Here is a 42,988-nt window from a genome sequence, read left to right on the forward strand (position 1 = left end):
GACTTTTGCAAGAAGTCTATTAAATTAGCGAAAATAATTAAAATATTAATACCAAGTAGCTGAGTGATCGATTATGTCTGTAGAGATCAATCAATCGATGCGTTGGACAACGGCGGATCTTGAATTATTACCCGATGATGGCTCTCGTTATGAAATCATCAATGGAGAACTTTTGTGACTCGATCGCCCCATGTCCTACATCAAACAACTTGCGTCAAAATGGCGACTCAGTTAGAAAATTGGTCAGATCAAACAGGTAATGGTGTTGTAATTTTTGCTCCTAGTATCATTTTTACAGATGCAGATAATGTAATACCTGATTTAATTTGGGTAAGTTCAGAACGTTTAGAGCAAGTTATTGATGATGCAGGACATTTAACGGGTGCACCAGAATTAGTAGTAGAAGTATTATCACCAGATAAAGATCAAGAAAGACGAGATAAACAGCTAAAGCTTAAGTTATATTCTGCCAAAGGGGTTCATGAATATTGGATTGTTGATCGACAAAAACAACAAATAGAAGTTTATCGTCGAGATAATGCAGCGTTAACATTAGTTATGACTTTATATCCGAGTGATACACTAACCAGTCCTCTTTTACCTGGGTCTAGCTGTTTAATAAGTTGTATCTTCATCTAGACATCTTTCATCGATAAGCTAATTCTTTTTAGTTTTTCATTAACTTCAATTACTTTTACTTTAACGACTTGACCAACTTTAACGATTTGTTTGGGATCTGATACAAATTGATTAGCAAGTTGGGAAATATGTACTAAACCATCTTGATGTACACCAACATCCACAAATGCACCGAAATTGACTACATTGGTTACGACACCTTCTAAAATTAATCCTTCCTTAAGATCGGAAATTTCCTTGATTTCTGCTTCAAAAGTTGCATACCTAAATTCTTCTCTTGGATCGCGTCCTGGTTTTTCTAATTCTTGAATGACATCTTTTAAGGTGGGTAAACCTATCGTATCCGTAACAAATTTTTTTAAATCTAATGATTTAAGTTGTTGATGTTGTTGACTAATTTTAGAAATAGGTATTTTTAAAAAAGATGCGATCGCTTCTACCGTTTTATAACTTTCGGGATGTACTGCGGTATTATCTAATGGATTTTCACCCTCTCGTATTCTTAAAAAACCTGCTGCTTGTTCAAATGCTTTGGCACCAAGTTTAGGGACTTTTAATAATTCTTTTCGATTCTTAAATTTTCCGATTTGATTCCGATAAATCACAATATTATTTGCTACAGTTGCATTAATTCCAGATACAAATGTTAATAATTCTTTTGATGCTGTATTCAAATCTACACCAACATAATTAACACAACTTTCGACGGTTTCATCTAATTTTTTCTTAAGTAATTTTTGGTCAACATCATGCTGATATTGTCCGACACCGATTGATTTTGGCTCAATCTTAACTAATTCGGCTAATGGATCTTGTAAACGTCTACCGATACTAATTGCACCTCTAATTGTGACATCAAGTTCAGGAAATTCTTCTCTAGCAACATCAGAAGCAGAATAGATAGATGCCCCTGATTCATTGACTATTACTTTTATCGGTTTTTGCTCTAAATTTTTAATGATTTCTGAGATAAATTGATCGGTTTCACGAGATGCAGTACCGTTGCCAATAGCGATTAATTTGATTTGATGTTTTTGAATTAATTTTTTAATGACTTCTTTGGCTTCTTGTAGTTGTTTTTCACTGCCAAAAGGATAAATCGTTTGATATTCTAAAAATTGTCCTGTTTCCGATAAAATAGCGACTTTACAACCTGTTCTAAACCCTGGATCTACCGCTAATGTCGGTTTCATGCCAGCAGGTGAAGCTAATAATAGATTTCTTAAATTTTCTTCAAACGTTGTAATTGATTCTAGATCCGCCCATTGTTTTTTTAGGAGACGAATTTCACGAATTAGCGACGGCTTCATCAAACGATTAAAAGAATCTTTGAGTAGTTGTAGATAAAATTCTTTAATTTGTGGCGTTCTGGTTTTAATTTCTTGGGAGGTTAAATAAGTCATAACCCTTGACTCATCAAAATCAATATCTACAGATAAAATATTTTCTGTTTCCCCACGAAAAAGAGCTAAAATATGATGCGGTGCTGCTTTTTTGAGTGAAATCTGAAAGTTCCGATACATTTCATATTTAGTAGTTCCTTCGAGATGTTCAGCTTTAATTCGAGCCGTAAAAACACCATCTGTCATCAGATAGTCTCGTAAATAGGCTCTTAAATTAGCTTTATCAGCAATTTCTTCAGCTAAGATATCAGATGCTCCTTCTAAGGCTTCTGTGGTTGTTTTAATTCCGTTTTTTTCAGAAATATATTGTTTAGCTTCTTGTTCTAGATCTAAATGTTTAGCTTGAGGAGTATTGAGTGATTTAATTAAATTGGCTAAAGATTCTAAACCTTTTTCTCTCGCAATTGTCGCCTTTGTGCGTCGTTTAGGTTTGTAGGGTAAATATAAATCCTCTAATTCGGTTTTAAGTAAGCAAGATTCAATTTGGGTTTTAAGTTCCCTACTCAGTTTATTTTGAGTGGCAATCGATTCTAAAATAGTCTCTTTACGTTGTTCTAATTCTGTTAAATAAGTAGCTCGTTCGACAATTAATCTCAATTGAACTTCATCTAATGAGCCAGTTTTTTCTTTACGGTATCGAGCAATAAAAGGAATCGTTGCACCTTCTGTTAATAAATCTAAAACATTTTGGACTCTTGGGGTTGAAATGGATAATTCAGAGGCGATGAGTTGAGGAATATCCAGTTTTGACATGAGCTACTTTACAAGTCTATTTAATGAAACCACTCTAACATAAGCTATAATGAAGCGTTGCTGCTTTCATTATGAGACTCTAAACGAGGAGACGATAAGCCATGCCCCAAGCAGTCGGTGTCATTCAAACGCTAGGCTTTCCCCCTGTTTTAGCGGCGGCTGATGCAATGGTAAAGGGTGGACGAGTTACTTTAGTATACTTTGATCTGGCTGAACGATCGGAGTTTGTCGTAGCAATTCGCGGGCCAGTTTCTGAAGTTACACTCGCAGTAGCAGTAGGAATTAAAGCAGCCGAAAGTTGTTACGGAGGAAATGTTGTGAGTCATTATATTGTACCCAACCCACCCGAAAATGTTTTAGCAGTTTTACCGATCGCATACAACGCTAAGGTAGAACGTTTTCGCACTTAGTCTATAGCGATTTGGTTCAATTTGAACTATAGTTAATGACTGGGAAGATTCTATGAACGCAAATTTTATTGTTTATCCCTAAAGAAAAGAAACTAGGAGTTTGAGATATGCCAGCACAAGCCGTCGGTTCCATTGAGACAAAAGGGTTTCCAGGGATTTTAGCAGCAGCAGACGCAATGGTAAAAGCAGGACGGATTACTATTGTAGGTTATCTTAGAGCAGGTAGCGCACGTTTTACGCTTAATATTCGTGGCGATGTTCAAGAAGTCAAAACAGCTATGGCGGCAGGGATTGAAGCAGTTAATAAAACCGAAGGCGCAACCGTTGAAACTTGGGTGATTATTCCTCGTCCTCATGAAAATGTGATCGCGGTTTTACCGATTGACTTTAGTGATGATGTTGAACCCTTTAGACTTGCGGCTGAAGGTCAAGCTTTACCGCCCAATGGTGGTAGACGCTAAGGACAGTAGTCAGTAAACAGTAATTAGTAAACAGTAAAATAGTCAAATCAACTTTCATACTGATTACTGCTAACTGATGACTGATGACTGCAAAGGGTGATAAGTGATAAGGCTTAAAACGTTATATTTGTCAAATATTAGACTTAAAAATTAACTAAATTTAAACAATTATTATTTTAAAATATGCAGTGATGTATACTGCATAACAAGTTTATTGAAAATGTTTTTAATTGTTAAGCTCTTGATCTGACTTGAGATGTATTTTATTGATCTATCAAAAGATTTTTAAACCCTAAATAGTAGTAGCTCATCTTTATTATTATTTTGCTAAAACTTTGACTAGATAAGCTTTATAATCCTTGTATAACTTAAGATACTTATGATTTGGCTCATCTTTTAAGCTCTTTTAATCTATCTAATGGTATTAGAAATTTAAAAAATCTGTGTGTTACGATGCAATTGTTCATTAAAGGTTTTCGATCGTGCAAATTGTACGAAATGATGGACAACTGGCAACCGTAACCCAACGCATTTCCCGCACGGGTTATCCCGATCAACTGGTTTTATCCTTTGATGACGGAACTGGAATAACTATAGCTGAGGATGCACTCATTAAACAAAGTGATGGCACCTATTTAATTCCTCTTGATCAAACGATGCTAACCAATAGTGAGTTAGCTTCTCTCGACAATCATCAGCAGATTATTGTCCCTGTGATCAAAGAAGAGTTACAGGTTAGTAAACAGGAAGTTACCAAAGGGGTGGTTCGCGTCACCACACGAGTTAATTCTCATGAGGAACTTGTCGATGAGCCTTTATTACACGAATGGGTATCCGTTGATCGCATTCCGGTGAATCAGTTGATTGATGGAGATTTACCACAAGTCCGTGAAGAAAACGGCGTAATGGTAATTCCAATTATCGAAGAAGTCCTAGTGATTGAAAAAAAAGTTTTGCTCAGGGAAGAAGTTCATCTGACGAAGCGTAAGGCAATGGTGAGAAAACCACAACAGATTGTTTTGCGATCGCAGTCAGTCGAAGTCGAAAGATTTCAGTCTGAAGCAACTGATCAACCGAGCAGTTAAACTAGCGACTTTTTCAAAACTTTAAACAGTTTTATTCCCTAAATGTACTACCTGCGAATCACGTGGGAAGTGTTGTCTTGAAAAAATTATCTGATTTAAAAAGGAGCAAAACTCTATGCAAACGATTTTTGGTTTATTTGATAACCACGAAGCAGTCAAAGCGGTTTATGAAGATCTGCTACAAGAGGGGATCAACCCAAGAGATATCGAAGTTCTCCGCCGTACTAATACAAGTGAACTAAATCAACTCAAAAGCAGTGTCGATGACCCTGATATAGACTTTTATCTCGAAAGTGTTGACAAAGGTGGCACATTAGTCACAGTTGATACATCTGAAAACAAAGCGCAACGGGTTGCTGAAATCTTAATTAGTCATGGCATGATTGATGTAGATACACACGCTGAAACCCTCAGAGCGCAAGGTAGTAATGTTCAATTACGCAACTACAACGAGCAAGATCAAGTAATAACAGGAGTTAACGAAACTTCAAGAGTTGCACCAGGTAACAATGATCAAGTCCTACAAGTGGTTGAAGAATCTTTAGCGGTTGGTAAGCGCGAGGTTGAAAGAGGTCGTGTACGAATCTACAATCGGATTACAGAACGTGCTGTAGAAGAAAATATTGGATTACGCGATGAGACAATTAATGTTGAAAGACGGCCTGTTAACCGTGAGTTAAGAGGTGATGAACTCAATACAGCATTCCAAGAACGTTCTTTTGAAATGACTGAAGTTGATGAAGAAGCGATTGTAGCTAAAACAGTACGTGTTGTTGAAGAAGTTGTAATTAGTAAAGATGTTGCAGATCGAGTAGAAACAATTAGAGATACAGTGCGCCGCAGCGATGTCCAAGTTGAGGAAATCTCTTCTCAAAATCCTTCTACTAATCGTCAATATACTGACTATGATACTGACTTCCGTAGCTACTATGATCGTGAACTGAGTGGTGGTGGAATGTCATATGATCAATACAATCCTGCTTTCCGCTATGGTTATCAACTAGCTGAACACTACCCTGGACGAAATTGGAGTGATGTAGAAGCAGAAGCACATCGGATGTGGGAAGAAAGAAACCCTGGCACTTGGGAGCGTTTTCACTCAATTATTCGTCATTCTTACGAGAGAGTAAACGCTAAGTAAACTCTTATCGTTTACTATTAATAGTTGTAATACTTGTTTGAATAAAGAGGCACAATGATTAAGATTGTGGCTCTTATTTCTTGTCTAAAAATTAGTGAATAATAGATACGATTTGTTCTCGATTATAATAAATATTCCTAATGCGAGCAATACCCAAGGAGTAATTTTTTCACCATAATGAGTGAGAAATCGAGCAAGTACGGGGTGTCTAGTTAGCAAAAAAGCAGTATAACACCAAATTCCCAACATTACATAAAAAATTCCGACTAACACCCAAAACTGAACTAAAGTACCACTGGCAAACAAAGGGACATAAATTCCAATATTGTCACCGCCATTAGCTACGGTTACGGCTGCAACACTATACGTTTCTTTACTTAAAATTCTGGATAATAGTTTGGGTGATGAAGCGGTTTCTGACGATATCAATTGTATTTCGTCATTTTCGTCTTCTTTTTTGAATAAAGATTTTATTCCAATATAAATAGGGACTAAACCGAGTAAACCAATCCAAGCTTCAGGAACTAATAAACCGCCAAATAATCCTGGTAAACTGAAAAGAATTAATATCGTAAATCCCAAATACTGTCCGATTACTATTTGTCGCGTTCCGAATTTAGCCTGATTTTTGGAAAAAAACAGCATTAATAACAAAATATCATCAATATTAGTGGCGATAAAACTGGTTATCCCTGCGATTAATGTTGTTAGAAACCAATTCATATAGGCTATTTGTTACATTTCTTTAGATTATATGATCGCAAAGTCTATTCATGACGAAACATTTCGGATGATTCATAACTCAAAGGTTCAACATGAATCACAACTCGTACGGGACTATATTTCTCTTCTAGTCGCTTTTCGATTTCTTCAGTAATTTGATGTGCAGTCATCACGTCATCTGCATTGACAATTAAGTGCATCTCGATAAACACCTGTCGTCCGACAATTCCCCGTGAAGCAATATCATGACAGTTAACCACACGTGGAACTGACATCACAATTTGATGTATTTCTTCGGGTGGGATGGCAATTTCATCGACTAACCAAGGGATATTTTCTTTGAGAACTGTCCAACCACTAGAAAATACCATTAAAGCGACGGGAAAAGCGAATAAGACATCTAATGATTGTAATTGGGGAAAATTCCAAGTTTGTCCAATCCAAATACCGATTAATCCTGCTAAAACGGCGATCGTTACCCAAATATCACTCATGGTATGGTAAGCATCAGCGATTAAAATGGGGCTACCGATTCGTTTTCCCACTCGTCTTTCATAAAACGCCACAAAAATATTAACGCCCAATACCAGCAAGAGTATCCATAACTCAGTTTTACCGACTCTAACCGTTTCTCCACTGTGAATAAGGCGATCAACCGCGCTACTAACGATTTCAAAACAAGCGATTCCTAAAAAAGCAGCAATCCCCAACGCCCCCAAACCTTCATATTTTTGATGTCCGTAGGGATGTTCTCGATCAGGATGAGGTGAGGAAAAACGGTTTGCGACTAGCCCTAAGACGTTATTCGCACTATCTGTAACGCTATGAAGGGCATCTGCTTGTAAACTCAAAGAACCAATTTTTAAGCCAACCCATCCTTTTAAAGCCATCACGAAAAGGTTTAAAAAAAGAGTTAATAGCAAGACTTTTTGAACTTCAGAACGATTGTCGCGTATCACAATGCTTACCACAAAAATTTGCTTATCTTTATTCTATTAATTTTGTAAAGAAAAACATTCTAATCCTTATCAGCTATTGACTTTAGCTATCTTTTGTGTAAAGAAATGGTGTGGTTTATTGAGATATTTTGTAACAAAGAATTACTAGAGGTATAATTGTTTGGTAGATTCATCAGTTGTAGAAAAAAAAAGATTTTCATTAACTGACTGATTAGCTATGGCGCAACTAACCCTCAATCTTGTTCAAGGTTCTGTTTCTTTCAGTTTTTCATCAGAAGCAGCACAAGATCTTAAGCAACACATCAATCAACTGATGCAGAGTTTAAAAGCGATCGCATCTAACACATCGAGTGGAGGTAAACCCAAACCTCAAAAACCGATGGAATATCGCTACACAGGTGATATTTTTCTCGAAGTCTTCTGTAACCCCAATATCTACCCCAGTCCCTTTGCTGCTAAAGTGTTGTTAACGGTAAGAGACGATCGTCTTCGTTTGACCACAGAAGCCGAATTAATGCGTCTTATTGAAGATCTAGATCAGTTTCTCAGTCAGGTTGCTTAATTTCCTAATTTTGTTGTTTTCCTGGGGGAATAAAACGAATTTCGATTCGTCTTCTATCTTCGTTATTTTTGCGATCTAATGAAGCAAGTTCCCCTGAAGGTAAATAGAGTTGAGCCGCAGAATATGCCCTAAAGTCTAGATTATTGAATTGATTGGTGTTTTTAATTTCTTGAATAACGGCTAAGGCTCGCATTAATCCTAAATCAGCATTAGAACCCGCTTTTAGGCTTGTTACAGATGCTTCACGATTAGCCACTTTTTCGAGCATTTTATCTAAGTTTCCTACACTCCCGATCTCTTGACCATCCGTATGACCAATCACCTGTATAAAATCAACATCATGGGTTTTAGCAATCTGTTTTATACTCGGAATAATCTCTTTAGCTATATATTTTTTTAAATCAGTATTTAATTCTGCGCTCCCTGATTTAAACTTAAAATTTCCTGATTGTTCATCAATAATAATGGGTGCTGCTGCTTGTAACTTTTGATTTAAGAATTGCGCTTGTAACAGAGCCATCAGTAAAAATAAGCTCAAAATCATAAACGCATTCGTCATTAAATCTGTAAATGCAGGAAAGACATTCAATTCCTCAGCATCAGTTCTAGAATAAGTTCGCCTTTTCATTATTTAATAATTTTTATTATTTTTTGTTAATCCATCAAAATTAGTGGGTTGAGTTAGCTGTTTTTCTATACTCTGTAAGTTTTTAGATAGATTAATTTCTAAATGTCCGATTGATTCAAGTAATTTTTTTAATAGTTTTATTAACTGCTCTTGTCCTGTTGCTTCATACTTTAACCGATTATCAGTAATAGTAACCAAATTAGATATTTGATTTGTTAACTGTTTAAAATCAGTTTCTGTTGTGTTGATCTGTTGAATAGTTTTTTGTAATAAATTAGTGGTGTTTTCTAAGGGTTTAGTACCTTGATTTAACTGCAATACAGCAAGCTCAAATAAACTTTCTATGCCTTCTAGTTTTTTAGTTGCTTTAGTTAATTGTTCTGCAAACTCATTTTCTTTAAATGTTTGCGAGGCTTTTAAGAATTCAGTAGAACCTTCTTTTAACTGACTTGAATAAATATCTAATTTTGTATAAACTTTCGTTGCCAATTGACTAGATTCTAAATTTCCATCTACTAATCGATCAACATCATTTTTAAACTGTAATGTTAATTGTGTCAGATTTTGATGAGTATTCGCTAATTCTATTACTGTTTTTTCTAAATTTTCGGAAAACTTGCTATTTTCTATTTTTTGTGACGCACCTTGAAAAACGACGGCACTTTGTCCAATGACATTAGCATAATCTCTCACTTTCGGTAATACTTCACTTAACGCAATTACTTCTTGATTAACTGAACCGATAGAACTTTTAAAAGTATTTGCACCTTGTGATAAAGTTCCAGAAACTTCCATCAATCTATTACAAATCGTCATTACTAACTGTTGTGCTTGTGCGTTTGCATCAGTCATTTTTCTAGTTTCTTTTCCGATTGTTGTTTCTAAAACATTCCCTACTCTCTCATGAAAACGTGTTAAAAACTCATTTTGTTGATCAACCATACGATTTACTGCTTTGTCTAGACGGGTACTTCCTTCTAAAGTTGGTTGTAAAACATTATCTAAATAATCAGCAAGTGAACTCATTAATAAGTTTTTTGATAAATTTGTATTCCAACGAATATTAACTAAAGTCAAAATTGAACTACAAAGAATGCCAATTAAACTGGTAAAAAAAGCAATCCCCATCCCTTGTAAGGGTTGTTGAATTTGAGAAATTAGTTGATTGACATCACTAAATTGTGCTTGATTGATAGTTTGGCTCAGATTTTGTAAATTAATTGTAATACCAATAAAAGTACCTAATAATCCAAAAGCTAATAGTAAATTAGGTAGAACTCTACAAAAATAATCCCACTTTTCACAATTTAAGGAAAAGCCAAAACAATCAAACTTTTCTTGAATATAGGTTCCATCAATTAAAGCATCTGTGTTAACCTGTTCTATATTAAAACTTGCTATTCTAAATCTTTCCTCTAAAGTAGTAACAATTTTTGGTTTAATTCCAGACGATTCTCCTCGTAATAATCTTCTAAGTTTATTGATAATGTCTCTTTGATGAGCATAAAGTTTAGAACGCATTGTAATAGATATTAGTGTCGGAAATATGACAAGAAACGCCGTCATTAATAATAAATATGGCGGAATAATCTTCAACCAATCAGACATAAATAAAACCTCTAAGTAATTTTGAATTAAATTCCTAAAATACGTTTTTTAGCAGCTTTAAATTCTTCATCAGTTAAATAGCCTTTCTCTTTCATATCAATCAATTTTTCAAGTTCTGACATTGAATTTTGTTGAGGTAAAACTTTCTGCTGACTATTTTCTTCTAGTTCAGATTCTACAACTTCCCCCGTTAAAATAGGTTGACTATTGGTATTGTTAATAGATGCGGTCACTTGTGGAGCAAAAGCTGGTAGTAAATTTCGGATTTCAAAACAGAAATGCTGAATAATTCCTTCTTTAGCTAATTCTTTATCAGTTGCTTTTGCACCGATGACTTTACTTTGATCAAGATAGTTAATATCTTCTTTTGATAGTCCATCAACTCGATCAATAAATTTAAGAATTTTTTCAGGAAAATAATGAGTATGCCATTGATTGGGTTGTGCTTTTATTTCTGCCTTAAATTGCTCAAGTTGATCGCTCAAAGCTTTGGCAATATCTTGACGTTTAGCCAGTTGTTCGACAGCTTCACGCCATACAGAACTTAGTAAAATAGCTTCTTCTGTACGACGAAATTGATCGTAATAATACAATTCAAATTTATCAATTTGTGGATTATATTTTAATATATCAAGAGCAATGCTAGGAAAAAAGGTATGTTCAATTTGTTCAATTTGATTAGCATCTGGGGGAAGGATGTCAAAAAACTCAGCAGAGTAATCATTATGTACAAAAGATTGTGCTAGTCTGATTTGTCTTTCATATAGCTGTCGCATTTGTTCCAAACCGCTAACGATTCTTAATGGAAAAGCACCATATTCATGAACAATAATAATTTCATCTTCTGCTTGCATTGGTTTTAAAACACTATTGGCAATTCCTATATCTTTTTGTAAGATTTCTTTGAATTGTCTGATTTCAGGTTCATCTTTGTCTTTAAAACCAATAATTTTAATGGTTTTCCCTGGATCATCAAAATAGCGAGTAGCACTAATATTAATGGGTAAAAGTGGTTCTGATTCTTGTAAAATCTGCTCTAGACGTTTAGAACGTTCTGATATTGGATAATGTTCTAGAAAACGCTTGATTACTGATTGAACTTGCTCACCACGAGAAATAAACTGACGTTCAACAGTATTGTTAATAACTTGTTTTAACTGTGGTTCTTCTATTGTAGAAGGTTTAATTAAATGACTAAGTGTTTGATTTTTTCCAAAACGTTCGATAATCTTTAAACTAACTGAAACCAGTTGAGCATAAGGATCATTAACAGCCACAAAATCGCTGTAACAACTATCGATATCTTCTTCTGCCAGAATAGCCTCTCCACTCATTTCATCAAAGTTAACTTGTTTAAGATCAGATTCATTTTTTTCGTAGAAAAGGTTAAGATTTTGGAAGAGGATATTTAGATTATTCGTCTGATTACTCAAATTTTGTATATGTTGTTGCAGATTGCTACAGATTTTCATGGCTTCTTCAACTAATGCAACATCAAAATTATGTTTAATCAGTTGATGGATTTGCTGTACTCCATTTCTCGCTTCGGCTTGCATCTGTCCAATTTTATTTCTACCAAAGAAAGGTAAACTTTTTTGTTGTTGAAGATCATCAAGTATCTGCTTAGTATCCTGCCATTTTTTTTCTAGATCTTCTACACGATACATTTCTCTTAAATCCTGTTTTTGCTCCTCCAAACGTCTTTGAGCATCATTTAACTCCGTAAAAAATGCTTCTAACCAAGCTCTTGTATTATTAACTCCAAAATCTGCACTACCAGGATTTAGTAAACTTTCCCAATATTGTTCAATATCTCCTTTCAATTTCTCAGTTAAATTTATTCTAGATTTTTGAAGAAATGTTAACCAAATTCCTCGACTACTTTCGGTTTCTCCTGGTTGAACGGTGCGAAATTGTTCCCTTAATTTTCCTAGTAATTGTTGTATTACTCCTTCGATTTCATCTTGCGTTTTACACTCTTCTATGCTTCTATCTAAATTAGCTTTTCCAGTTTTTATCGTTTGACTAAAATTTTTATTAGTATCTTGAGTTAATTCATCGAGTTTTAAAATAAAATAATCTTTACTGGATTGCTCAGTAGTCCAATTAATTAGAAAGCGTTTAAGTAAAGTTTGTGCTTCAGGATTTTGACCTTTACCATTTAACCAAAATTTAGTCAAATTATATTCTAAACGATTAAATGCAACTTGAACGATAATATCACGAGTAAAATAAATAGAAGCTAGACCAAAAGTTAAAAAGCGTTGTGTCATCTTAAAGGGATGTTCATCAGTATGAATCATCTTTTCTCTTAGATTATCTCTCTGCTCTTTTAATGCTCCTGCAAGTTCTCCACAAAAATCTAGCGTTATTTTGTGAGCAATTACATTAGTTAATTTATTTTTATCAATAATTTTATAATCTTTTGCTGTTTGATTAGAAACAAGATAAGTATAATCAAAAGGGGGTCTACTTTCTTGAATTTCAATTAAATTCTGAGGATCGAAACAAGTATCATAAGTCGTTCGAGGAGTCGAATAATAATTTAATTCTTTTAAGGCTGCATAGACATTCGCACTCATATTCGGTGTATTACCGTATAGTTGCGGACAAACTACAAAATAACCAAAAAACTGTGTTTCTTTTTCGCTATAGATTCTTCTAACGGTATATGCAACATCTAAAAACATCCCGCTACCTGTGCCACCACACAGAGAACCAATCACAAAAATATTTAAACCAGGTTCAACACTAAAACCTTTTTTTAATAATACTGATTCATGTCCTCTTGTCCGATTTTCCGCACTTTCGATAGCTTTTTGAATTTTCCGAAAGTTGTGAAAAAATGTTAAGCGTCCTACTGGTCTAATTCCTTGCGCTCCTTGATCAATTGCTTTAACATCTTTAACTAATTGTGGTGGAAACCAACGCGCAATATGATGACATGGGCCAGGACGATTATACTTATATTGATCTTCTAATTCTCGACGAAATGTATTAACATCAACAGAGGACATTGTTGCAGCCACTCTTTCAGCATCAGTAAAGACAATTTCCTCACCTTGATATGTATTTCCTGTTCTTAAACCTGTAGATTGCAGGGACTCTTTATCTGTATCAATCGCTAAAAAACCAATGACAGGTAATTCATCTAAGCTACCGTATTTATCAATAATGAGCCGTCTGATTCTCATCAATACATCACGTCCCGTTCCTCCTAAACCAATACAAATAGTTCTTTTAATGACACGTGATTGACGTTCTTTAGGTTTACCTTGAAATTCTGTAACCATAGTTAGTTTAACCTATATTTATTTAATAATATTAATTTCTGTTTCAAAATCTCTACCCTTATTATCGGGGCAATTTAAGCGAATACGATTAGTTGTAATTTTTTCTTTGTTTTTGAGTTCTCTACCTTTATAAAATATCGGTTCTGCCTTCTTAGCAGGCTCTAAATATAAGTGATTTCCCTGACGTTTTAAATATCCTCTAATTTCATTACTAGGACTATAAATAGTATTGATTCCTTCGATTTCACCAATCGTAATTTTTTGATTATTTTTCAAATACAGTGTTTTAATTTCGTCATCTTTAGGTGAACTAACTTTTATTGTCCATCTTTTTTGTAATAAACGTAAATAATTTAAACCAAATAAACTAAGACCACTAACCACCAATAATAGAGAAATAGGAAGCCAAAGCTGATTAAATAAATATGAAGGCACTAAACAAGTTTGTTTTCCCCCTGGTGTTGGGGTACAAAATTCTTGAACACTAGGCGGAAGATCGACTACTGTTAGATTATAGGTCTGATTATTTTGAGTTGGAATAGATTGCGATCGCTCTTGACTTGGTAATCCTTTTACCCAATCAATCCAGCATTGTCTTTCTTGACTTTCTGTAGAATTCGCATTTCTAAAAGGACTATTTGCAGGTGTTTCGATCCAAACATCGGATGATATTCCTTCTTTTGTAAATAATGGTGCATCCGTTAACCAAATTACTGATTGCTCTTGAATTTGCTGATTATTTTTTAAACGAGTTTGATTGAGTTTAGCTAATTCTCGATAAATAAATAATTCGGCTTGCTGAATATCTGTATTTTGTAATTTTTTATCTGATTGAAAAGGAATAATTTGTAAAATTCGTTCCGTATCTTCTTTCTTATTTCTATAAAGAATCGATTTTTCGCTAGTTAAAGGATTCTCTTGAGGTTTTAGAGGATTAATACTAGAAGCAAAAGGAACAATATAAACTGAGTCACCTGGTTGTAAACTTTTCTCAACAATTTGACGTAATCTAATGCGCCCTTCATCATTTAAACCAACACTCTCGGTTAAATCAAGAGCTAAAACCACATTACGCCCGCCATTGAAACGCGCAACCCATTCTAAACCCGTTTTTTGCCATCGAGTCGGCGCAGTCCCAGAAATGACGCTCTGACAGTTTTTACTCAAAATAAGTTTTTTTGCTCTAATGGTTAGTTTTTTACCAGTTTAGATCCGATTTTGACATTGTGCTAGAGTTTCTAAATCTAAAATTTTTATAAAAAACTATAACTTTTTTAAAGTAAATAATTTTATAGACTATATATAATTAATCAAAAGCAAAATTTTTGATTGTCCTATGACCACTCAAATCGAAATCTTTCAATCACTTCTTGATCATACTCAACTTCCAGACTCTGATGGAACTTTTGTGAAAAACTTTCAAGAACACCCGCAAAGTATTTTATTAACCGAATCAATTTGGCAGATTTTAGAAACCATTCATCTAGATAAACAATTTTGTATTGGACAAGATAGTGGCATTTATTGGCGAATTACAGAACCACCTGAAAAAGGAGCAGAGGCACCCGATTGGTTTTATGTTCCTGATGTGCCGCCTACTTTAAATGGTATTCCACGTCGTTCGTATGTCATGTGGCAAGAAATTGTATCCCCTTTAATTGTTCTAGAATTTGTTTCGGGAACAGGAGTAGAAGAACGCGATCCTACACCCTATAAAGGTAAATTTTGGGTCTATGAAAAAGCAATTCGAGTCCCCTTTTATGGCATCTATGAAGTGAAAAAAGCATCCGTTGAGATGTATGCGCTATTAGAAGGACAATATCAACTGATGGAACCGAATGAACGGGGACATTATCCTATCCCACCATTAGGGGTAGAAATCGGAATTTGGCAAGGAGAATATCAAAACCAAAACTTTCCTTGGTTGCGTTGGTGGAATGAACAAGGAAATCTATTACTTACAGGAGACGAACGGGCAAAGCAAGAACGCCAACGAGCAGATCGCTTGGCTGCTAAACTAAAAGAAATGGGAATTAATCCAGATGAAGTTTAAATAATTCTTCGCCAACTTTAATCATCACGCCAGTTTTCTTTACCAATTAAATCTCCAATCGAATCTCTAAGTAAATAATCCCATTTTTCTAGCTCAGATTCGACACAGACCCATTCACGAGCAGGTATATACTGACAAAGGATATAAATCGGTTGTTGACGACTAATCGATCCTTGCTCAACTAGATGACGCGCTTCTTCTTGAAGCATATCAACAGAATAAATGGATCTTCGAGGCGAATCTAATGAAGGCGAAATCATATATAATCAATCCGTATCTCAATGATTCTAATTTTTTATAGTAATCGAGAATACACTGAAAAAATTAGTTTTTTAACTGTATCGTCAATTACAATTTATAACATTTTTTGTTAAAAGATTAAAAAATAAAGTTATTTCTTAACAATCACTTGAAAAATCATTTTTTATTCATTATTTTTAATTTTAAGTAGCACTGCAAACCTTCCCTTCAAAAAAAAATTAGCTTACCCCTTGATTTTATCATCCGTAATCTTGTATACTGTTTGATCGTGGTCAAGCAGAGTCTTAACATCTGGTAAAAATCAGGGCTAATAACTCACGTCGTCTTATGACTAGAAACCTTTCTGGTGAAATAAACCGACCTCTGAGGGTATAAGGTTAAGATTTCTTCACTTGGCGACCGTGACTAAAAATCATGGGCTGCTTTTGAGATACTGAAGTTTAATCCTTTAAGTCTTGTAAGCGTTAAGGCCAATCTATATTGTAACCAGGCCAACAAAATAAACTTATATTTTAAATCCTGGAAGCCACCCGTTGTTATTACCTAACAGATTAAAAAGGTAAAACGCCTGAGAACGCAAGTTAAACAAGTGGGGATAATTATTCTCACTGATTTAGTTGTGTTACTCAATTTTCATTATGTCGTTTAGTAAGTAAAAGGGAAAACCAGTGGCTGTCGGTATCCTTGGTACAAAACTGGGCATGACCCAAATTTTCGACTCAGAAAGCGGAATAGCAATCCCCGTGACTGTAGTCCAAGCAGGGCCATGTATTATTACCCAGGTCAAAACAAAAGAAACAGATGGATATAACTCCATCCAAGTTGGTTACAGAGAAACAAAAGAAAAAGCCCTCAATAAACCTCAACTCGGTCATCTCAAAAAATCGGGTGCTGCACCGTTGCGTCATCTAAAAGAATATCGCTTAGATGATCCAAACCAGTATCAACTCGGAGATGCCATTAAAGCAGATCTCTTTAATGTGGGCGATTTTGTTGATGTAGCAGGTACAACTATCGGTAGAGGGTTTGCTGGCTATCAAAAGCGTCATAACTTCAAGCGTGGACAAATGGCTCACGGTTCTAAAAACCATCGCCTACCAGGATCAACAGGAGCAGGAACAACTCCTGGTCGTGTTTACCCAGGAAAACGCATGGCGGGAAGATATGGAGGGACGCAAGTAACCATCCGTAAATTAACCGTCGTCAAAGTTGACATAGAACAGAACGTCATTCTGATTAAAGGAGCCGTTCCAGGTAAACCGGGTACCCTATTAGATATCACCCCAGCCAAAAAAGTAGGGAAGTAGAACACTCATGACTGAATATACGATTAAAAACTGGCAAGGGGAAGACGTGGGCAATACTTCCTTAGAGTTAAAAGTAGCCAAACCCGAAAACGCGGCTCACATTGTACACCGTGCGATCGTGCGACATCTGGCCCAAGCGCGTCAAGGCACAGCATCAACAAAAACCCGTGCTGAAGTTCGAGGCGGTGGTCGCAAACCTTGGCGACAAAAAGGAACAGGACGGGCGCGTGCTGGTTCGATTCGTTCTCCATTATGGCGGGGTGGTGGTGTCTCCTTTGGGCCTAAACCCAGAGATTACAGCCTGAAAATGAACCGCAAAGAACGGCAGTTAGCCTTAAGAACCGCTTTAGGCAATCAAGGTGAGCATTTTGTGATTGTCGAAAACTTTATCGAACAAATGACTCAACCTAAAACAAAAGAACTCGCCGCCGCTTTAACACGTTGGGGTGTCGAAGGAAAAGACAAAGTTCTAATTATTTTGCCAGAAATCCCGCAAAATGTCTATTTGAGTGCGCGTAATATCTGCAATGTGAAGCTGATGCGCGCTGATAGTATCAATATCTATGACGTAATGCAAGCCAGCAAAATTATCGCCACCTCCGAAGCACTTGAGAAAATACAGGAGGTTTACGGTGGGTAGAAGTCTAGTAGTTAAAACCAACGAAAGAGATTTAGCCGACTTAATTGTGCGGCCAATCGTAACGGAAAAAGCGACTACGTTGCTTGAACAAAATAAATACGTCTTTGACGTAACGCCAAAAGCAACCAAACTCGAAATCAAAGCAGCCATTGAAAGCTTATTTGATGTCTCCGTTACTAAAGTCAATACAATGAATTTGCCGCGCCAGAAAAAACGAGTCGGCAAATTTAACGGTTACAAAACCCAATATAAACGGGCGATCGTAACCTTAAAAGTAGGTGACTCTCTCAATGAAGCTCTTTTCCCAGAACTATAAACTTACAAGAAAAAAATTAAGAAAGAGTCATGGGTATTCGTACATTTAGACCAATTACCCCCGGAACTCGTCAGGCCAGTGTCGCCGATTTTGCGGAGATCACAAAAGATAAGCCTGAAAAGTCACTCACGGGATATAAACACAATCGTACTGGACGCAACAACCGAGGGATCGTTACCAGTCGTCATCGCGGCGGTGGACACAAACGCTTATATCGTGAAATCGATTTTCGCCGAGATAAGCGCGACATTCCCGCAAAAGTAGCTGCCATTGAATACGATCCCAACCGTAACGCCAGAATCGCCCTTCTTTTTTATCAAGATGGGGAAAAACGCTATATTCTCGCGCCAGCTAACATCAAAATCGGCACCACCGTCATCGCAGGGGATAAAGATATACCCTTTGAAATCGGTAATGCCATGCCATTAGGACTCGTTCCCCTAGGTACCGAAGTTCATAACATTGAACTCGTAGCAGGTAGAGGTGGCCAAATGGTGCGATCGGCAGGTGCATCAGCCCAAGTCGTCGCTAAAGAAGGAAACTACGTTACGCTAAGACTTCCTTCTAAAGAAGTCCGAATGGTTCGTAAAGAATGTTACGCCACCTTGGGTAAAGTCGGAAACACTGACCATCGTAACTTAACCCTTGGTAAAGCAGGACGAACCCGCCACATTGGTAAAAGACCTCATGTTAGAGGAAGCGTCATGAACCCTGTCGATCACCCTCATGGTGGTGGTGAAGGACGTGCGCCAATTGGAAGACCAGGCCCTCGTACTCCTTGGGGTAAACCTGCACTAGGGATGAAGACCCGCAACAAGAAAAAGCGCAGCAGTTCTTTAATTGTTCGTCGTCGCACCAAGTAGAGACGTAATATATCACGTCTTTACAATATATTTTTTCTCTTGACATTTTGTATAAATTATGGGTCGTTCTCTAAAAAAAGGGCCATTTGTTGCCCACCATCTCCTAGAAAAAATCGAGAAGCTGAACGCAAGAGGCGATAAACAGGTGATTAAAACCTGGTCTAGAGCATCTACCATCCTTCCCGATATGGTCGGTCATACGATCGCTGTTCATAATGGCAAACAGCACGTACCCGTTTATGTTTCCGAACAAATGGTCGGACACAAACTCGGTGAATTTGCTCCCACTCGCACCTTTAGAGGTCATGCCAAGAGCGATAAAAAAGCTGGGCGTAAGTAGTTAATAGTGAAAAGAGCAACTCACTAAAAACTGATAACTGATAACTGATAACTGGTAACTGAAAAAATGGCACTAGATACCACCAATGAAGTCAAGGCGATCGCTCGTTATGTTCGGATGTCCCCTTATAAAGTGCGGCGAGTGTTGGATCAAATTCGCGGTCGTTCCTACCGAGAAGCCCTAATTATCCTCGAATTCATGCCCTACCGAGCCTGTGACATCATTCTTAAAACATTACGCTCTGCCGTAGCCAATGCCGAACATAACGCAGGACTTGATCCCACCACCCTTGTTGTGAGTAAAGCCTTTGCCGATGGCGGCCCTTGCTTAAAACGCTTTCGCGCCAGAGCGCAAGGACGAGCATACCAAATTCGTAAACCGACTTGCCATATTACCTTGGCCGTCGCTCCGACAACCGAAGACTAATTTACACTCGTATTTGAAATCAAAATGGGACAAAAAATACATCCATTAGGGTTACGTCTAGGGATCATTAAAGACCACAAATCTTGTTGGTACGCTGATCCTAAACGTTATCCCGACCTACTTCAAGAGGATCACCGAATTCGACTGTATGTCGATAAAAATCTTAGCAACGCTGGTATTGCCGACGTTCACATTGAGCGAAAAGCCGATCAAATCGACCTCGCCATTCATACCGCTAGACCAGGTGTTGTCGTTGGACGCGGTGGGCAAGGTATTGAACAACTCAAACAAGGCTTACAAACCGCGTTAGGGAATGATCGTCAAATTCGGATTAACGTCGTTGAAGTCGCTCGCGTTGATGCTGATGCTACCTTAATTGCTGAATACATCGCTCAACAACTCGAAAAACGGGTTTCCTTCCGTCGAGTTGTTCGCCAAGCCATTCAACGGGCGCAAAGAGCCGAAGTCAAAGGTATTAAAGTTCAAATTAGTGGTCGTTTGAACGGGGCTGAAATTGCTAGAACCGAATGGGTAAGGGAAGGACGAGTGCCTTTACATACCTTACGGGCTGATATTGATTATTCTTACCGAACCGCTAAAACCACCTATGGAATTTTAGGCGTTAAAGTTTGGATTTTCAAAGGCGAAATTATCCCCGGTCAAGAAGAAACCAACACCCCCGCACCCGTGGCTACACCCAAACGCCAACGCCGTCGGCAACAATTTGAAGATCGCTCCAGTAGTGAAAGTTAATTAAAAACTGCTCACTAATTACTGATTACTGATTACTAATTACTGACTATGTTAAGTCCCAGACGAACAAAATTCCGCAAACAACAACGCGGACGACTGACCGGAATGGCTTATCGTGGCAATACCCTAAACTTTGGAGAATTTGCCCTCCAAGCCACTGAACCCTGTTGGATCACAGCCCGCCAAATCGAAGCCGCCCGACGCGCCATGACTCGTTATATTCGTCGGGGTGGGAAAATTTGGATTCGGATTTTTCCTGATAAACCCGTGACCATGCGTGCAGCAGAAACCCGTATGGGTTCTGGTAAAGGTTCACCCGAATACTGGGTAGCCGTCGTTAAACCAGGGCGAATCATGTTTGAAATTGCGGGGGTTCCAGAAGAAACGGCTCGCGAAGCCATGCGTCTAGCGGCTCAAAAATTGCCGATTAAGACTAAGTTTATTAGACGCGAGGAGGAATATAGCTAATCATGGCTCTACCCAAAATCGAAGATGTCAGAAAACTCACTGATGAGCAAATCAGTGATGAAATTATCGAAACCAAGAAAAAACTCTTTCAACTGAGGCTACAGCAAGCCACCCGACGTTTAGAAAAAGTTCATGAATTTAAACATACTAAACATCGACTTGGCCAACTCCTCACCGTAGAACGTGAACGTCAACTTGGCATTGCTCCTACGCACCATACCACTCAGGAGAAATAACATAATATGGCAGTAAAAGAAAGAGTGGGAGTTGTCATTAGCGACAAAATGGATAAAACCGTCGTTGTTGCGATTGAAAACCGTTCTCCCCACCCAAAATATCAAAAAATCATCGTCAAAACTAAGCATTACAAAGCTCACGACGAAGAAAATCAGTGTAAAACTGGCGATCGCGTTCGCATTACGGAAACTCGTCCATTGAGTAAAACCAAGCGTTGGGTCGTCGCTGAAATCATTAACCTTCAACGGACGTCTCACGATTTGGACGGGGCTGACAAGCTAGGCGCGCCAGCTGCCCAGACAGCCCCTGAACTTTTTCCCAATCCGCGTCCTGATTCAGAAACTACATAAGGCATCCGAGCAGCGAGGAAATCACCCGTGATTCAACAGCAAACCTATCTCAATGTGGCAGACAATAGCGGAGCACGTAAGCTCATGTGTCTGCGAGTTCTTAGTACTGGTAACTGTACTTATGGTGGCATTGGTGATGAAATCATCGCCGTCGTCAAAGACGCAATTCCCAATATGCCCGTTAAAAAGTCTGATGTTGTAAAAGCGGTCATTGTCCGCACCAAACAAGCCGTTAGACGTGAAAGCGGCATGAGTATTCGCTTTGACGATAACGCGGCAGTCATTATTAACAATGATGGAAACCCCAGAGGAACCCGTGTTTTTGGCCCCGTAGCGCGGGAATTACGGGACAAAAACTATACAAAAATTGTTTCTTTGGCTCCCGAAGTCATTTAATACAAGGGTCTAAATCATGAGTACCAAAAGTAGCCCAAAAAACGCCAAACCCCAACGCCAGAAAATGCACGTCAAAAAAGGTGACACCGTTCAGGTGATTACAGGACGTGACAAAGGGAAGGTTGGAGAAATCCTCAAAACTCTTCCTCAAGAAAGTAAAGTGGTCGTTAAAGGTGTGAATATCATTACCAAACACATGAAACCACGTCAAGAAGGTGAATCAGGGCAGATTCTTACCTATGAAGCCCCAATTCACAGTTCTAACGTGATGCTTTACTCCAACAAAGAAAAAATCGCTAGCCGCATCTGTTATACCTTTACCGAAGATGGTAAAAAAGTACGGATGCTCAAAAAAACTGGCGAAATCATCGATTAAACCGTTAAAAAAGCTCCTGACCAAGCCCAGGAAAAAAAGCAATGACTCAACGACTTAAACAAATTTATCAAGACACCGTTGTACCTAAATTAGTTGAACAATTTGGCTACAAAAACGTTCACGAAATCCCGAAAGTGACAAAAGTCACCGTTAACCGAGGACTTGGTGAAGCCTCACAAAATGCCAAAGCTCTAGAATCTTCTCTTAAAGAATTGGCGACCATCACTGGACAACAACCCGTAGTGACTCGTGCTAAAAAAGCGATCGCAGGTTTTAAAATCCGTGAAGGAATGCCCGTCGGCGTAATGGTAACTCTTCGTTCAGAGCGGATGTACGCCTTTTTAGATCGTTTCATGAATTTAGCCCTACCTCGCATTCGTGACTTTCGTGGCGTGAGTGGCAATAGCTTCGATGGACGAGGCAACTACAGCATCGGCATCCGCGAACAATTGATCTTTCCTGAAATTCAATACGATAGCATCGATCAGATTCGGGGGATGGATATTTCGATCATCACCACCGCTAAAACCGATGAAGAAGGCCGCGCCCTCCTCAAAGAACTGGGTATGCCCTTCCGTACAAATTAACATGATAGAGAAACCAATAGGTAATAATGGCATCTAACGACACCATCTCTGATATGCTGACTCGGATTCGCAACGCTTGTTCTGTGCGTCATCCGACAACCTCAATACCAACGACTAAAATGACACTGAGTATCGCTAAAGTTCTCAAAGAAGAAGGCTTCATCGAAGACTACTCTGAAACAGGCGAAGGCATCCAAAAACAAATAGTCATCTCTTTAAAATACAAAGGGCGTAACCGTCAACCGATTATTAGCACTCTCAAACGAGTCAGTAAACCAGGTTTAAGAGTGTATTCCAACAGCAAAGACCTACCCCGCGTTCTCGGTGGGATTGGAATTGCGATCGTTTCCACCTCTCAAGGCATTATGACCGATCGAGAAGCACGGAAGCAAAAAATCGGCGGTGAAGTCCTCTGTTATATCTGGTAATTTTGCAACGAGTAACTCAAAACTATGTCTCGTATTGGTAAACGACCTATTTCCATCCCTGACAAGGTGACTGTCACGCTTAACGGTTCTCAAATCACCGTTAAAGGGCCAAAAGGCACCTTAGCACGAACCCTACCTGATAAAGTCATCTTAGAACAGGAAGGCAACACCATTAATGTGGTGCGTCAAGATGAATCCCGAACCGCTAGGGAAAGACACGGCCTCTGTCGTACTCTCGTCTCAAACATGGTTGAAGGAGTCTCTAAAGGATTTGAAAAACGCCTCGAAATTCAAGGGGTCGGTTATCGAGCCCAAGCTCAAGGCGGCTCAAAAATCATTCTCAACGTCGGCTATAGTAAACCCGTTGAAATGCCGATGCCTGAAGGCGTACAGGTGACTGTCGAAAACAACACCCAAGTCATCGTCAGTGGCATCAATAAAGAAGAAGTCGGAAATACCGCCGCGAAAATTCGGGATGTGCGTCCCCCTGAACCATATAAAGGTAAAGGTATTCGCTATCAAGGTGAATTCGTTCGTCGTAAAGCAGGTAAGACTGGGAAAAAATAATCATGAAAATGACTCGCAGAGAATCGTTAACCCGTCGCCATCGACGGATTCGCAAAAAAGTCAACGGCACATCCGAACGTCCTCGCTTGTGCGTTTTTCGGTCAAACAACCATATTTACGCCCAAGTGATCGACGATACGGCTCAACATACTCTAGCCGCCGCTTCGACCTTAGAACCCGCATTGAAAGAAAAACTTTCGACGGGTGCCAATTGTGAAGCCAGTGCCGAAGTCGGTCGCTTAGTGGCTCAACGCGCCTTAGAACAAGGAATCGAACAAGTTGTTTTTGATCGAGGTGGCAACCTTTATCACGGTCGGATCAAATCTTTAGCCGAAGCAGCCCGCGAAGCTGGATTAAATTTCTAAGATTAGGAAAAATTATGGCAAAGCGTCAAAGAAAAAGCATCAAAAAAGAAAAAGAAACCAACTGGCAAGAACGAGTTATCCAAATTCGTCGGGTCAGTAAGGTCGTCAAAGGCGGTAAAAAACTCAGCTTCCGTGCGATTGTTGTTGTTGGGAATGAAAGCGGCCAAGTCGGCGTAGGTGTTGGAAAAGCCAGTGATGTCATCGGTGCTGTTCGTAAAGGTGTAGCAGATGGCAAAAAACAACTCATTGATATCTCCCTCACCAAAGCAAGCTCAATTAGTCACGTCTCTACTGGAGCATCTGGTGGGGCTAAAGTGATGATGCGTCCTGCGGCTCCTGGTACGGGGGTAATTGCAGGGGGTGCTGTTCGTACTGTTCTAGAACTTGCTGGCGTAAAAAACATTCTCGCTAAGCAACTCGGTTCAAATAACCCCCTCAATAATGCTAGAGCCGCGATTAATGCTCTAGAGTCGGTTCGTTCCTTCACTGAAGTCGCTCAAGAACGGGGTCTTCCTGTAGAACATCTATATACCTAAAAAACATCATGCTGAAATTAAACGAATTAGCACCCAAAGAAGGGTCTAAAAAGCGTCGCCGTCGTGTCGGTCGCGGCATTAGTGCAGGTCAAGGCGCAAGTTGTGGCTTTGGAATGCGGGGACAAAAATCTCGTTCAGGTTCAGGGACAAGACCTGGTTTTGAAGGGGGTCAAATGCCTCTTTATCGCCGTCTGCCCAAACTAAAACATTTTCCCCTTGTTAATCAGAAGCAATACACCATTATTAATATTGGTAAACTCGCTAATTTAGCCACGTCTTCTGAAGTGAATCTTGAAACCTTGATGGCAGAGGGAATTATTACGACGAATGACGGGCCTCTAAAAATCCTTGGACAAGGTGAAATTAACGTCGCTTTGTCGGTGAAAGCCGCCGCCTTTACTGAATCGGCAAAAGAAAAAATTACTCAAGCGGGAGGCAGTTGGGAAGTGATCGAAGCCTAACCCTTCTTCAATTGCGTATATCATAAAAAAGAAGGGGAAATATTAAAAAAATATAATCGTTTCCACCACCATCACTTGTCAAGAGAAAAAAAATAAATTAGAGGTAGCCATTAATGGTCGTCAGTCGAGATAAAACTCCCACGGCGCAAGAAACCTTTTTGCAAATGGCACAAGCGGCAGGCCTAAGAGGTCGGCTGCTTGTTACCCTTGGATTATTGATTTTAGTTCGTTTAGGTATTTTTATTCCCTTACCTGGAATTGATCGGACTAAATTTCTCTCACTGATTCAAGGTAACGCGGCATTAGGTTTTTTAGATATTTTTACTGGAGGCGGTCTATCTACCCTGGGTATTTTTGCCTTGGGTATTTTGCCATATATCAACGCATCAATTATCATGCAGTTGCTAACTCAGGCTATCCCCTCTTTAGAAGATTTACAAAAAAATGAAGGAGAAGCAGGACGGCGAAAAATTTCCCAAATTACTCGCTATGTGGCGTTAGGATGGGCTATTATTCAAAGTTTAGGAATTGCGATCGGCTTACTCGCTTCTAATGATATTATTCCTAATACATTTTTCCCGATTTTTACCACAGTAGTCGCTCTCACGGCAGGCTCAATGTTTGTCATGTGGATCTCAGAACTAATTACCGAACGTGGCATCGGGAACGGAGCATCTTTATTAATTTTTGTTAACATTGTTGCTGTTTTACCTAAAACCCTTGGTGATACGATTACTTATGCTCAACAAGGGGGACGACAAGCGATCGCTCAAGTAGTGATTTTGTTATTAGTCTTCCTCGCCATGATTATCGGGATCGTTTTCGTTCAAGAAGGAACTCGTCGTATCCCAATCGTTTCAGCCCGTCGTCAGGTAGGAGGCCGAGTCTACCGCGAACGTGCTAATTATCTTCCGTTACGCCTTAATCAAGGCGGTGTTATGCCGATTATTTTCGCTTCAGCCGTTTTGATTTTACCTTTTCAGTTAGCCCGCAGTATTCCTACAGGTAATCCCGTAGGTTCGGCGGTTGCTCAAATTGCTAATGTTCTAAGTCCTGGCAGTTGGGCTTATATTTTGTTTTACTGCCTGATGATTTTCTTTTTTAGTTTCTTCTACTCGTCTTTGATCGTTAACCCGAAAGATATGTCCCAAAACTTGAAAAAAATGGGTACCAGTATTCCAGGGATACGACCAGGAACCGCAACCAGCAATTATTTAGAAGGTGTACTTAATCGTTTGACCTTCCTCGGTGCCATCTTTTTAAGTCTAGTTGCGACGTTACCGAGTTTGGTAGAAAGAGCGACCAATGTTCCAACTTTCCAAGGATTTGGCGCAACCTCTCTTCTAATTTTAGTTGGGGTCGCGATCGATACAGCAAAACAGATTCAAACTTATGTCATCTCTCAACGTTATGAGGGGATGATTAAACAATAAATCGTTTTTGCGGGGTAGGGATCACACCTGCCCTTTTTCGCTCAATAAAAAGTTCAAATTAAAACAATAGGTTTTTCAATGGCAACAGGAGTAATTTTTTTAGGCCCGCCTGGTTCAGGAAAGGGAACACAAGCCGAAATATTAGCAAAATTGTTAGATATTCCACATATTTCAACTGGGGAAATTCTTAGAAGTGCGATCGCTAACTCCACTCCTCTAGGACAAAAAGCAAAAGGCTACATGGATCAAGGAGAATTAGTTCCTAATGAATTAATTCTCGACATGGTACGGGAACGACTTCATGATCAAGACATTCAAAAAGGTTGGATCTTAGATGGTTTTCCCCGCAGTGTTTCTCAAGCTACTTTTTTAGATGAGCTTTTAGGCGAAATTAATTATGCTGCTCCGTGTGTGATTGATTTAGAAGTTCCCCATGACGTTTTAATTGATCGATTATTAAAACGCGGTCGTCAAGATGATACCGAAGAAACCATTAGACGACGTTTAGAAGTGTATCATGAGCAAACCGAACCCGTTACCGACTACTATCGACGCAAAGGAAACTTACATATCGTTGATGGAAATAGAGGTACTAATGAAGTCACTCAATCTTTAAAAGATATTGTACAGAACTAATTCAAAGCTAAACTGAGTCGCTAGTTACGGTGGCTAGTAAAATTTTGCTAAGATCAATTTAAGACGGATCAGCTAAAATAGGGCAAATCAATGCTCAACACATGATTAAATGTTTTTCCGTCGCTTATTTATTATCTCAAACCCGAGGAATTGTACTTTGTCCAAACAAGACTTAATCGAAATGGAAGGAACGGTTACCGAATCCTTACCCAATGCGATGTTTAGAGTTGATTTAGATAACGGATTTAACGTCTTAGCCCATATTTCGGGCAAGATTCGCCGCAACTATATCAAAATTTTACCAGGGGATCGGGTCAAAGTAGAACTAACCCCCTATGACCTGAGCAAAGGTCGGATTACTTATCGACTCAAAAATAAAAAATAAAATTTTCAGAGGAACTAGCTTGGTTTCAAAAATAGTTTTATTATATAAGATGACAATCACCTTAATTTACTGATATAATAAAAAGCTTGCAGTGTTGCCATTAATGAATTAGGCATGAAAGTTAGAGCGTCAGTCAAAAAAATGTGTGAAAAGTGCCGTGTAATCAGACGACGCGGCCGAGTGATGGTAATTTGTACTAACCCCAAACATAAACAACGTCAAGGTTAGTTGATTTCATCATAAACGATCGTTTGGTTATAGACAACAAAAAAACAAAGGGAGTAATAACGCGTGGCAAGGATCTCAGGTGTAGACCTACCCCGCGATAAGCGTGTGGAAATCGCACTAACTTATCTATACGGGATTGGTCTAACTCGTTCACAAGAAGTTTTAGCAAATACGGGTGTCAATCCAGACACTAGAGTCAAAGATCTAACAGACGAAGAAGTTGCCAATCTTCGAGCATACATTGAAACCAACTTTGAAATCGAAGGTGATTTGAGACGGTTGGAGGCAATGAATATTAAGCGGCTGGCGGATATTGGTACCTATCGAGGTCGTCGCCACCGTTTAGGGCTACCGGTACGAGGACAACGAACCCGAACAAATGCCCGGACTCGTCGAGGCAGACGGGTAACCGTAGCTGGGAAGAAAAAAGCACCAGCTAAGAAATAAAACTTTGTTGACTCTATCTAGTTCCTTTTATTTAAGTAAAGTACTATGGCGCGACCAACTAAAAAAAGTGGGCCGAAAAAAGCAAAAAAAAACGTACCGAACGGCGTTGCTCATATTCAGTCCACCTTCAATAACACAATTGTTACTATCTCAGATACCAAAGGAGATGTCATCTCTTGGGCTTCGGCTGGCTCAAGTGGCTTCAAAGGAGCCAAAAAAGGAACCCCATTTGCGGCTCAAACCGCAGCCGACAACGCAGCACGTAGAGCCATTGAACAGGGAATGCGTCAGTTAGAAGTCATGGTAAGTGGCCCTGGTGCGGGACGAGAAACCGCAATTCGAGCCTTACAAGGTGCAGGAATTGAAATCACCCTGATTCGTGATGTAACACCCATTCCTCATAATGGCTGTCGTCCCCCGAAACGGAGGAGAGTCTAGAGATTAGTCATAGGTCAAGAGTCAAAATGACAAAAGACAAAAGACAAATCGAGAAAGACGGCAAACAAGGGAGGTCATGCGGTGGCGCAATTTCAAATTGAATGTGTAGAGTCTAAAACTCAAAAAAATCAAAGTCAATATAGTAAGTTTGTTCTAGAGCCTCTCGAACGTGGCCAAGGGACAACTGTTGGTAATGCCTTAAGACGGGTATTACTGTCCAATTTAGAAGGAGCAGCCGTAACAGCGATTCGGATTGCTGGGGTTAATCATGAATTTGCCACAGTTGATGGCGTTCGCGAAGATGTCATGGAACTCATGTTAAACATGAAGGAAATTGTCTTCAAAAGTCATACCCATCAAACGCAAATCGGTCGTTTAGTAGCGACCGGCCCTGCAACAGTTGTCGCTGGACAATTTGAAATTCCTTCAGAAGTTGAAATAGTTGACCCAAATCAATACGTGGCAACTTTGGCGACTGGTTCCAAACTAGAAATGGAATTTAAAGTCGAGAAAGGAAAAGGCTATCGGGCTATAGAACGGGGTAAAGATGACAATAGTTCTCTCGATTTTCTGCAAATTGACTCGGTATTTATGCCAGTAACCAAAGTTAATTACAGCGTCGAAGATATACGCGGTGAAGGTAACCTACCCAAAGATCGATTGATCCTAGAAATTTGGACAAACGGCAGCGTTAACCCCAAAGAAGCTTTATCTCAAGCCTCAGAAATTGTCGTCAGTTTGTTTAATCCCTTAAAAGATCTTAACGAACTTGATACAATTCAGCCTGACTATCCAGACGACGTTAACCCAGAAAGTCAGATCCCGATCGAAGAATTACAGCTATCGGTACGGGCGTACAATTGTCTAAAACGCGCTCAAATCAATACCGTAGCCGATCTTCTCGATTACAGCCAAGAAGACCTTTTAGAAATTAAAAACTTTGGTCAAAAATCGGCTGAAGAAGTGATTGAAGCCCTGCAAAAGCGGCTAGGAATCACACTACCTCAAGAAAAAAGTAAACCATAATATCCTATCTTATTCATAGTCGGAGAAAGGAAAATGCGTCATCGCTGTCGAGTACCTCAACTAGGACTACCGGCCGATCAACGCAAAGCTCTATTGCGGGCTTTAGCAACTGAAGTGATCCGCCACGGTCAAATCAAAACCACTAAAACCAGAGCCAAAGCGGTTCAAAGTGAAGTGGAAAGAATGATAACTTTAGCTAAAGATGGCTCTCTTGCTGCTCGGCGAGAGGCTTTAAGCTATATATACGATAAACAACTTGTACATCGCCTGTTTGAACAAGCCCCAGAGCGTTATCGCACTCGTAAAGGTGGCTATACCCGTGTACTGCGGACACTGCCCCGCCGAGGTGACAACTCAGAAATGGCGATCCTAGAACTGGTGTAAGGTTAGATTGGGTGAATGTTGAGCGCGACTCCAAAAAGTGAACGAGTTGCCCTAGTGATTCAATATCTAGGGACAAATTATTATGGATGGCAACGCCAACCCCATCATCGTAGCATTCAAGAGGAGATCGAAAATGCGATCGCAAGTGTCTTGAATCATCCCGTAACCCTTCATGGAGCAGGAAGAACTGACACTGGCGTACACGCTGCGGCTCAAGTAGCCCATTTTGACCACATCAGCCCGATTCCTGCTGATCGCTGGGCAGATGTTTTGAACACTCGTTTAGAAAGCGATGATCTGCTCATTCGAGCCTCAGCACAAGTTCCCCCAACATGGCACGCTCGGTTCTCGGCACTATGGCGACGTTATCGGTACACCATCTATACAGATAAACGGCCCAACCTGTTTATCAGTCCATATAGCTGGCACTACTACCGCGAACCCCTAGAAACCGAACTGATCCAAGCTGCACTTACCCCCTTACTGGGAAAACATCACCTAGCCGCTTTCCAAAGAGCGGGATCGCGTCGCCAGCATTCCTGGGTAGAAATTCAAGACGTAGAATGTCACCGCAATGGTTCATTAATTCGTCTGGAGATTCAAGCAAATGGCTTTTTGTATGGAATGGTAAGACTGCTTGTCGGAATGCTCGTCGAAGTTGGCAGTGGTAAGCGATCGCTAGAAAACTTTACTCAGATCTGGGTCAAAGAACGGCGAGAGGAAGTTAAATACGCAGCCCCAGCGAAAGGCTTATGCTTATTGCGAGTCGGTTATCCAGAATTTCCTTTCCCTAAACACCTTTGGTATGATGCTCAACCTTTATTTAGTCTTCGAGCTTAACTCAAAATGAACAACAAAACACCCCTACCCGATCTCAATACCCTAGAAAAAAAATGGTATGTCATCGATGCGGCTGATCAACGCTTAGGCCGTCTCGCCTCCGAAATTGCCATGATTTTACGGGGCAAAAACAAACCCACCTACACCCCTCACCTCGATACAGGTGATTTTGTCGTCGTGATCAACGCAGAAAAAGTCGTTGTCACTGGCAAAAAAGGTGAACAAAAGCTCTATCGCCGTAACTCTGGGCGACCTGGTGGTATGAAAGTCGAATCTTTTAATAAACTACAAGCTCGTCTTCCCGAAAGAATTATTGAGCAAGCTGTTAAAGGAATGTTACCTAAAAATACATTAGGTCGCCAACTGTTTACCAAATTAAAAGTTTATGCAGGTGACAGTCATCCGCATCAAGCTCAACAACCCGAAACTTTAGCAATTAATACGATTCCCGGTGGAGATAACTAATGCAAGCTACAGATACTAAAGATAGAGTCGTTTACTGGGGAACTGGTCGCCGTAAGTCTTCCGTTGCAAGTGTTCGCCTTGTTCCAGGAAGTGGTCAAATTACCGTTAATGGTCGTCCTGGTGAAATTCACTTTAACCGTTTACCTAATTATTTACAATCTGTTAAAGCTCCTTTAGAAACTTTGGGTTTAGAAAACGAATACGATATCATCGTTAAAGCCGAAGGCGGTGGTCTAACAGGTCAAGCAGATGCCGTAAAATTGGGTGTTGCTCGTGCTTTGTGTCAACTCGCTCCCGAAAATCGCCAACCTCTAAAAACAGAAGGTTATCTAACCCGCGACCCCAGAGCCAAAGAGCGTAAAAAATACGGTTTACATAAAGCTCGGAAAGCTCCTCAATACTCTAAACGATAAAATAGATATAAGAACGAGGACAAAAAAACAATGCCTAAAGATAATATCCATCCTACTTGGTACCCAGAAGCCAAAGTTATTTGTAACGGTGAAGTCGTCATGACCACTGGTTCAACTCAACCTGAAATTCATGTGGAAGTTTGGTCGGGAAATCATCCCTTTTTTACTGGAACCCAAAAAATTATTGACGCAGAAGGAAGAGTTGATCGCTTTCTTCGTAAATATGGCATGGTTGAAAGAGGCGGTAAAAAAAATAATAAAGCTGCTGATGCCGACAACAAATAGCTTAACTTTATACTTAAAATGGCCCAGCAGTTTTCCCCTGCTGGGTTCATTCTATTTACAAATATTAATTAAATTAACTTAAATTTTGGTAATTTCAATGGCTGAAACTTATTTACTTGAAAAACTCAAATCAGTTGAACAAACCTACTACGAATTAACACGTCGTCTCGCTGATCCAGACATTGCGACGAAACCTGGTGAACTACAAAAAGTGGCTCAAGCTCGTTCATCCTTGGAGGAAACGGTTGAGGTTTATGACGCTTGGAAAAAAACTCAAGAAGATTAAACGGGGCAAGACAAATTTATCGAGAGTCTGCTAGTGATCTTGAACTCAAAGAAATGGCCGCTTTAGAAGTGGCTGAATTAGAACAACAATTGACAGACTTAGAAACTCACCTCAAAATCTTACTACTTCCCAAAGATCCTAACGATGAGAAAAACATCATGTTAGAAATTCGGGCGGGAACAGGTGGTGATGAAGCAGGAATTTGGGCAGGTGATTTAGTTCGGATGTACTCAAGATATGCCGAGTCTCAAAACTGGAAAGTGAAACTCGTCAGCGAATCTCTAGCCGATATGGGTGGGTTTAAAGAAGCGATCCTCGAAATTCAAGGGGAAAAAGTTTACAGTAAACTCAAATTTGAAGCAGGGGTGCATCGAGTACAGCGCGTTCCTCTCACGGAAGCAGGGGGACGGGTTCATACTTCAACTGCTACTGTCGCTATTATGCCTGAAGTTGATGATGTAGAAGTGAAAATTGATCCCAAAGACATCGAACTAACCACAGCAAGATCGGGTGGTGCAGGTGGACAAAACGTTAACAAAGTAGAAACCGCAGTAGACTTATTCCATAAACCGACGGGGATACGGATTTTTTGTACAGAGGAGCGATCGCAACTCCAAAACCGTGAACGCGCCATGCAGATCCTACGGGCTAAACTGTATGAATTAAAGTTACGGGAACAACAAGAAGCTGTTACCTCAATGCGTCGTTCTCAAGTGGGTACAGGATCAAGATCAGAAAAAATTCGGACTTATAACTATAAAGATAACCGAGTTACCGATCACCGTTTGAGTCAAAACTTTGATTTATCAAACGCCTTAGAAGGCAAAATCGACGAAATGATTCAATCTTGTATCGGTAAAGATCAACAAGAACAATTAGCCGAGTTAGCCGCTTCTCCCGAAACCGCAGGGGCTTTTAATTAAGCTTGTTTACCGCTTTCTCCTTTAATAACTGCCGCACCGATTAAATGGGCTAATCTTAAGGCTTCAGGTACATGACCACGATCAGTTAAAATATTTAAAACTGATGCAATCGTATCGGGGTTGTCTCCTTGTACCTGAAAATAAAACGGCGGATATTCATAGATTTCCCCTGCCCGTCGTAAAATTTCCCATCGTTTTTCAGGAAACGGTAACTGAGATAGAGCAAATTTCATCCGATCTAAATTGGGTTTTCGTCGCATGAGTGCCACACAGGGTAAATTTAGCGTCTGGGATAGCAACGGTAAATCTATTACATTAAATCCGCCTAAACAGATGCCATCTAGCAAAACTAAATGAAGTTGCGGCAAAAACTTACTTTTAGACAATTTTAGACACAGTTGTTCAGTCCCATTCCATCCATCAACCTCGACTTCTCCCCATAGCATTCCCTCAAAACGAGTATTACCGCAAATCACACCCGCTACACTGACAGGTTTTCCAAAACCTCTAACAAAAGGCGCATCATCGAAGCCAATGACTCGAATAGTGCGCCTAAATCTTAGTAGTTCCTCTAACTTCATTATTTAAAGATGATTACTCAAGCTCTACTACATATGTATTACCATCGATAGTCACCCGATGACCAGTAGTTAATTTACGTCCGCGTCGTGTTTCGACTAAATCATCAACTAACACTTCACCCCCTTGAATGCGATGTTTAGCCTCGCCTCCCGTTTGTACCAGTCCTTTCCATTTCAAAAACTGAGCAAGGGTAATAATTTTATCTTGAGTCATTTAATTTCCTTTATACATTTAAACGACATCTTCCCGACTGTTGATCCTGTAAGCGTTTCTGACGTTGTGCCGAAATCGTTGTTAAATTGGGTCTTCCTGTTAGAGTCAGCCTTAAATCGGCCCAAATCCCATAAATACTATCTGCTATCCAACCGATAATCGGAATTTTAGTTAGTGCGTAAACCCAACCCATCCCTAAAACTTCATAAACTCTACGAAAAACCTCAACATTTTTAACAATTGTGCCATCGGGTAAAATCGCGTGAATGCGTCCCATCGCCGTTTCGTAATCGATTCCAGCATTTTCATCGGGTGAATAGTTATCACCAGCGATATCGACAAACTTCACCAAACCTCGTCCCGCATCATGTTTTTCTAAAAAACTGACTTCGCGTAGACACAAAGGACATTCACCATCGTAGAGTAGTTTAATTTTCCAAGATTTAGTAGTATTAGACATCATTTTTCTAAGGGTTTTATCTTTATTGTTCCAAATTTCCTCAAGCTTTGACAACTATTCGGGGATTTTAAAAGATTCCCTTTTTTTCTACTTATGATGGGACTGACATCCCGAAATCCTCTGGCTTATCGTTGTAGTTAAACTAATACACTCATTGCCAAGTAACTGACTATGAGCCTCAAGGGATCTAAAATCATTACTTTCTTAATTGCAGCAGTATTATTGATTGTTGCTAATCTCGTTAAAGCGGATAGCAATGTAAACCCTCATATACAAAATCCGACATTTAATCATCAAGTGACGGATTAAGCTAGGTTGGAGCAATAACTATAACCTAGCTCAATTCTAATTACGTCCAGTAAAGAATCTTAGCTTGAGGAAAACGTTTAGAGATTTCTTGTTCAAAGAAACGGCGCATTGTTTTCATCGTATCGGAATCATAAACATACTTACTACCTCCGAATTTATTCCGTTTAAGAGAACGAGTCGCTTCATCCATATCTAATTTGCTATTGGGATACCAAGTTTCTAGGGTTTCTTTCGATTTGGATGTAAAGCGATGGGTGATTAACTCGAAAGTAAGATCACATTCAAAATATAACGTAGTAGCGATCGTATCAAATAAATTCTGATAATGTAACTCCCAGTCTTCCATTGGCATAATTGGCGCAATCACCAAACCTACAGGATAACCCGATAAGGCTAAACGTCGTAAAGCTTCAAGACGTGACTTAACCGATGCAGTACCCCCCTCAAATCGGCTAGAAATCGGAGCCGCATTGACACTCATCCGACAACGAGTATGATTATTATGGGGTAAATCTAACAACTCATCTACGTCATCAAACTTAGATACCCAACGTAGATGACCCTCTTCAAAAGAGCCAAAGAAACGGATACATTCAGCCAAACTACCCGTTAAATGCTCAATCCCTAAAGGATCAGTATAACAACTCACCTCATAACTCGTCACCTTAGAAGGATTTGCATATGCTTTCAAATTCTCTAAAATCTGTGATAGATTCGCATAAGCACGAATCACGGGCGGCCCCTGTAAACTACCTGCTAGATAACAATACTGACAATGTGCGGGGCAACCTTGCGCTAAATGGAATTGCCAGTCAGCAGAAGGAGGAATGGGACTAAGCTTAAAAGAACTCGGTGGCGCAGTTACAACCGCTAGAGTCCGTTTGGCAGTACGATAAATTTCTTGTTCATCGTCTCCTGATATAGAAAGTCGATTTTGAGTAAGCTTTTCTACAGGCAATTGCAGCGATTCTACCCGTTTGAGAATTTGCTGGCCCCATGATTCATCGAGGGCAGTAGGGGTAAACAGAACACGTTCAGGCATCCACAAACGGGTTTTTGAGACGGTATTTTCTGCTAACAAAAAAGGATTCCTAATTCGATTACTCTATTTTTATTATTGACTAATTTTGAGTCAGAAACTAGAACGGATTTTACCCTTTTTGTTTTTCGGTTTACCCTATTGTAAAATTGCCATTCCTTTCTGCACGGCCGAACGTTCTCCTACTCTTTCTGTCCAACGTTTTAGATAAGGATGATTATCCAATGTTAGGTGAGCAAAATTATAGGCAGCAACCCAAGGGTAAGTAGCCATATCAGCGATTGAATAATCTCCAGTAAGATAATTTTGATTTTGTAATTGACTTTCTAAAACACTAAAAATTCGGTATGTCTCTTTTTCATATCGTTCAATTGCATAGGGAATTTTTTCAGGTGCAAAACGTTTAAAATGGTTTAACTGTCCCATCATTGGGCCAACACTCGCCATCTGAAACATTACCCATTCGATGACTTTAGTTCTACCCGCTAAATCACTGGGCATAAATCGATTTGTTTTTTCAGCAAGATAGATTAAAATTGCTCCAGATTCAAAAACAGTAATTCCTGTTTCATGATCAACAATTGCAGGTATTTTACTATTAGGATTTATTTCAATAAATTCGGGAGTAAATTGTTCACCTTTTGTAATATCAATTTTGTGTGTATTGTATGATAACCCTACTTCTTCAAGCAGAATAGCGGGTTTGCGACCATTGGGAGTAGTAAAAGTATAAAGATCGATCATGTTTTTTTGCTTTTTCTAGTTACTTACTAAAAATATAATCGTTTTATTTGTAATATTTTATTAAGTTTTCTTGCTCTTTAATCCATTCTAAGAAACGATTCCACACCCACCAAGGATGAGGATCGCCTAATTTTTTCTGACACGCGGTACTACTAATATATCCGACATGACCACCGTATTGAGTTAAAATTAAATTAATATTTGGATTGTTCTGACAAGCTAATTTTAAATCTTTAATAATCGATGGCTCAAACATCGGATCATCAGCCGCATAGAAAATTAAAGTTGGTTTTTTGAGATGAGGTAAAAAGGGAAGGGGACTACTCGCATTATAGTATTCTTCTGTTGTCGAAAATCCTAAGCGTTGAATCACTAATTCATCATCGAAACCTCGAATACTATTGGCTCTTTTAATTGCTTCTGGATCAATTTCATTAGGATAATAACTATATAATTCCCAAGCCAGTTGTTTTAAACTTTTTGTAATAGCTTTTTCGATATATTTTCCGAAGGGATGTTTGACTAAATAATCTAAAGAACGATTAGAATCTAAATTTGGACAAATTACCGTACCTCCTCCAATATCAGATTCAGTTAAATCTAAATTATTTTCTAAATCATTCATTGTTTGTGCTTCTTTCATTGCCCATAAAGCGAGTTGCCCTCCTAAAGAATATCCTGTAAACCAAAAAGGAGTAGGAAAGCCGATTTTTTTAGCTTGTGAGGCAATACAAATAAAATCTTTTCCCTCATATATGCCATCTGATGTCAAAGTAGAAGATAATTTGGCTGTCTTGCCATGCGCTCGCCAATCAAATAAAATAACAGCATAATGATTAGCCAATGCTTGATCCGCTAAGATTTTAAGTAACCATTGATTTTCTAATGTTCCTGTGATTCCATAAGTTCCAATAATGGTACCTTTGGGGTTTTCTGGGATTACTGCCTGAGCGAAAATTGGCACATTTGACGCACCTTTAAAAATAATTTCTTGGCTTTTCGGTTCTGTATAATTAAGTATTTTTTGCCAATTCTTGACCGAAACCCAAGCAGGATATACAGTATTTAAGAAACCATTTTTCAAAAACCATGGCGGTTGATAATAAGTTTGTACCATTAGGGGTGATGAAGAGAAGATGTTTCAAAACTTATGCCGATTATTACATAACTTCTCTTCGGTTTTCAATCTGACTAACGGCAGTTTTAGACTAAAAATGATAGTTTTCTTTTTGAGAAAGACTTAATCTAAAAGTTTGATGAACTTCTGGGGATTTCTCGAAAATTTGTCCATTTAATTTTTCGACGGCTTGTAATAATTCTTGTGGATGATGAATCAAAACATCGGGTTCATATTTAGCTAAAATTTTGGGTGAGTTAAACCCCCAACCGACAGCAATCATTTTAATATTACTTTTGCGCGCTGCCGTAATATCTCTAGTTTCGTCTCCCACATAAATCAAATTTTCTCTTTTAAATCGATTGGTTCTAATAATCTGGTTAATGACTTTATCTTTACCAAATAAAGACGTATCACAATAAATCAATTTAAACAAATGATCTAACTCATTATTTTGAAGAAAAGTAATAACATTCTTTTCTAAATTAGAGGTAATAATACCTAATGTATAGCCCTTTTTCTGTAGCTGATGCAAACAAGCCGATAAACCGATAAATGGTTCCAATGTTGAGATTTTTTTGTTTAATTCGATTTTGACCCGTCTTAAAAGAAACGGAATTTGGATCAGTGAAATTTGCGACTGTTTGATAATTTCTTTTGAACTTAAATTTTGAAAGCGTTCAATATCTTCTTCAGCAACAGGTTTATATCCAAATTCTCCCGATAACTGATTGACAATTTCGATAAAAGTGTCACGAGTATCAGCGATCGTTCCATCAAAATCAAAGAAGATAATCTTAGCAGTCATTGTAGCCTAGTAAATAAAAAAGTTAATCAAGATTGGCACGGGCATTGCGTCGCCACATTTCGGGTTTAATTCGTCGTAATGCTGATCCTCTAAAGCGTTGATCCCACTCAGAGAATGATAATTCTGCTAATTCGCTTAACTTGGGAGCAACATTATCAGGGTAAGGTTGAAAGTCTTTGACATCTGTTTCAGTGGAAAATCTTTGATTCCAAGGACAAACATCTTGACAAATATCACATCCTGCTACCCATCCAGACAGTTTAGAAGCGATCGCCTCTGGTAACTGTTCCGCCCTATTCTCTATTGTATGATATGCAATACAGCGATTAGCATCAACGACAAACGGTTGAACAATTGCACCAGTCGGACAAGCGTCCAAACAACGGCGACAAGTGCCACAATGTTCTGTATGAGGAACATCAGGGCTTAACACTAAATTCGTCAATACTTCCCCTAAGAATACCCAACTGCCGTATTCTCTGCTAATAACGTTACCATTCTTAGCAATCCAACCGATTCCCGCTTGTTGCGCCCAAACCTTATCTTGAATGGGCCCAGTATCAACATAGAAACGGTTTTGAATCCCTTCTTCTTGTGATTCTAGCCATTGACTTAAGGCTTTGAGTTTTTTTTGTAAAACTTTGTGATAATCTCTTCCCCAACCATAACGAGAAATTTTAGCGTCTTCTTGGTCGGTTGAGTGTTGATGCGGTGTATAGTAATTTAGCGCAACACAAATCACTGATCGCACTTCTGGAAAACATTCTTTTATGTTTTGTCGTTTCGGGTTTTCCATCCATTCAAGATCAGCATGATATCCCATCGCTAACCACGTTTGTAAGTGTTTTACCGCACTTAGATCCTCATCTACCACAGCTATTCCCACTTTGTGAAATCCTAATGCGATCGCTTGTTCTTTGATTTGCTTAGTATTAATCATTCCAAAGTTACAGTCACTTTTCTATATTGAGAAGGGTTACAGCATTAAGATTAGGGAAATAAAGTAAATTAAAGCATTGAATCAATTTACTCTCTATGATCTCGACTCAAACAACTATCGAAGGCATTACAGAACCCGTGATCCTAAACTACTTCTCCTATCTTAACGCGGGTGATATTGAGGCAACGGCTAATCTGTTCGCTGAGAATGGTGTATTACTACCGCCCTTTGAGTCTCCTATCACAGGACGAGATGCGATCGTAGAATACTTAACTTTAGAAACAAAAGGGTTAGAACTGTATCCTAAACAGGGTACCATTGAACCCACAGAAGACGGACAGACTAAAATTGTTGTTGTAGGAAATGTAAAAACCTCTCTTTTAGGGGTTAACGTTTCTTGGAACTTTATCCTAACGCCTAACCATGAAATTGCTTTTGCTGAAATTAGGCTGCTTGCTTCCCTACAAGAATTGTTACACCTGAAGAAGTAAAAATCTTACTTTGTACTTCAAAAAAACTACAAAATCAAGTTAGGATAAATAAATAGGAAAATTTTAGATTTCATTATATAGTTAGCACTTGATCCAAGCAGAAACCCTCGACCTACTGGAATGGCATCGCCTCTGTCAGCATCTTTCCACCTTTGCGGCAACCAAATTAGGAGCGATCGCATCTCGCCAACTCATACTCCCTACTACTCAAACAGAAAGTTTAGAACTGTTATCCCAGACTCAAGAAGTATATCAAATCGAGCAACGTCCCAATGGTCGATTATCTTTTGATGGTATTACTGATATTGGCGAGGCTTTAGAAAGGGCTAATATTGGTGGAATGCTTTCGGGACAAGAATTATTGTCTATTGCGACTACTTTAGCAGGAGTTAGACGCTTAAGGCGTATTATTCAAGAACAAGAAGATTGTCCGATCTTAACCGCGTTAGTCGAAGATATACGCACTTATCCCGAACTTGAACAAGAAATTTATCGCTGTATCGAAGAAGACGGAACCGTAGCTGATCGCGCAAGTCCACAATTACGGGAAGTTAGGGTACAAATGAAAGTGATCCGAGAAAGGATCTATCGTAAACTACAGGAAATTATGAGTAAGCAAGGGGGCGCAGTACAAGAAGCTGTGATTACCCAGAGAAGCGATCGCTTTGTTATTCCAGTGAAAGCCCCGCAAAAAGATCAGATACCAGGTATTATTCATGATACCTCAAATACTGGCGCGACGTTATATGTAGAACCGCAGTCTGTCATCGAACAAGGTAACAAACTTAGACAGTTTCGCCGTCAAGAACAAATTGAAGAAGAAATTATCCTCAGAAAACTATCAGAACAAGTTGCTACCTTTTTTCCAGACTTAGAATATCTCCTCGCAGTTGCCACAACTTTAGATCTAGCTACAGCCAGAGCAAGATATAGTTTATGGCTAGAAGCAAACCCGCCGCGTTTTGTCGAACAAGATGAACCCGTTACCCTAAGACAGCTACGCCATCCGCTACTCGTTTGGCAACAACACCACGAACAAGGTAAAGCCGTTATTCCAATTAATGTACAGATTGTATCACCGATAAGAGTCGTCGCCATTACGGGGCCAAATACAGGGGGAAAAACCGTTACCCTAAAAACTTTTGGACTTGCTGCATTGATGGCTAAAGCGGGAATATTTGTCCCTGCTAAAGAACCCGTCGAAATTCCTTGGTTTGATCAGATTTTGGCAGATATTGGCGATGAACAATCTCTACAACAGAGCTTATCAACATTTTCGGGACATATTCGGCGTATTGTACGAATTTTAGAAGCATTAAACACAGAAGAAGGTTCTAGCTTAGTATTACTCGATGAAGTGGGGGCAGGAACCGATCCCGCAGAAGGAAGTGCTTTAGCGATCGCACTCCTGAAATATCTCGCGGATCATGTTACGCTATCGATTGCAACAACCCATTACGGTGAACTAAAAACCCTCAAATACCAAGATGCTCGTTTTGAGAACGCCTCAGTCGAATTTAATGATCAAACTATTTCCCCGACTTATCGTTTATTATGGGGTATTCCAGGACGTTCTAATGCTTTAACCATTGCCCAACGTTTAGGATTAGATCCAGAAATTATTGAAGATGCCAGAAGTCGAGTCGGTGGATATACTGAAGATATTAATCAAGTGATCGCAGGTTTAGAACAACAACGCCGCGAACAAGAAGAAAAAGCCAAAGAAGCAACTCAACTCTTAAAGCAAACCGAGAAATTCTATACCGAAGTTTCTGAGAAAGCCACTTCTTTACAAGAACGGGAAAAAGATCTCAAACGAACTCAAGAAATTGAAATTCAAAAAGCCCTCACCTTCGCTAAAGCTGAAATAGCCAAAGTTATCCGACAACTACAACAGGGAACACCCACCGCTCAAGATGCCCAAAAAGCGACAGAAGCATTAAAAGCCATTTCAGAACAATATTTACCAACTGCCACCAAACCCCAACAGACTTATAAACCGAAAGTGGGGGAACGAGTCAGAATTCCCAGTTTAGGGCAAACCGCAGAGGTGACGAATGTTTCTGAAGATGCGGGGACTGTTTCGATCAAATTTGGTTTAATGAAGATGACCATCAGCTTTACGGAAATTGAATCTTTAGACGGGAAAAAGGTGGAAGTTCCCGAAAAAGTGAAAGCCGTTCCCGTAACCCCTCCGCCAAACCAGAGCGTTAAAACCCCCATTTTAGTCCGAACCTCACAAAGTACCGTCGATATTCGAGGGAATCGCGTGATGGAAGCAGAATCGGCTCTAGAGAAGGCAATTAATCAAGCAACCCAATCTGGCGTTTTGTGGGTGATTCATGGCAAAGGGACGGGAAAACTACGCCAAGGAGTGCATGAATTTTTAGGACAGCACCCCCAAGTAGAACGCTTTGAAATTGCCCCGCAAAACGAAGGCGGATCGGGAGTGACGATCGCATATTTAAAATAATTGGGTATATTATAAATTCGTTAGAGTCATGCTGAAAATTAACAATTATTAATAAATAAGTAGGTGGTCAGAATTAAACAAAGAATACAAAGTGATTTAATCTGTAAAATTTGAGTTATTGTTTAGTTTAACTAAATCTTAATCTTTGACAAAAATAGTTATTTTTATTTCCTCTTGATTCGATTCCTTGAATGACTGCTTGCGCCAAATCATACCAAGTTGCGAATT

At 39.2% G+C, this 42,988-nt stretch carries 54 protein-coding genes and 2 pseudogenes; 40 read left to right on the forward strand and 16 right to left on the reverse strand.

Features of this window, described 5'->3' with window-relative positions:
* Positions 1–174 precede the first annotated feature (174 nt).
* Positions 175–639, forward strand: coding sequence for a Uma2 family endonuclease (locus tag CFPU101_RS21110; protein ID WP_307730468.1), 465 nt, complete (start codon positions 175–177; stop codon positions 637–639).
* On the opposite strand, the gene CFPU101_RS21115 is transcribed toward CFPU101_RS21110, so the two are convergent.
* On the reverse strand, positions 636–2,795 hold the full coding sequence (locus CFPU101_RS21115; protein ID WP_277988787.1) for a Tex family protein: 2,160 nt from the start codon (positions 2,793–2,795) through the stop codon (positions 636–638). The genes CFPU101_RS21110 and CFPU101_RS21115 overlap by 4 nt on opposite strands.
* 101 nt (positions 2,796–2,896) lie before the next feature.
* Here CFPU101_RS21115 and CFPU101_RS21120 point away from each other — a divergent pair, with 101 nt between their 5' ends.
* The 4 genes from CFPU101_RS21120 (at position 2,897) to CFPU101_RS21135 (ending at position 5,892) form a co-directional block, all read left to right on the forward strand.
* On the forward strand, positions 2,897–3,205 hold the full coding sequence (locus CFPU101_RS21120) for a carbon dioxide-concentrating mechanism protein CcmK (RefSeq protein WP_206817322.1): 309 nt from the start codon (positions 2,897–2,899) through the stop codon (positions 3,203–3,205).
* Between the two features lie 107 nt (positions 3,206–3,312).
* Positions 3,313–3,666, forward strand: coding sequence for a carbon dioxide-concentrating mechanism protein CcmK (locus tag CFPU101_RS21125; protein WP_206817324.1), 354 nt, complete (start codon positions 3,313–3,315; stop codon positions 3,664–3,666).
* Positions 3,667–4,148: 482 nt separating this feature from the next.
* Complete coding sequence (locus tag CFPU101_RS21130; RefSeq protein WP_206817326.1) at positions 4,149–4,751, forward strand: YsnF/AvaK domain-containing protein; 603 nt, start codon at positions 4,149–4,151, stop codon at positions 4,749–4,751.
* Positions 4,752–4,866: 115 nt separating this feature from the next.
* Entirely contained in the window at positions 4,867–5,892 is a 1,026-nt protein-coding gene (locus CFPU101_RS21135) for a YsnF/AvaK domain-containing protein (protein ID WP_206817328.1), read from the forward strand.
* 84 nt (positions 5,893–5,976) lie between these two features.
* Here CFPU101_RS21135 and CFPU101_RS21140 read toward each other — a convergent pair whose 3' ends face one another.
* Entirely contained in the window at positions 5,977–6,615 is a 639-nt protein-coding gene (locus CFPU101_RS21140) for a cadmium resistance transporter (RefSeq protein ID WP_206817330.1), read from the reverse strand.
* Between the two features lie 44 nt (positions 6,616–6,659).
* The gene (locus CFPU101_RS21145) at positions 6,660–7,574 is read right to left on the reverse strand and encodes a cation diffusion facilitator family transporter (protein WP_206817398.1); all 915 of its coding nucleotides are present in this window, start codon (positions 7,572–7,574) and stop codon (positions 6,660–6,662) included.
* A gap of 217 nt (positions 7,575–7,791) precedes the next feature.
* On the opposite strand from CFPU101_RS21145, the gene CFPU101_RS21150 reads away from it, so the two are divergent.
* Positions 7,792–8,136 (forward strand): hypothetical protein, encoded by a 345-nt coding sequence (locus tag CFPU101_RS21150; protein ID WP_206817332.1) that lies wholly within the window; start codon positions 7,792–7,794, stop codon positions 8,134–8,136.
* Positions 8,137–8,140: 4 nt separating this feature from the next.
* Here the strand turns inward: CFPU101_RS21150 and CFPU101_RS21155 are convergent, their stop codons facing one another.
* The 4 genes from CFPU101_RS21155 to CFPU101_RS21170 are packed head-to-tail and all read right to left on the reverse strand — an operon-like array spanning position 8,141 to position 14,832.
* A complete protein-coding gene (locus CFPU101_RS21155) occupies positions 8,141–8,764 on the reverse strand; it encodes a hypothetical protein (RefSeq protein WP_206817333.1) in 624 nt (207 codons plus the stop codon).
* Between the two features lie 3 nt (positions 8,765–8,767).
* Positions 8,768–10,372, reverse strand: a complete 1,605-nt coding sequence (locus tag CFPU101_RS21160) for a methyl-accepting chemotaxis protein (protein ID WP_206817335.1) — start codon at positions 10,370–10,372, stop codon at positions 8,768–8,770.
* 26 nt (positions 10,373–10,398) lie between these two features.
* Complete coding sequence (locus CFPU101_RS21165) at positions 10,399–13,665, reverse strand: tubulin-like doman-containing protein (protein ID WP_206817337.1); 3,267 nt, start codon at positions 13,663–13,665, stop codon at positions 10,399–10,401.
* Between the two features lie 18 nt (positions 13,666–13,683).
* Positions 13,684–14,832: a vWA domain-containing protein gene (locus CFPU101_RS21170; RefSeq protein WP_206817339.1), complete on the reverse strand. Its 1,149-nt coding sequence runs from the start codon at positions 14,830–14,832 to the stop codon at positions 13,684–13,686.
* Between the two features lie 169 nt (positions 14,833–15,001).
* On the opposite strand from CFPU101_RS21170, the gene CFPU101_RS21175 reads away from it, so the two are divergent.
* Positions 15,002–15,718 (forward strand): Uma2 family endonuclease, encoded by a 717-nt coding sequence (locus tag CFPU101_RS21175; protein ID WP_206817341.1) that lies wholly within the window; start codon positions 15,002–15,004, stop codon positions 15,716–15,718.
* A gap of 17 nt (positions 15,719–15,735) precedes the next feature.
* Here the strand turns inward: CFPU101_RS21175 and CFPU101_RS21180 are convergent, their stop codons facing one another.
* Complete coding sequence (locus CFPU101_RS21180) at positions 15,736–15,978, reverse strand: DUF4327 family protein (RefSeq protein ID WP_206817343.1); 243 nt, start codon at positions 15,976–15,978, stop codon at positions 15,736–15,738.
* Between the two features lie 669 nt (positions 15,979–16,647).
* Here CFPU101_RS21180 and rplC point away from each other — a divergent pair.
* From rplC to prfA, 31 genes and pseudogenes are all read left to right on the forward strand, one after another.
* Positions 16,648–17,286, forward strand: coding sequence for a 50S ribosomal protein L3 (rplC, locus tag CFPU101_RS21185; RefSeq protein WP_206817345.1), 639 nt, complete (start codon positions 16,648–16,650; stop codon positions 17,284–17,286).
* A 7-nt stretch (positions 17,287–17,293) separates the two neighbouring features.
* Positions 17,294–17,926, forward strand: a complete 633-nt coding sequence (gene rplD, locus CFPU101_RS21190; RefSeq protein ID WP_206817347.1) for a 50S ribosomal protein L4 — start codon at positions 17,294–17,296, stop codon at positions 17,924–17,926.
* Positions 17,919–18,242 (forward strand): 50S ribosomal protein L23, encoded by a 324-nt coding sequence (locus CFPU101_RS21195; protein ID WP_206817349.1) that lies wholly within the window; start codon positions 17,919–17,921, stop codon positions 18,240–18,242. The genes rplD and CFPU101_RS21195 overlap by 8 nt, the downstream gene beginning before the upstream one ends.
* A 29-nt stretch (positions 18,243–18,271) precedes the next feature.
* Positions 18,272–19,105 carry a 50S ribosomal protein L2 gene (gene rplB / locus CFPU101_RS21200; RefSeq protein ID WP_206817350.1) on the forward strand — a complete coding sequence of 278 codons (834 nt, stop codon included), beginning with the start codon at positions 18,272–18,274 and terminating at the stop codon, positions 19,103–19,105.
* A 58-nt stretch (positions 19,106–19,163) separates the two neighbouring features.
* Positions 19,164–19,445 carry a 30S ribosomal protein S19 gene (gene rpsS / locus CFPU101_RS21205; RefSeq protein ID WP_106455008.1) on the forward strand — a complete coding sequence of 94 codons (282 nt, stop codon included), beginning with the start codon at positions 19,164–19,166 and terminating at the stop codon, positions 19,443–19,445.
* A 66-nt stretch (positions 19,446–19,511) separates the two neighbouring features.
* Complete coding sequence (gene rplV, locus CFPU101_RS21210) at positions 19,512–19,871, forward strand: 50S ribosomal protein L22 (protein ID WP_206817351.1); 360 nt, start codon at positions 19,512–19,514, stop codon at positions 19,869–19,871.
* Between the two features lie 24 nt (positions 19,872–19,895).
* Positions 19,896–20,624, forward strand: coding sequence for a 30S ribosomal protein S3 (gene rpsC / locus CFPU101_RS21215; protein ID WP_206817352.1), 729 nt, complete (start codon positions 19,896–19,898; stop codon positions 20,622–20,624).
* A gap of 48 nt (positions 20,625–20,672) precedes the next feature.
* Complete coding sequence (gene rplP, locus CFPU101_RS21220) at positions 20,673–21,092, forward strand: 50S ribosomal protein L16 (protein WP_206817353.1); 420 nt, start codon at positions 20,673–20,675, stop codon at positions 21,090–21,092.
* Positions 21,093–21,094: 2 nt separating this feature from the next.
* Positions 21,095–21,328, forward strand: a complete 234-nt coding sequence (rpmC, locus tag CFPU101_RS21225) for a 50S ribosomal protein L29 (protein ID WP_206817354.1) — start codon at positions 21,095–21,097, stop codon at positions 21,326–21,328.
* Between the two features lie 6 nt (positions 21,329–21,334).
* Positions 21,335–21,565: pseudogene (gene rpsQ / locus CFPU101_RS21230) on the forward strand (30S ribosomal protein S17); the annotation flags it as partial.
* Positions 21,566–21,706: 141 nt separating this feature from the next.
* Complete coding sequence (gene rplN / locus CFPU101_RS21235) at positions 21,707–22,075, forward strand: 50S ribosomal protein L14 (protein WP_206817356.1); 369 nt, start codon at positions 21,707–21,709, stop codon at positions 22,073–22,075.
* Positions 22,076–22,091: 16 nt separating this feature from the next.
* The gene (gene rplX / locus CFPU101_RS21240) at positions 22,092–22,451 is read left to right on the forward strand and encodes a 50S ribosomal protein L24 (RefSeq protein ID WP_242578148.1); all 360 of its coding nucleotides are present in this window, start codon (positions 22,092–22,094) and stop codon (positions 22,449–22,451) included.
* A 41-nt stretch (positions 22,452–22,492) separates the two neighbouring features.
* Complete coding sequence (rplE, locus tag CFPU101_RS21245; RefSeq protein ID WP_206817357.1) at positions 22,493–23,038, forward strand: 50S ribosomal protein L5; 546 nt, start codon at positions 22,493–22,495, stop codon at positions 23,036–23,038.
* A 26-nt stretch (positions 23,039–23,064) separates the two neighbouring features.
* On the forward strand, positions 23,065–23,466 hold the full coding sequence (gene rpsH, locus CFPU101_RS21250) for a 30S ribosomal protein S8 (protein ID WP_206817359.1): 402 nt from the start codon (positions 23,065–23,067) through the stop codon (positions 23,464–23,466).
* 24 nt (positions 23,467–23,490) lie between these two features.
* The gene (gene rplF / locus CFPU101_RS21255) at positions 23,491–24,033 is read left to right on the forward strand and encodes a 50S ribosomal protein L6 (RefSeq protein ID WP_206817361.1); all 543 of its coding nucleotides are present in this window, start codon (positions 23,491–23,493) and stop codon (positions 24,031–24,033) included.
* A 2-nt stretch (positions 24,034–24,035) separates the two neighbouring features.
* Positions 24,036–24,398 (forward strand): 50S ribosomal protein L18, encoded by a 363-nt coding sequence (gene rplR, locus CFPU101_RS21260; RefSeq protein WP_206817363.1) that lies wholly within the window; start codon positions 24,036–24,038, stop codon positions 24,396–24,398.
* A gap of 14 nt (positions 24,399–24,412) precedes the next feature.
* Complete coding sequence (rpsE, locus tag CFPU101_RS21265; protein WP_206817365.1) at positions 24,413–24,934, forward strand: 30S ribosomal protein S5; 522 nt, start codon at positions 24,413–24,415, stop codon at positions 24,932–24,934.
* A gap of 11 nt (positions 24,935–24,945) precedes the next feature.
* Positions 24,946–25,395, forward strand: coding sequence for a 50S ribosomal protein L15 (rplO, locus tag CFPU101_RS21270; protein ID WP_206817402.1), 450 nt, complete (start codon positions 24,946–24,948; stop codon positions 25,393–25,395).
* Positions 25,396–25,508: 113 nt separating this feature from the next.
* The gene (gene secY / locus CFPU101_RS21275) at positions 25,509–26,828 is read left to right on the forward strand and encodes a preprotein translocase subunit SecY (RefSeq protein ID WP_206817367.1); all 1,320 of its coding nucleotides are present in this window, start codon (positions 25,509–25,511) and stop codon (positions 26,826–26,828) included.
* A 78-nt stretch (positions 26,829–26,906) separates the two neighbouring features.
* Positions 26,907–27,464 carry an adenylate kinase gene (locus CFPU101_RS21280; protein WP_206817369.1) on the forward strand — a complete coding sequence of 186 codons (558 nt, stop codon included), beginning with the start codon at positions 26,907–26,909 and terminating at the stop codon, positions 27,462–27,464.
* 157 nt (positions 27,465–27,621) lie between these two features.
* Positions 27,622–27,849, forward strand: coding sequence for a translation initiation factor IF-1 (gene infA / locus CFPU101_RS21285; RefSeq protein WP_106455023.1), 228 nt, complete (start codon positions 27,622–27,624; stop codon positions 27,847–27,849).
* 114 nt (positions 27,850–27,963) lie between these two features.
* The gene (gene rpmJ, locus CFPU101_RS21290) at positions 27,964–28,077 is read left to right on the forward strand and encodes a 50S ribosomal protein L36 (RefSeq protein ID WP_015145004.1); all 114 of its coding nucleotides are present in this window, start codon (positions 27,964–27,966) and stop codon (positions 28,075–28,077) included.
* 63 nt (positions 28,078–28,140) lie between these two features.
* The gene (gene rpsM, locus CFPU101_RS21295; protein ID WP_206817371.1) at positions 28,141–28,524 is read left to right on the forward strand and encodes a 30S ribosomal protein S13; all 384 of its coding nucleotides are present in this window, start codon (positions 28,141–28,143) and stop codon (positions 28,522–28,524) included.
* Positions 28,525–28,569: 45 nt separating this feature from the next.
* A complete protein-coding gene (rpsK, locus tag CFPU101_RS21300; RefSeq protein ID WP_206817373.1) occupies positions 28,570–28,962 on the forward strand; it encodes a 30S ribosomal protein S11 in 393 nt (130 codons plus the stop codon).
* Positions 28,963–29,043: 81 nt separating this feature from the next.
* The gene (locus tag CFPU101_RS21305; RefSeq protein WP_206817375.1) at positions 29,044–29,988 is read left to right on the forward strand and encodes a DNA-directed RNA polymerase subunit alpha; all 945 of its coding nucleotides are present in this window, start codon (positions 29,044–29,046) and stop codon (positions 29,986–29,988) included.
* Between the two features lie 33 nt (positions 29,989–30,021).
* Positions 30,022–30,372, forward strand: coding sequence for a 50S ribosomal protein L17 (gene rplQ / locus CFPU101_RS21310; RefSeq protein WP_206817376.1), 351 nt, complete (start codon positions 30,022–30,024; stop codon positions 30,370–30,372).
* A 15-nt stretch (positions 30,373–30,387) separates the two neighbouring features.
* Positions 30,388–31,212 (forward strand): tRNA pseudouridine(38-40) synthase TruA, encoded by an 825-nt coding sequence (gene truA, locus CFPU101_RS21315; protein ID WP_206817377.1) that lies wholly within the window; start codon positions 30,388–30,390, stop codon positions 31,210–31,212.
* A gap of 6 nt (positions 31,213–31,218) precedes the next feature.
* Complete coding sequence (gene rplM, locus CFPU101_RS21320) at positions 31,219–31,677, forward strand: 50S ribosomal protein L13 (protein ID WP_206817378.1); 459 nt, start codon at positions 31,219–31,221, stop codon at positions 31,675–31,677.
* The gene (gene rpsI, locus CFPU101_RS21325) at positions 31,677–32,090 is read left to right on the forward strand and encodes a 30S ribosomal protein S9 (protein WP_206817379.1); all 414 of its coding nucleotides are present in this window, start codon (positions 31,677–31,679) and stop codon (positions 32,088–32,090) included. Before rplM ends, rpsI begins: the two co-directional genes overlap by 1 nt.
* A gap of 30 nt (positions 32,091–32,120) precedes the next feature.
* On the forward strand, positions 32,121–32,375 hold the full coding sequence (gene rpmE, locus CFPU101_RS21330; protein WP_206817380.1) for a 50S ribosomal protein L31: 255 nt from the start codon (positions 32,121–32,123) through the stop codon (positions 32,373–32,375).
* Between the two features lie 97 nt (positions 32,376–32,472).
* Positions 32,473–33,584: pseudogene (gene prfA, locus CFPU101_RS21335) on the forward strand (peptide chain release factor 1).
* On the opposite strand, the gene CFPU101_RS21340 reads toward prfA, so the two are convergent.
* The 8 genes from CFPU101_RS21340 to queG form a co-directional block, all read right to left on the reverse strand.
* The gene (locus CFPU101_RS21340) at positions 33,581–34,165 is read right to left on the reverse strand and encodes a DUF99 family protein (protein WP_206817381.1); all 585 of its coding nucleotides are present in this window, start codon (positions 34,163–34,165) and stop codon (positions 33,581–33,583) included. The pseudogene prfA and the gene CFPU101_RS21340 overlap by 4 nt on opposite strands.
* A gap of 13 nt (positions 34,166–34,178) precedes the next feature.
* Complete coding sequence (locus CFPU101_RS21345; protein WP_206817382.1) at positions 34,179–34,379, reverse strand: RNA-binding S4 domain-containing protein; 201 nt, start codon at positions 34,377–34,379, stop codon at positions 34,179–34,181.
* Positions 34,380–34,389: 10 nt separating this feature from the next.
* Positions 34,390–34,839 carry a thiol-disulfide oxidoreductase DCC family protein gene (locus CFPU101_RS21350; protein ID WP_206817404.1) on the reverse strand — a complete coding sequence of 150 codons (450 nt, stop codon included), beginning with the start codon at positions 34,837–34,839 and terminating at the stop codon, positions 34,390–34,392.
* A gap of 349 nt (positions 34,840–35,188) precedes the next feature.
* On the reverse strand, positions 35,189–36,229 hold the full coding sequence (locus CFPU101_RS21355) for a spore photoproduct lyase family protein (protein WP_242578149.1): 1,041 nt from the start codon (positions 36,227–36,229) through the stop codon (positions 35,189–35,191).
* A gap of 96 nt (positions 36,230–36,325) precedes the next feature.
* Complete coding sequence (locus CFPU101_RS21360) at positions 36,326–36,931, reverse strand: glutathione S-transferase N-terminal domain-containing protein (protein ID WP_206817384.1); 606 nt, start codon at positions 36,929–36,931, stop codon at positions 36,326–36,328.
* 43 nt (positions 36,932–36,974) lie between these two features.
* A complete protein-coding gene (locus CFPU101_RS21365; RefSeq protein WP_206817386.1) occupies positions 36,975–38,048 on the reverse strand; it encodes a YheT family hydrolase in 1,074 nt (357 codons plus the stop codon).
* Between the two features lie 91 nt (positions 38,049–38,139).
* Entirely contained in the window at positions 38,140–38,856 is a 717-nt protein-coding gene (locus tag CFPU101_RS21370) for an HAD hydrolase-like protein (protein WP_206817388.1), read from the reverse strand.
* A 22-nt stretch (positions 38,857–38,878) separates the two neighbouring features.
* Positions 38,879–39,796 (reverse strand): tRNA epoxyqueuosine(34) reductase QueG, encoded by a 918-nt coding sequence (queG, locus tag CFPU101_RS21375; RefSeq protein ID WP_206817390.1) that lies wholly within the window; start codon positions 39,794–39,796, stop codon positions 38,879–38,881.
* A gap of 95 nt (positions 39,797–39,891) precedes the next feature.
* Between queG and CFPU101_RS21380 the strand changes: the two genes are divergently transcribed.
* A complete protein-coding gene (locus CFPU101_RS21380; protein ID WP_206817392.1) occupies positions 39,892–40,287 on the forward strand; it encodes a nuclear transport factor 2 family protein in 396 nt (131 codons plus the stop codon).
* 88 nt (positions 40,288–40,375) lie between these two features.
* The gene (locus CFPU101_RS21385; RefSeq protein WP_206817394.1) at positions 40,376–42,760 is read left to right on the forward strand and encodes an endonuclease MutS2; all 2,385 of its coding nucleotides are present in this window, start codon (positions 40,376–40,378) and stop codon (positions 42,758–42,760) included.
* Positions 42,761–42,988 lie beyond the last annotated feature (228 nt).

Source organism: Chroococcus sp. FPU101 (assembly GCF_017312365.1).
In the GTDB taxonomy this organism is placed as follows: Bacteria; Cyanobacteriota; Cyanobacteriia; order Cyanobacteriales; family Microcystaceae; genus Chroococcus.

Bases quoted from the DNA above. Each gene is read 5' to 3' on its own strand.
- CFPU101_RS21370 (WP_206817388.1), bottom strand. From the start codon at position 38,856: ATGACTGCTAAGATTATCTTCTTTGATTTTGATGGAACGATCGCTGAT.
- CFPU101_RS21160 (WP_206817335.1), bottom strand. From the start codon at position 10,372: ATGTCTGATTGGTTGAAGATTATTCCGCCATATTTATTATTAATGACG.
- rpsE (WP_206817365.1), top strand. From the start codon at position 24,413: ATGGCAAAGCGTCAAAGAAAAAGCATCAAAAAAGAAAAAGAAACCAAC.
- CFPU101_RS21120 (WP_206817322.1), top strand. From the start codon at position 2,897: ATGCCCCAAGCAGTCGGTGTCATTCAAACGCTAGGCTTTCCCCCTGTT.
- rplP (WP_206817353.1), top strand. From the start codon at position 20,673: ATGTTAAGTCCCAGACGAACAAAATTCCGCAAACAACAACGCGGACGA.
- rpsK (WP_206817373.1), top strand. From the start codon at position 28,570: ATGGCGCGACCAACTAAAAAAAGTGGGCCGAAAAAAGCAAAAAAAAAC.
- truA (WP_206817377.1), top strand. From the start codon at position 30,388: ATGTTGAGCGCGACTCCAAAAAGTGAACGAGTTGCCCTAGTGATTCAA.
- rpmJ (WP_015145004.1), top strand. From the start codon at position 27,964: ATGAAAGTTAGAGCGTCAGTCAAAAAAATGTGTGAAAAGTGCCGTGTA.
- CFPU101_RS21115 (WP_277988787.1), bottom strand. From the start codon at position 2,795: ATGTCAAAACTGGATATTCCTCAACTCATCGCCTCTGAATTATCCATT.
- CFPU101_RS21380 (WP_206817392.1), top strand. From the start codon at position 39,892: ATGATCTCGACTCAAACAACTATCGAAGGCATTACAGAACCCGTGATC.
- rpmC (WP_206817354.1), top strand. From the start codon at position 21,095: ATGGCTCTACCCAAAATCGAAGATGTCAGAAAACTCACTGATGAGCAA.
- rplD (WP_206817347.1), top strand. From the start codon at position 17,294: ATGACTGAATATACGATTAAAAACTGGCAAGGGGAAGACGTGGGCAAT.
- CFPU101_RS21280 (WP_206817369.1), top strand. From the start codon at position 26,907: ATGGCAACAGGAGTAATTTTTTTAGGCCCGCCTGGTTCAGGAAAGGGA.
- CFPU101_RS21365 (WP_206817386.1), bottom strand. From the start codon at position 38,048: ATGGTACAAACTTATTATCAACCGCCATGGTTTTTGAAAAATGGTTTC.
- rplX (WP_242578148.1), top strand. From the start codon at position 22,092: ATGAGTACCAAAAGTAGCCCAAAAAACGCCAAACCCCAACGCCAGAAA.
- CFPU101_RS21155 (WP_206817333.1), bottom strand. From the start codon at position 8,764: ATGAAAAGGCGAACTTATTCTAGAACTGATGCTGAGGAATTGAATGTC.
- rplR (WP_206817363.1), top strand. From the start codon at position 24,036: ATGAAAATGACTCGCAGAGAATCGTTAACCCGTCGCCATCGACGGATT.
- rpsI (WP_206817379.1), top strand. From the start codon at position 31,677: ATGCAAGCTACAGATACTAAAGATAGAGTCGTTTACTGGGGAACTGGT.
- rplF (WP_206817361.1), top strand. From the start codon at position 23,491: ATGTCTCGTATTGGTAAACGACCTATTTCCATCCCTGACAAGGTGACT.
- CFPU101_RS21180 (WP_206817343.1), bottom strand. From the start codon at position 15,978: ATGATTTCGCCTTCATTAGATTCGCCTCGAAGATCCATTTATTCTGTT.
- CFPU101_RS21165 (WP_206817337.1), bottom strand. From the start codon at position 13,665: ATGGTTACAGAATTTCAAGGTAAACCTAAAGAACGTCAATCACGTGTC.
- CFPU101_RS21140 (WP_206817330.1), bottom strand. From the start codon at position 6,615: ATGAATTGGTTTCTAACAACATTAATCGCAGGGATAACCAGTTTTATC.
- rplE (WP_206817357.1), top strand. From the start codon at position 22,493: ATGACTCAACGACTTAAACAAATTTATCAAGACACCGTTGTACCTAAA.
- rplM (WP_206817378.1), top strand. From the start codon at position 31,219: ATGAACAACAAAACACCCCTACCCGATCTCAATACCCTAGAAAAAAAA.
- rplB (WP_206817350.1), top strand. From the start codon at position 18,272: ATGGGTATTCGTACATTTAGACCAATTACCCCCGGAACTCGTCAGGCC.
- rpmE (WP_206817380.1), top strand. From the start codon at position 32,121: ATGCCTAAAGATAATATCCATCCTACTTGGTACCCAGAAGCCAAAGTT.
- CFPU101_RS21175 (WP_206817341.1), top strand. From the start codon at position 15,002: ATGACCACTCAAATCGAAATCTTTCAATCACTTCTTGATCATACTCAA.
- queG (WP_206817390.1), bottom strand. From the start codon at position 39,796: ATGATTAATACTAAGCAAATCAAAGAACAAGCGATCGCATTAGGATTT.
- CFPU101_RS21345 (WP_206817382.1), bottom strand. From the start codon at position 34,379: ATGACTCAAGATAAAATTATTACCCTTGCTCAGTTTTTGAAATGGAAA.
- rpsS (WP_106455008.1), top strand. From the start codon at position 19,164: ATGGGTCGTTCTCTAAAAAAAGGGCCATTTGTTGCCCACCATCTCCTA.
- rpsC (WP_206817352.1), top strand. From the start codon at position 19,896: ATGGGACAAAAAATACATCCATTAGGGTTACGTCTAGGGATCATTAAA.
- CFPU101_RS21125 (WP_206817324.1), top strand. From the start codon at position 3,313: ATGCCAGCACAAGCCGTCGGTTCCATTGAGACAAAAGGGTTTCCAGGG.
- rpsH (WP_206817359.1), top strand. From the start codon at position 23,065: ATGGCATCTAACGACACCATCTCTGATATGCTGACTCGGATTCGCAAC.
- CFPU101_RS21340 (WP_206817381.1), bottom strand. From the start codon at position 34,165: ATGAAGTTAGAGGAACTACTAAGATTTAGGCGCACTATTCGAGTCATT.
- rplV (WP_206817351.1), top strand. From the start codon at position 19,512: ATGGCACTAGATACCACCAATGAAGTCAAGGCGATCGCTCGTTATGTT.
- CFPU101_RS21350 (WP_206817404.1), bottom strand. From the start codon at position 34,839: ATGTCTAATACTACTAAATCTTGGAAAATTAAACTACTCTACGATGGT.
- CFPU101_RS21150 (WP_206817332.1), top strand. From the start codon at position 7,792: ATGGCGCAACTAACCCTCAATCTTGTTCAAGGTTCTGTTTCTTTCAGT.
- rplQ (WP_206817376.1), top strand. From the start codon at position 30,022: ATGCGTCATCGCTGTCGAGTACCTCAACTAGGACTACCGGCCGATCAA.
- secY (WP_206817367.1), top strand. From the start codon at position 25,509: ATGGTCGTCAGTCGAGATAAAACTCCCACGGCGCAAGAAACCTTTTTG.
- CFPU101_RS21135 (WP_206817328.1), top strand. From the start codon at position 4,867: ATGCAAACGATTTTTGGTTTATTTGATAACCACGAAGCAGTCAAAGCG.
- CFPU101_RS21360 (WP_206817384.1), bottom strand. From the start codon at position 36,931: ATGATCGATCTTTATACTTTTACTACTCCCAATGGTCGCAAACCCGCT.